This is a genomic window from Brevundimonas sp. LPMIX5, from assembly GCF_003576505.1.
Lineage (GTDB): Bacteria > Pseudomonadota > Alphaproteobacteria > Caulobacterales > Caulobacteraceae > Brevundimonas > Brevundimonas naejangsanensis.
Map to the genome: position 1 here is coordinate 728,158 of NZ_QWTZ01000002.1, position 56,363 is coordinate 784,520.

A 56,363-nucleotide genomic window follows, 5' to 3' on the forward strand; every position below is an offset into this window, starting at 1 on the left:
CGTGCGATCTCCTCGAAGGCGGTCATGCGGGCGTCGAGCGCAGGGGCGATCAAGGCCGTCGCCGCCGGGCCGGTCAGTTGCGGGTGCAGGAAGGGAACCTCGACCACGTCCAGATCGGGCGAGTAAGGCCGCCACAGGCCCGGCGTCAGGTCGCGATCCTTGTGATCCAGCGCCGCGCGGACGTGAGTGGTGCGGCCGCCGAACGGCCTGTGGTGGTGTTCGCGCACCAGACGGTTGGTGTCCAGCACCACGCGGATCACCCCGTCCAGCGCCGCCTCGGGCAGACCGCCCAGCGCGCTGTCGCCCGCCTTCAGGAAGGCGAGAATGGCCGCACGGCTGCGCAGCTCGGGATAGTGGGTCGGGTCGTATCCGGCGATGGCCAGAAGGGCGCGCATGGCGTCGACGGGGTCCGGCTCCGGCTCGGCGCGCCAGCACTCGGCCGGATAGGAATCCAGCATGGCCATCAGGCCGACCTTGACGCCGCGTCGCTCCAGCTCGACCGCCGCCGCCTGGGCGATGATGCCGCCGACGGACCAGCCTGCGATGTGAACCGGACCGGGCGCGCCCAAGGCCAGAATGTGATCGACATAGACCGACGCCAGCGCCTCGATCCCGTCCGGCAGGGCGTTGTCCGGGTCCAGCGCGGGCGACTGCACGCCCCACACCGTGCGGCGCGGCGACAGGGCGCGCGCCAGGGTGCGATAGCCCCACGACAGCCCCCCCGCCGGGTGGATCAGGAACAGCGGCGGCAGGGCCGCATCGCCCTCGGCCAGACGGATCAGCACGCCCAGCCCGTTGTCGAAGTCCAGCGCCTCGGCGTCGATCAGGGCGGCCAGTTCGGCCACGCGCGGCCGGTCGAACAGGGCCCCCAGCCCCGGATCGCGTCCCAGCCGCTCGCGGATCAGCATCATCAGATGCACCGCCAGCAGGGAGTCGCCGCCCAGGGTGAAGAAGTCGTCGTCGGCGCCCGCCGGTTCGGACCTACCCAGCGTCTCGGCGAACAGTTCAGCGATGATTTTCTCGGTCGGCGTCTCGGCTGCACGGCCCGCAGCGGCCTCGAACACCGGGGCGGGCAGCGCCTTGCGGTCCAGCTTGCCGTTGGAGGTCGTCGGCAGGGCGTCCAGCGCCACGATGGCGGCGGGCACCATATAGTCGGGCAGGCGCGCGGCCAGCTTCGCCTTCAGAGCGGCGGGGTCATAACCCTCGGCCGGGACCAGATAGGCGACCAGACGGCGCTCGCCGGGACGGTCTTCGCGGGCCAGCACCACCGTCTCGCGCGCCAGACCGCTGGCGATGACGGCGGCTTCGATCTCGCCCAGTTCGATGCGCAGGCCGCGGATCTTTACCTGATGGTCGCTGCGGCCCAGATAGACCACCGCTCCGTCCGCCCGCCGGCGCGCCACGTCGCCGGTGCGATACAGCCGCTGGCCCGAATGGTGCGGGTCAGGGATGAAGCGCTCCTCAGTCAGGTCGGGCCGGTTCAGATAGCCGCGCGCCAGTTGGACCCCGCCCAGATGCAGATGGCCGCCCATGCCGGGCGCCACGGGGCGCAGCCGCTCGTCCAGAATGACCAGCCGCGTGTTCCACACCGGCCAGCCGATCGGCATGGGGCGGGACGCATCGTCCGGCCCGGCAGCCCAATAGCTGACATCCACCGCCGCCTCGGTCGGGCCGTAGAGGTTGTGCAGTTCGGCGCTCACCGTCTGGTGGAAACGGTCGCGCAGTTCGGCGGGCAACTCCTCGCCGCTGCAGAAGACGTGGGCGACCGCGATGCCCTTCGCCGCCGGATCGGCCAGAAAGGCCGACAGCATGGAGGGGACGAAGTGCAGGTCGGTGATCGCATGGCGGCGGATCAGCCCTGCGATGGCCGCGGGATCACGGTGCGCGCCGGGCGGGGCGACGACCAGTTCGCCGCCCGAAATCAGGGCGAGGAAGAACTCCCACACCGACACGTCGAAGGTGGCGGGCGTCTTCTGCAGGATGCGGGTCTGGGCGCCGACGCCGTACTCGGCCTGCATCCACAGCAGGCGATTGACGATGGCCCGATGCTCGACCAGCACACCCTTGGGATCGCCGGTCGACCCCGAGGTGTAGATGACATAGGCGGCGTCCTCGCCTCCTTGAGCCACCGCAGGCGCAGCCCCGTCCAGCGGCCAGTCGGCGGGCGCCAGCAGGGCCTCGCCGAAGGCGCCGCCGATGTCTTCATGGGCCAGAACGACAGTCGGACCCGCAGCGCGGACGATGGCGGCGATCCGCTCGGCCGGATGCTCCAGATCCAGCGGCAGATAGGCTCCGCCTGCGCGTAAGGTCGCGACCAGCGCGATCACCAGCTCCAGCGATCGCGGCAGGGCCACGGCCACCAGGCTCTCGCGCCCCACGCCGCGCGCCGCCAGCGCCGAGGCCAGCGCCGCCGTGCGACGGTCCAGTTCGGCGTAGGTCAGGGTCTGGTCGCCGAAGGTCAGCGCCGGGGCGTCCGGCGTCGCCTTCATCGCCGCCTCCAGCAGGGCGGTCAGGGTCGTGTCGGGGACCGGGTGAGCGGTGGCGTTGAAGGCTTCGAGTTCGCGCGCGGCTTCTTGCGGCGTGGCGATGGGGACTTCACCCAGGGTCTCGGCGTCCAGCGCATTGGTCAGGAAGGCGGCCAGACGCTCAGCGTGGGCGGCGGCCTCCTCCAGCGTATAGAGGTCGGGGTTGGCGTCGACCTCCAGCGTCAGGGCCGGGGCGGCGTCGCCGCGGAAGGTGAAGCTGATGTCGTCCACCGGGCCTGTGCCCAGCACCTTCAACGTCGTATCCAGCCCCGCAAAGCGCGGCGGCAGATCGAACGGCAGGACGTTGACCAGCGGCCCATACAGGCGCCGCGCCCCGCCGATCAGGCCCAGGTCGCGCCGCAACTGCTCGCTGCGGTAACGTCCGTGGCGGCGGGTCTTGATCAGGGCCTTGGAGGCCAGGATCAATTGCTCGTCAAGCGGCGCGTCCTCGTCCAGGGTCAGGCGCAGCGGCGGGACGTTCATGATCATGGCGGGCGTGCGCGCCGAGGCGCTGCCCATGCGGCCCATCCACGGCACGCCGATCACGGCCTCTTCCGCGCCCGAGAAGCGGCGGACGTAGGCCGCGCCGATTGCGGTCAGCACGTCGGGCCATGACAGGCGCCCGGCGTCGGCGCGGGCGCGCAGGCGGGCCGTGACCTCAGGCGTCAGGGCGCGTTCGATGCGGTGAAAGCGGTGGGCGGTCGTGGCCTTGCCGGGCGCCAGAGAGGCGACCTCGGGCGCGTCGCCCATGATCTCGCGCCAGTAGGCGGCGTCGGCCGTGCGCTTGTCCGAGGCGCGATAGGCGGCGTCTTCCTCCCACACCTTGGCGATGGGGTTGAAGGCCGGACCGGGCGCCGGGCCGCCGCGCACGGCGTTGTAAAGCTCGGCCACACGGCTGGTCAGCAGGGCCATGCCGAAACCGTCGGTGGCCAGGTGGTGAACGCGCAGGCTCCACAGGAAGCGTTGCGGCCCCATCAGGAACAGGATGTTGGCGGCCAGCGGGTCGCGGGTCGGGTCCAGCGGCGTCTCGTGATCGCGGCGCATGGCGGCCATGGCCTCGGCGACCGGATCGGCGGCAGCGGATACGTCGACGATCTGAAGCTGGGGCCGATGGGTCGGGTCGAGCGTCTGGAAGACCTGGCCGTCTCGTTCGACGAAACGCAGCGACAGGGCCTCGGCCTCAGCCGCGGTCTGATCGACGGCGGCGCGGAAAGCCTCGACATCCAGATCGCCCCTAATGTCGAGATAGTGGGCCGTGTTAAAGATCGGGTTGGCCGGGTCCAGCCTCTGGGCGAACCACAGGCCGGATTGAGCTTCCGTCAGCGGGTATTCCAGCGCCGCCGCCATGCGTCCGTCGTCCATGATACTGGCGTCAGGCGTCGTGACCGGCGGCGCGCAGGCGCGCCTGAACCACGCTCCACCAGCCTGCGAGCGTGGTGTGTTCGGCCAGTTCGCTGAACTCCAGCGGCACCGCCTCGCTCCACGCCAGCGACAGGTTGAGGGCGCGTAAGGAGTCGACGCCCAGGTCCATCAGATTGTCGTCGTCCAGAATGGAGTCCGGCGTTTCGTGCAGCACGGCGGCGATGTCGGCGCGCATCCGCTCCAGCGTCAGATCCTGCGGGGTCAGCTTGGTCATGTCAGTCGTTCCAGAACGCGCGCCGTCGAAAGGGCCACGGCGCAGGTGTCGGCGGCCCAGGCCACCGCGCCCATATGCTTGTCGCGCGAGAAGTCGCCAAGCGCATCGGCGACGAAGAAGGGTTCAATATCGCGCTGAAACGCCTCGGCCGCCGTCAGCTGGCAGCCGATGTGGGCGTAGACGCCGCAGACGATCAGCTGGTCCCGCCCCCGCACGCGCATCAGCGTCTCAAGGTTGCTGCGCTGGAAGGCGCTGTAGCGGTGCTTGATCAGCGGGAAGTCGCCTGGCGCCGGGGTCAGTTCAGGCAAAATCTCTTCATGCTCGGGCGCGCGGCTCATGCCCGGTCCCCACAGGTCGGCTTGCAGACCCCGGTCGCGGCGATCCTGATCGCCGTGCTGGGCGGTGTAGAAGACGGGAACGCCCGCCGCCCGCGCCGCCGCGATCAGGCGCGCGATGTTGGCGATCAGGCCCGGCAGAGGCTCGGCGCCCGGCGCATAGGGGCGCATGAAATAGCGCTGCATGTCGTGGACCAGCAGGGCGGCGCGATCACGCTGCAACGTCCACTGGGCGCGCGAGGCGGGAATCTCCGCCTCGGTCGGCAGGGCGTAGGCCGGGACGGTGGGCAGGCCTTTGGAAACGGTCACGCCTTGCCCTCTTCTTCCAGAATGCGCTGGCGAAGGGCCGCGCGCAGTTCGCGGCGGCTGACCTTGCCCACGGCGGTCACGGCGAAGTCTTCGACAAAGACGATCTGGTCCGGCACCTTGAAGTCGGCGATGTCGCGCTTGCGCATCCAGGCCTTCAGCTCGACGCCGCGCGGCGGGGCGCCGTTGGGGATGATGAAGGCACAGATACGTTCGCCCAGATAGTCGTCGGGCACCGACACCACGGCGGCGTCGAAGACGGCCGGGTGGGCCAGCAGGTGATCCTCGACCTCCTCGGCCGAGATCTTCTCGCCCGCGCGGTTGATGTGGTCGGTGGCCCGGCCCATGACCACGAGGTAGCCCTCGGGCGTGCGCCGCACCACGTCACCGGTGCGGTAGAAGCCGTCGTCGGTGAAGGACCGCTCATTGGCCGCCGGTTCGTTGTGATAGGCACGGATCGTATAGGGGCCGCGCGTCAGCAGATTGCCCGGCTCGCCCTCGGCCACCGGCGCGCCTGCGTCGTCGACGATCAGGATTTCGTCGTCGGGGCTGATGGGTCGCCCTTGCGTCTCGACGATCAGGCTCTCGGGGTCGTCCAGCCGCGTGTAGTTGACCAGACCCTCGGCCATGCCGAACACCTGTTGCAGGGTGCAGTCCAGTTCGGTGCGCACGCGACGCGCCGCCTCGGGCAGGAATTTCGCCCCGCCGACCAGCAGCACCTGAAGGCTGGACAGGTCGTGGGTCTTCTTGGCCGCCGCCTGCATCCACAACAGGGCCAGAGGCGGCACAAGGCCGGTGATCGTCACCCCCTCGCGTTCGATGAGGGGGAAGCAGACGTCCGGCGACGGCGACGGCGCCATCACCACCGTCGCCCCGACATAGAGAGCGCCCAGATAGCCGGGCGAGCTCATCGGGAAGTTATGCGCCGCCGGCAGGGCCGTCAGATAGACGCTCTCCGGCTCCAGCGCCGAGATGTCGGCGCTTTCGCGCACGCTGTAGAGATAGTCGTCGTGGGTGCGCGGGATCAGCTTGGACAGGCCGGTCGAGCCGCCCGAAATCTGCAGGAAGGCCACATCGGACGGATCGGCGTCCTGCGTCGGCAGAGACGCCGGATCGGCGCGGAAACCATCGAAGGATGCGAACTCCTCGGCCTCGCCCACCACGACCACATGGCGCAGGTCCGGAACCTCGGCCTGAACGGTGCGGGCCAGGGCGCGGTAGTCGAACCCTTCGTGCCGATCGGCGACGACATAGGCCGACGCCTCGGCCCGCGTCACGAAGTGGACGATCTCAGTCGAGCGGTGCGCGGGCAGCGCATAGACGGGGATCAGCTTCGCCCGGAACAGGCCGAAAATCACGCTGAGGAACTCGGGCAGGTTCGGCAACTGCACCACCACCCTGTCGCCCGGCTTCAGCCCCAGCGCCAGGAAACCGGCGGCGGCCGTCTCGGCCTTTTCCAGCAGTTCGCCATAGGTCCAGCGCTGGTCCAAGCCGACCACGGCGACAGCGTCGCCCTGCGCCTCGGCGCGGCTGCGCAGCAGTTGAGAGAAGGTCTCGCCGCGCCAATAGCCCTTGGCCCGATAACGCGCCGCCATGTCGTCCGGCCAGATCTGTTGCAGGGGAATCATACGCTCGCCTCATCCACGCCCAGTGCGCGCAGGACGGCCTGGAACTTACCTGACGTCTCGTCCGCCTCGGCGGCGGGGTCGGAGCCTTCGACAATGCCCGCCCCGGCATAGAGACGCGCCTGATCACCGCACGTCTCGGCGCAGCGCAGCGAGACGTACCACGCGCCATCGCCGAAAGCGTTGGTCCAGCCCACGGCCCCGGCATAGAAGCCCCGGTCATAGCCTTCAAGCGCGTGAATCATCTCGGCCGCCCGGTCGCGCGGCGAGCCGCAGACGGCGGGCGTCGGATGCAGCAGGGCGGCCAGTTCGGCGGCGGAGGTTTCGTCAGGGCGATGCAGTCGCCCCTCGATGCGGGTGCCCAGGTGCCACATGGTCCGCGTCGACACGAGCGCCGGTCCCGGCGGCGCGCGCAGGTCGCTGCAGTAGGGCGCCAGCAGGTCCATGATGGCCTCGACCACCAGGGCGTGCTCGCGGCGGTCCTTGTCGGACGCCAGCAGACTCTGCGCCGCCGCCTCGTCCTGCACCACGTCGGTGCTGCGGCGAGCTGATCCGGCCAGAGGGTGAGAGAAGACGACCGGGCCGCGCTTGGACGCCAGCAGTTCGGGCGTGGCGCCGACCAGACGGCGCATGGCCCCGCCCTGCCCTGTTTTTTGGCCTTCACCAAGCGGCGTCAGGAAGCGTGCGGCGGTCGGGTCGGCTTTCAGGTCGCGCCACAGGGCGAAGGGGTCGATCGCGCCGTCGCCTTGAACCTTCAGGCTGCGCGACAGCACCACCTTGTCGACCGGCTCGGCGCCGCCTTGCGAGGCGCGCATGGCCTCAAGCGCCTGCGTCACAGCCGCCTCATAGGCCGCGCGCGACGGCTCGGGCGTCAGGGCGCGGATCGACGGATGAGACGCGCTTGAAGGCATATCCCAGATGCGGTTGGCCGCGCGCTCGGGCAGGAACAGGCAGTCGTCGGCTTTGCGGTCGAACGGCAGGGCGCCGACCAGCAGGCGCGGCGACGGCTCATCGGTTTCCGGCGCGACGGGCAGGTCAGCGAAGAAGCGGCGCACCCGCGCGCCCAGCGTCGCCGCCGGTCCCGGCGTCAGCCGCTGCTTCAGACCCGTGGTGAAGAGCCGCAGCTCCGGCGTGGTCAGTCCAAAAGCCCAGTCCATGTCATCCTTCGGCGCGGCGACCTCTTGCCGTTCGGATGCGCCGCCGCCGATCTGAACCGACAGATCGGGCGCCCCCCAGAATTCCGCTACTCTCGACTCCATGCTGGTCCCTGCCGCACTCAAGCTGTTGCATATCATTCGCAACAACCGGCCTATAGCGGAGCAACCTTCGCGTTGTCTTGCGGCGAGATTAATTCCAAGCCGGTCTGGTCGTTTCGCTGCAGAGGTTTAGAAGGGCGCTCATGCGAATGCTTGTCATTGACGATGATGCCCGAACCCGCGCCTTCGTGGCCGAAGGCCTGCGCCAGCAAGGACATACGGTCGATGAGGCGAACGACGGCGAGACGGGTCTGCACATGGCGATGGAGGGCGAGTACGACGCCATCGTCGCCGACCGCATGATGCCCGGCCTGCCCGGCCTGGAAGCGGTGCAGGCCATGCGCGCGAGCGGCCTGAAAACGCCGGTGCTGATGCTGACGGCGCTGGGCTCGGTCGACGACCGGGTGGCGGGGCTGAACGCGGGCGCCGACGACTATCTGGTCAAGCCCTTCGCCTTCAGCGAACTGAGCGCGCGCCTTCAGGCGCTGGTCCGACGCCCGCCGCTGGCCGAGGCCACGACGCGGCATCGGGTGGCCGACCTGGAGGTCGACGTGGCCGCCCACCGGGCGACCCGCGCGGGCAAGCCGCTGGACCTGACCCCGCACGAGTTCAAATTGCTGGAGCGGCTGGCCCGCAACGCCGGTCATGCGGTGACGCGCACCATGCTGCTGGAAAGCCTGTGGGGCTTCCACTTCGACCCGCGCGCCAATCTGATCGACGCCCACATCAGCCGCCTGCGGGCCAAGGTGGATCGGGGCTTCGATCAGGAGTTGATCCACACCATCCGGGGGGTGGGCTATGTCCTCAAGGCTCCGGACTGAGCCGAAACGTCCGTCGGTCTGGTCCACGGCCAGCCTGCGCTACGCCGCCGCCTTCTCGGTCCTGTTCGGCCTGGGCGCGGCGGTGATGATCGCGGGGGTGGACTACGGCCTGATGCGCTTCGCCGAGGCCGAGGTCCGCGACGGGCTGAACCACCAGATGGACGTGATGCGCGCCGACGCCAACCGGCATGGCACGGCCCAGTTGGTGCAGGAGTTGAACGCTGAAGCCCGCAACCGCGACGCCCGGCGCTATCTGCTGCTGGTCGAGGCGCCGGACGGCAGCACGTTCTCCAACGGCCTGACGCGGCTGGCGGTCAATGAGACCGGCTTCCGCCGCAACCTGCCCAACAAGGCGCGCCCCGCCCGCTGGCCCGACCAGACGCCCAACATGCTGGCGCTGAGCGCGCGGGCGTCCGACGGCGGCCTGCTGGCGGTGGGACGCGACATCCAGCATCTGGACGAACTGCGCGGCGGCATCCGCCGCTATGCTCTGATGAGCGGGATCGCCCTGATCCTGCTGGCGCTGGCTGGCGGCTGGTTCGCCGGACGGCTGTTCCTGCGGCGGCTGGAGGACGTCAACCAGGCGGTCGGCCGCATCATCGCCGGTCAGGATTCGGCCCGCCTGCCCGCTGTCGGCCTGGGGCGGGAGTTCAACGAACTATCAGCCAACCTCAACCGGATGCTGGACCGGCAGGAGGCGGCGCTGACGACGCTGAAGACTTTGTCCGAGGGCGTGGCCCATGAACTGCGCGCGCCTCTGAACCGGGTCCGCAACCGGCTGGAGGATCTGGCCGCCAATCTGAATGACGCCCAAGCGCGTGAAGCCGCCGTCGAACGCGCGCTTGAGGAGACTGATCAGGTCAGCGCCCTGTTCGAGGCCCTGCTGACGCTGGCGCGGATCGAAAGCGGCGACGCCGCCCTGAAGACCGAACCGCTGGACCTCGCCGTCCTGACCGGCGCCGTGGCAGACATCTACAGCCCCTTCGTCGAAGAAGCGGGCGGGCTTCTGGCCGCCACCCTCGCCCCTGCCGGAACGGTCGAGGCCGACCCCGCTCTGCTGCAGCAGGCCCTGGCCAATCTGATCGAGAACGCCGTCTTCCACGGCGGCGGCCAGGTCGCGGTCTCAACGTCCAGCGCAGACGGCAGGGCGGTCGTCCGCGTCGCCGACCACGGCCCCGGCGTGCCGGACGCCGAGCGCGAAAAGGTGCTGCGCCGCTTCTATCGCCTGGATCAGGGCGAGAGCAGCCACGCCTCGGGCGCAGGGCTGGGTCTGGCGATGGTGGCCGCTGTCGCGCGGGCGCACGGCGGCGACTTGCGGCTGGAGGACAATCAGCCGGGTCTGGCGGTGGAGCTGGCCCTGCCCGCCACAATGGCCAAGCCCTAGTTGCAATTGGTTCTCAATTAGCCGATCAAGCCGCTCCATCCCGTTCAGGAGCGTCTCATGACTTCCGCCACCACGACCGTCGCAGCCCCCGGCGGCGCCTTCAGCCTGAAGCCGCTGCTGTTCACGGCGGGCGTCGGCAGCCTGTCGATGATGGCCTTCGTCGCCGTGGTCGGGCCGATGGCGCGGTTGTTGGGGCTTCAGCCCTGGCACGTCGGGGCGGCGGTGACGGCGGCGGGCGTGGCCTGGATGCTGATGGCCCGTTTCTGGGGCGTGCGCAGCGATCAGATCGGACGGCGCAAGGTTCTGCTGATCGCCCTGGCCGGATTCGCCGTCAGCTATGCGGCGCTGGGCCTGTTCATGAACGCGGCCCTGGCGCTGGTCCCGGCGGCTATCATCAGCTTTCTGGGCATGACGGCGGCGCGCACCGCCGCCGGGGCCTTCTACGCCGCCGTGCCTCCGGTCTGCGCCGCCGTGGTGGCCGACCATACGCCCCCGGCCGAGCGCGCCCGCGCGATGGGCGCCGTCGGCGCCGCCAGCGCCCTGGGCATGGTCGTCGGGCCGGGCGCCGCGGGACTGCTGGCCGGATGGAGCCTCAGCGCCGCCCTGATGATCATCTCCGCCCTGCCCGTTCTGGCCTTCATCGCCGTGTGGCGCTTCCTGCCGGCCGACGCGCCGCATGAGACGCGACGGAAGTCGGTGCTGAAGCTCTCCGACGTTCGCATCCCCGCGCCGTCGTCACCGCATTCTGCGCCATGTGCGGCGTGGTCGTGTGTCAGGTGGTGGTTGGCTTCCTGGCGCTGGACCGCTTCGGCCTGTCGCCCAATGAGGCGGCGCGCACGGCGGGCGTCGCCCTGGCCGTGGTCGGCGTGGTTCTGTTCGCCTCGCAGATGGTGCTGCGCCGGTTAAGCTGGGCGCCCTCGCGCTTCATTCGTATCGGCGCAGGCATCGCCGCTGTCGGCTTCATCGGCGCCGTCTTCGCCGCTACGCCGGTGCAGCTATGGATCGCCTATGGCGTCATCGCGGCGGGTATGGGCTGGGTCTATCCCTCGCAGTCGGCCCTCGCCGCCAACGCCGTCGAAACCCATGAGCAAGGCGCCGCCGCCGGAGCCGTGGGCGCTGCGCAGGGTCTGGGCGCCGTCCTGGGCCCGCTGGCGGGAACCCTGGCCTATCAGGCGGCGCACAGCGCGCCTTACGCCGTATCGGCCGGTCTGATCCTGATCGCCGCCCTGTGGCCTGCGACCCGCCTCAAGGCCCATGAGATCTGAAGCCGAATATTGTCGCCGGGATCGGTTTGCCTCTTATATTCCGAGGATGCTGACAGATCAGCCGAACTCAGGAGGCCCCATGTCAGACGGCTTTCCGCACGGAACCGTGCATCAGGCGGCTGCGGATCTTCAGGACGCCCTGAAGGCGGACGCCGAGATTTTCGACCTGTGGCGAAACCTGACGCCGCTGGGTCGCAATGAGTTCATCTGCTGGGTTGATGACGCCAAACAACCGGCGACGCGCCAGCGACGCATCGGGCGGACCGTAGAGGAACTGCGGGAGGGCAAGCGCCGCCCCTGCTGCTGGGCGGGCTGCATCCACCGCACCGACAAGGCGCCGAGCCGATGGCAACAGGCCGTCCTGATCGACCAAAAAAGCAAGGGCGCGTCCAAGCCCTGACGCGCCCTCGCCTTCTCTCGTCTGTCGCCCGTATTTATTGAGCGGCGACCGCCTTGGCCGTCTCAGCGGGTTTGCCGCCGCGCGCGATGAAGGCGCGCATATGCTCCTCCAGCGTGTTCAGCGGCACCGAGCCCAAAGCCAGGATTTCGTCGTGGAACGGGCGCGGATCGAAACGCTCGCCCAGAGCGGCCTCGGCCTCGCCGCGCAGACGGCGGATGGTCAGCTCGCCCAGCTTGTAGGACAGGGCCTGACCGGGCCAGCTGATGTAGCGGTCCACCTCGGTCTCGACCTCGTGGCGCGACAGGGCGGTGTGACCCGCCAGATAGTCGATGGCCTGTTCGCGCGACCAGCCCTTCAGGTGCACGCCGGTGTCGATCACCAGACGCGCCGCGCGCCACATCTCATAGCTGAGGCGGCCGAAGTTCTCATAGGGCGTGCGATAGATGCCCATCTCGACGCCCAGCCATTCCGTATAGAGGCCCCAGCCCTCGCCATAACCTGAGAAGTAGGTGTGGCGACGGAAGGTCGGCCCCGCGTCCTGCTCCTCGGCCAGCGCCATCTGGAAGCTGTGGCCCGGCGCGCATTCATGCAGGGTCAGGGCCGGGATGTTGTACAGGGGGCGGCTGGGCAGGTTGTGGGTATTCATCTGGCAGGCTTCCAGCCCGCCGCGTCCCGCCGTGTAAAAGGGGGCCAGCGCCTCAGGCACCTGAATGATAGTGTAGCGACGGCGCGGCAGCTTGCCGATCAGCTTGCCGATCTCGCCATCGGCCCGCACCGCGACCCAGGCCGACACCATCATCAGTTCGTCCGGCGTCTTGGCGTAGAACTGCGGGTCGGTGCGCAGGAAATGCAGGAACTCGTCGAACGAGCCGGTGAAGCCCGCGTCGGCCATCGTCTGGCGCATCTCGGCCTGGATGCGGGCGACCTCGGACAGGCCGATCTGGTGGATCTCCTCGCCGCTCAGATCCAGCGTCGTATATTTGCGGACCTGGGATTCGTAGAAGGCGACGCCGTCAGGCATGTCGCGGGCCGCCAGCGTGGTACGGGCGCGCGGCTGGTATTCCTTCAGATAGAAGTCCAGCAGCGACCGATAGGCCGGGATCACCGCCTCATTGATGACAGTCGCGGCCTCGGCGCGCAGGCGCGCCTGGTCGGACGCCGAAACGGTCGAAGGCATATGGCGGAAGGCCGCGTAGAAGGCGTTAGCCTCGGCCGTGTCGGTGATGAAGTTGGTGATGGAGGCTTCGCGGCCTTCCAGCGTCACGCGCGGCACGCTGAAACCGCGCGCCAGGCCGTCGCGCATATTGGCCTTCTGCTGGTCGAAGTAGCGCGGGATGTCGCGCATTCGCGAGATAAAGGCGCTGTAGTCCTCGGCTGTGCGCAGGCTGCGGGCCTGATCCAGATAGGTCCAGAAGGAGCTGTCGCTGTTGAACGGCATCTCCCATTGGCGAGCCTGACCGTCGATCAGGGCATGCTCCAGATTGGTGCGGAAGACGGCGGCGTTGATGCGGTCCTCGTCCGACAGCTCGTCCAGCGAAATGCCGTCCAGTTGCTGCAACAGTCCGCGCACATAGGTCAGACGCTGCTGCTGGGCGGCCGGGCTGACGTCCGCCAGACGATCCGCCGGGCCGTATTCGCCGTCGGCGCCTTTGACCCGGCCGGTGCGGGCCATCCCGGCCTCGGTTTCCGCCTCATAGAGCGCCTTCAGCCGCGCCCCGGCCTGCTGCATCTGCGCGGCGGACGGAGAAGCCTCGGCGGCGAACGCCGCCGCCGGGACCGACGCGACCAGAAGGGACGAAACGGCGCAGGCCGTCAGCAGCAGGGTTCTCATGATACTGTTCCTATTCTTACCAGCACGGGCGTCGGCCGAAGCCTAGGCCAGCGTCAATGCCACTCGCCGCCGCCGATCGGCGCGCCCGGCGGAACCGGCTGAGCGACCGGAAGGGTCGCGCTGAGCGCCTTCAGCCCCTCGACCGGCCCTGTCAGGGCTTCGGCCAGATAGGAGCACTGCGCCGTCTCCAGCCGATCGCCACGGCAGCGTTTCAACTGTTCGCCGAAGCGGCGGGCGCTGTCGCGCACCACGCCCTGAGCGGTCGATGACAGGTCCTTGCCCTGCATCAGGGCCGACAGATGGGCGGCGTAGCGGGCGCGGGCCACGCGGCGCAGTTCGGCCTGTCGCGGGCTGAGGACGGCGCCCGGACCGACGGCCAGAGCCACCCGATCCAGCGTCTCGACCAAGCCCAGCTGGCCCGGATCGCGGCGCTGCTGTTCGATCAGACGATTCAACCGCTCGGGCGCCAGCAGGGTCTCGAACACCACCTCGGTCGCCGCAGCCGCCGCCGAGGACGGGTCGAACACAGCGTCGGTCTTGCCCTCAAACAGTTCGATCTGGGTCTGGCGATCCGGATTGCCCGACTGCACCGAGGACAGCAGGTCGATCAGGTCGTCCCTGAGGTCCAGTTCGGCCGGAGACAGCGCCTGCATCAGGGCCTCCAGCGCCGCGCGCTGCTTGTCGGCGGGCACGACCTCGGCCCGCTCATGCCCGGCGCCGCTGACGGCGTAGCTGTAGTCGACGCCGCCGATCTGACGCCCGACCGCCGTGGTCTGATAGCGGTGATACAGATAGATCGGCACGATGACCCGGCGCAGGTCCGCCGCCGGCGCGCCCGCCGGCAGATTGCCCAGGCCGAAACGCGACAGGGCGATACGGCGAACCGCCAGAGTGTTGGCGAACTCCGCCACCGGATCTTCGCCGTTGTCCCACATGGCGCCATAGGGCTGAAGGCTGCCCAGAGGTCGGGTGTCATTGTCGCCGACGAAACGATAGCCCTTTCCTTGCGCCTCTGCCGCCAGAGCCAGACGACGCGCCTGCGGATCCTGACCCGGCGTATCGCCATACAGCCAGTCGATGGCGTAGCGGTCCCAGGCGCCGACGCCGGTCGTATAGGCCTGGCTGAAGTCCAGCCGGTCGCCGTCGGCGATCACCCAGGGCGCGGGATAGTCCATCACTGAAGCGCGCCCCTCATACATGGAGGCGGCGAAGTTGTGAGCCAGGCCGATCGAGTGGCCGATTTCGTGCGCCGATAGGTGACGCAGGCGGTGATAGGCGAGACGATCGGGGTCGTCCTCGGCGCCCGTCCCTGCGCGGGCGGCGCCGACCAGCCCCTCGATGATCATCTTGTCCTGACGGTCGCGCAGCGAGCCCAGTTGCACCACGCCGCGCACGATCTCGCCAGTGCGCGGATCGCTGACCGTGCTGCCGGTCGACCAGCCGCGCGTCTCGCGGTGGACCCAGGCGATGATGCTGTAACGGGCGTCCATCGGATGCGCCCCTTCAGGCAGCACCTCGACCCGGAAGGCGTTCTGATACCCCGCCTCTTCAAAGGCTTGCGCCCACCAGTTGCCGCCCTCGATCAGGGCTTCGCGGATGGCGACCGGCGCGGCCCGGTCGACGTAGAAGACGATCGGCTTCCTGACCGGCGAACGGGCGGCCGAGGGATCGGTCTTCTCCAGCCGGAAGCGGCGCGCCATCCGCTTCATCACCGGCTGATCCAGAGGCGCGGCGAAATCCACCGCCATCGCCTGGCCGATGCTGCCGCCGCGCGGATCGTGCGGCACGGTCTGGAAGCCGTCGTCCGGCAGGCGGATGAAGGAGTGCTGGACCGTCAGGGTGACGGCGCGCGAATCCGGCGCGATGCGCGACAGCTCGCCGCCCGGCTCGTCGCTGGTGAAGGTCTGAACCGTCTGAAGTTCGACGTTGTCCGGGAACACCAGAGTCTGATCCAGCGCCAGATGCCCCAGATCCTGCGCCGGCTTGAACGAACCGAGGCTGGCCCGCTTCAGTCGCCCGGCGATATTGACCGCATCGCGCGTCAGGAAGCCGGACAGGTCGACGACAACCGAGCCGTCGGCGCCCGTCTCGATCACATCCGTCGCCCAGACGGTCGAGGGGGCGAAGGAGGCGGCGACCGCCCTCTGCTCGTCGTCGCTGGCGTCAAAGGCGCGGAAGCGGTGATTCTCGAACCGGGCGAACACCCGGCCGCCGACCTTGTGAAAGGCTACGATCTGCGTCTGGCCCAGACCGGATCGGTCCAGCCCGGCGTTATCCATGCCCAGCCCCGCCGACAGGCCCGGCTGATACAGGTAGCGGCCGATCACGCCCTCGGCGTCCGGCGGCGACAGACGCGCCAGAACCCGCCCCTTCTCGCGGTCCAGCCGCACGCCGAACAGGCCGTCCTGCCAGGCGGCTGTGGCCGCCGCCGTCGCGGGCGCGGACTGCGCTGTCGCCTGAGCCGACGCCCCGAGCATCACCAGACCGGCGACGCTCGCCAGCAGAACCTTGCGTAACATCGGCTTCCCCCTCCGACCGCTTGAACTGCCGCGTTCAGAACACTGAACGCCTGCAAGCGCAAGCCGGCCAGACCTTATGATCGAATAATGTATCTGAACATTTCACATGCAGGCGGCTTTGCGAAGTCGGGGGCTCAGCCTTCCGTTCGCTCGATATTCCGGCTCTTTCCGCCGAACGGCAAAGGCGCGCGGAACCGTCAGCCACGCCTGTCGTTGCGCCTGGGTACGAAGGAGAACGACATGATTAAATGGGCTATCATTTTCGCCATCATCGCCGTTGTCGCCGGCCTGCTCGGCTTCGGCGGGATTGCGGGCGCCGCAGCGGGCATAGCCAAATTCCTGGCTGTTCTGGCGCTGATCATCTTCGCGATCTTCCTGGTGCTCGGCTTCACGGTGGCGAAGAAGGTCACCTAAAGCGAACCTGCGCCGCCCTGTCGCTGAACAGGGCGGCCGTATCCGCTCAACTATCGTCGGATACGCGCCCTGACAGGCGCCGCCTTACGGCCAGCCCATGCAACTCCACCCGCAGGCCGCCCATCGCAGACGGGGCGAACCGGACAGCGCCTCCATGCGCCTTCACCGCGGAGACCACGATCGACAGCCCCAGGCCGCTGCCGCCGCCGGGGCTGCCCGACGGCCGGAAGAATCGCTGTCCCAACCGTTCCAGATCGGCTGTGGTGACGCCCGGCCCGTCATCATCGACGGCGATGACGGCGAACGGTCCCTCGCCCTGTACCGACAGGCTGATGCGGCTGCGGGCGAACTGCCGCGCATTGGCCAGCAGATTGGCCGCCACAAGGCTGAAGCGATCAGGATCAGCGAAGACCTCGACGTCAGCGTCCGGCAACTGAAGCCGCGGCTCCGCCCCAAGAGCCTCGAAGTGAGCGGCGAGACCCGTCCACCGTTTTTCGCGATCATCGATGGCGGTTACGTCCTCGCGCGCAAGGGCCAGCAGTCCGGTGACCAGACGCGCGGTCCGGTCGACCGAGACCTGTATCTGCTCCAGCGCATGTCGGCGCGTCTGTTCGTCGCCGGTCGCGGCGGCGATCTGGGCCTGGATACGCAGCCCCGCCAACGGCGTGCGCAGTTCGTGCGCGGCGGCGGCTGTGAACTCCGTCTCCCGCAACCGGGCCGCGCGCACCCTGTCCATCAGAGCGTCCAGAGACTGCACGAAGGGCTGGAGATCAGACCCGCCGGGCGCCACGCCGATCGGCGACAGATCGTCGGCGTCCCGTTCGGTCAGGATGCGGGTCATCTGACGGACCGGCCGCAGCCCGGCCCCCACCGACCACCAGATCAGCACGCCCAATGCAGCCAGCCCCAGAGCCGCCGGACCGAGCAGGCCTGTGACGACGCTGCTGATCAGATGTTCGCGGATCGTCAGACTGTCTCCGACCATCACGCGATAGCCGTCGTCAGGCATGTGCACGGTGTAGACGCGCCACCACTCGCCTTCGATAACCCGCTCTGAAAAGCCGTCTTCGTCCGGCGCCAGACTCTCGGCCGGAGCGTTCTGGGAACGCGCGATGAGTTCGCCGTTCACCGTCCATATCTGACACGACAGCTGACGCTCATAGGCCGGAACAGGCCCCGGCAGGACCGGATTCACCACCGGCGTCATCTCGCCCGTGCGCATCAGGGACGACACCATGCGCGCCGATTCCATCAGCCGCCGGTCCAGCACGCGCTGGACCTCATGCCGGGTATGGATCTCCACCCAGACCACCGCTGCGCCCCACACCAGAGCGGTCACAAGGGCCAGAATGCCGAACAGCCTGATCCGGATGGAGGTCATTGCAGGGTGTATCCCACGCCGCGCACCGTGCGGATGAAGGCGGAACCCAGTTTGGCCCGCAGATGGTGGACGTGAACCTCGACGGCGTTGGAGCCTATCTCCTCCTGCCAGCCATAGAGACGCTCTTCCAGCTGGTTACGCGATTGCACGGCCGACGGCCGTTCCATCAGGGCCTCCAGGATGGCGAACTCTCGGCGCGACAGCGGCAGATCCTGTTCCCCGCGCCAAGCCAGCCGCGCCTTCGGGTCCAGCGTAACGTCCTTATGCGTCAGGGCCGGGCGAGACCGCCCGAGCAGCCGACGCCGCACAGCCCGCAGCCGCGCCGCCAGTTCATCAAGATCGAACGGCTTGCCAACATAGTCGTCGGCGCCCGCGTCCAGACCGCCGATCCGGTCCCGGCTTTCGTCGCGCGCCGACAGAATGACCACCCCGACGTCCATGTCGCGCTCCCGCACGAAACGCAGGACCTGAAGACCGTCGCCATCGGGCAGATTGAGGTCCAGGACGACGGCGTCGAACGCCGAGCTTTCAAGGGCGGCCAGGGCGTCCTCGATGCGGGTCATGGCCTCGACTGTCCAGCCGCACGCCGTCAGCCCGACCTGAAGGCCGTCCGAAAGCACCGGATCATCTTCCACTATGAGCAGTCTCATGCCCTATGCCTTCCGCCGCCCGGCTTAAGCCTGACTTAAGCTCTTACGCCGACCCCGGAAGCATGAAGATCATTTCCTGGCGCCTTCTGGCGATCCTGTTCGCCCTGATGCTGGCCGTCCCCGCCGTCGGACGCGCCCAGTCCTTCCTGTCTCCGGACCAGGCCTTCACGCTCAAGGTCTCGCGAGAGATCAACGGCGACCTGACGTTCCGGTGGGCCATCGCGCCGGGGCATTACCTGTATCGCGACCACACCGTCGCTGCCGCGCCAGGCGCCGAGGACACCCTCAGCCTGCGACTGCAGTCCGGCGAGAAGAAGGACGACCCCGGCTTCGGCGTGGTCGACATCTGGCGCACAGCCGGACAGGCGCGCCTGTCGGCGGCGACGCTGGAGCGCGCTGGCGCCCCTGGATCGATCAACATCACCTATCAGGGGTGCAAGGAAGACTCGATCTGCTATCCGCCGACCACGCGGACCGTCGCGGTTCCAGCCCTGCCCCGCGCCGCGCTCGCCGCCGCCGCGCCAACCCTGAAGGCGCCGCCCGCGCCTGAAAGCCTGTCAACGTCTGAACCTCAATCGGCGCCCGAGCCCGAAGCTCTGCCTGAATCTGAGGCCGTCGGCGCCACGGATGCAACCGCCGCCATTTACGACGCTTCGTCGATCCCCCCCGCCGTTCGACTGGACCAGAACGCGGGCTTCGTCGACCGGCTGGCGGATCAGGGGGGCTTCGCCTGGGTCCTGCTGGCCTTCTTCGGTTTCGGCGCGTTGCTGGCCTTCACCCCTTGCGTCTTCCCCATGTATCCGATCCTGGCCGGCGTGATCGGACGGGGCGTCGATGGACGCGGGACCCGGCGCGGGCTGGTGCTTTCCACGGCCTATGTCCTGGGACTGGCTACCGCCTTCGGCCTGCTGGGCGTGGCCGCCGCCTGGTCGGGTCAGAACCTGCAGATGGCGCTTCAGTCGGTCTGGGCCGTCGGCGCCCTGTCGATCATCTTCCTGGTGCTGGCCGCCTCCATGTTCGGCGGCTTCGAACTGCAGTTGCCGTCCGCCTGGACCAGCCGTCTTTCGCGCGACAACGGGACCGGGCGGCGCTCCGTCGGCTCGGCCGCCGGGCTGGGCTTCGCCTCGGCCCTGATCGTCGGCCCATGCGTGACCGCGCCGCTGGCGGGCGCCCTGCTCTACATCGCCCAGACCGGCGATGTCGGCCTCGGCGCGGCGGCTCTGTTCGCTCTGGGGCTGGGCAAGGGCGTGCCCCTGATCGTCTTCGGCACGGCCGGCGCCCGCTTCCTGCCCAAGGCCGGGGCGTGGATGGATCGGGTCAAGATTCTGTTCGGCTTCATCTTCCTGGGGATGGCCTGGTGGCTGGCGAGCCGTATTCTGCCGCCGACCGTCGTGCTGGCGCTGGGCGCGATGCTGGCTCTGGCCGCCGCCGCCGCTCTTGGCCTCTTCAGCGGCCCCGCGGCCAGCCGTCCGGCCGGCCTCGCCCGCGCCGCCGGACTGGCCGTCGCCGCCTGGGGGATCATGCTTCTGATCGGCCTCAGCATGGGCGCCGCCGATCCCTGGCGTCCGCTGGCCCCGCTCGCGTCCCGCTCGGCGCCCGGCGTCGCCGGGCCGGGCGCGGCGCCTGTCCCCGCCGCCGTGGTCGTTGACCCCGCCGGGCTGGAGCGCGCCATCGGCGACGCAGCCGCCCGCTCACGCCCGACGATGATCTATTTCACCGCCGACTGGTGCGTCATCTGTCGGCAGATGGACCGGCAAGTCTTCGCCGACGGCCGGGTCGTCGCCGCCCTTCAGAACGCCGATCTGATCAAGGTCGATGTGACGAACAACACGCCGGAAACCCGCCAGCTGATGGAGACCTACGGCGTGGTCGGCCCGCCGACGCTGATCTTCCTGTCCCCTGCATCACAGGAGCCTGCGTCCACCCGCCTGGTCGGCAAGACCACCGTGAGCAAGGTGCTGGCCTCGCTCGACAGCGCACAGGCCGCCCGATGAACGCGCTTGAGCTCGGCCCCCTCGTCCTGTCCGGCGAGCGGCTTTCCATCATCATCGGCATCTTCGTCTTCGTCGTCGGCTCGGGCCTCCTGGCCAGCCGGGTGAGCATCCGCTTCAACGCATGGAGCACCTTCGTCGTCTTCGGCGGCGTTCTGGTCGCCCGTCTGGCCTATGTCGTCGCCAACTGGCAGCACTTTCAGGCCGACCCCTTGCGCGCCGTCGCCGTCTGGCAGGGCGGTTTCGCCTGGCTCTGGGTCATCCCGGTCGTCGCGCTGGCGACGGCGGCGCTGCTCAAAACCGCCAAGGAACGCGCCTGGGCTCTGGCCCCGGTCGCCGTCAGCGCGCTGGCCTGGGTCGCAGCGCATCAGCTGGCGTCCGCGACCGAGCCCCTGCCCCCCGCCGAAATCACCCTGGCGCAGCTGGACGGCGCCCCGCTCGACATGGCCGCGCCGTCCGATCGCCCGACCGTGATCAACGTCTGGGCCAGCTGGTGCCCGCCCTGCCGCCGCGAGATGCCCGCCCTGGCCTCCGCCCAGAAGGCCAATCCCGACGTGCGCTTCCTGTTCGTCAATCAGGGCGAGGGCGAAGCAACCGTACGGACCTATCTGGCGCGCGAGGGCCTGACGCTGGAGCACGTCCTGCTTGACCCGCACATGGACCTGCCGCGCCACTACGGCACGGTCGGTCTGCCCATCACCTTCTTCCTTGGAAACGACGGGCGACTGGCCAGGGCGCATCTGGGCGAAATCGGGCCTGAGCGTATCGCCGCCGAAATCGCGCGGCTGGACTGAAACGGAAAATCCCCGACCCGTCTGCGTCTTAAGCCTGACTTAAGACCGGGCGTGGACGAAGCCCACACCTTTGAGGCGCGCGCCTCGCCGAGATCATGGCCGTAGATGGCCGTCATAACACCCGGAGAAGTCTGATCATGAACAAGCCCGCGCTCGCCCTGATGCTGGCCGCAACGATGAGCCTGGCGGCCTGCGGTCCGGCCGACGCCGCGCAGGACATGCCCATGATCGCAGAGGTCGGCTTCAGCGACCTGCTGAAGAATCCGGCGACGCCCTTCATCGGCGCCGAACAGGCCGACATCACCATCATCGGCTTCATGGATTACAACTGCCCCTACTGCAAAATGATGATCCCGGAGCTCAACGGCCTGATGGAAGCCGATCCGAAGGTGCGCGTGCTGTACAAGGAATGGCCCATCTTCGGCGCCGTGTCCGAGAACCTGGCGCGCATCGCCCTGGCCGCCGGCTATCAGGACAAGTACCACGCGGTGCACAACGCCTTCATGAGCGCGCCGGATCGCATCCAGACCAATCAGAAGGCGCGTCAACTGGCGACCGAAGCCGGCGTCGACATGGAACAGCTGGATCGCGACCTGGCGGCCCATCGCGAGGAAATCGACGCCGTCCTGCTGCTCAACAGCCGAGAGGCCGCCGCCCTCGCCCTCAACGGCACGCCGGCCTTCGTCATCAACGGCAATCTGATCCCCGGCGGAATGCCACAGGCCCAGCTGGAGGCCGTGATCGCCCGCATTCGCTCCGGTCAGCCCCTGCGCTGATTCAGCAGGCGAAGGCTCCATAATACAGGCTCGGGTTTCGGCGCGGCGCGGAAGACGCTGTGCGCCTCGCCGATCCCGCTTCCCCTCCGCCGCGTTCAGGGGAACCTCGGCAAACCAAGAACCGTTCTGAACGACATGAACCTTGGCCTTTTCTTCTTCGGCGTCCTGATGCTGGCGGTTCTTCTGACCGGGCTGGATCGCGCCATCACCGGCCCCCGGCGCGCTGCGGACAAGGATCAGGACGGCGAACCCGACGGCCCGCCAGAAGACTGACGCCCCACCTTTCGATCCGGCGACAAAGGACTATGTTGCCGCCACGCTGCGGCACGGTCGCGGCGCGTTCAACCTGTCCCGATTCGCTGAGCCCGCTTCATGTCCTACGTCGCCCGTGACGACCGCCCCGCCGACAAGGCCGAACGCTATGCCGAGGTCGAGGCCGAGATTCTGGCCGTGCTGGAGGGCGAGCCCAACCTGACGGCGCGCATGGCCACGGTAGCCTCGATGTTGGCTGACGCCTTCCCCGCCTTCTTCTGGACCGGCTTTTACGTCGTGGATGCGGACAAGGGCGACGAACTGGTGGTCGGGCCCTATCAGGGCACGCTAGGCTGCCTGCGCATCCCGTTCGGGCGCGGCGTCTGCGGCGCGGCGGCGAAGACGCGCCAGACTCAGGTGGTCGAGGACGTTCACGCCTTCCCCGGCCATATCGCCTGCGACAGCCGTTCGGCCAGCGAGATCGTGGTTCCGGTGCTGGACGCGGCAGGCGACCTGATCGCCGTGCTCGATGTGGACGCCACGGAGACAGCCGCCTTCGACGCCGTGGATGCGGCGGCGTTGGAACGGCTGATGGCCAAGGTGTTCGGCGCGGGGTGAGACCTCAAAACCATGCGTATAGGAATCGACTTCGGCGGCACCAAGATCGAGGCGGCGGCGCTGGATGCATCCGGCGCCTTCATCGCGCGCATACGCGAGCCGAACCCCGGAACCTATGACGCCGCGATCAGCCTCGTCGCCGACCTGATCGCACGGGTCGAGGCCGAGGTCGGCCCTGCGCAATCGGTCGGACTGGCCATTCCCGGCTCGCTCTCACCGCGCACCGGCCTGATCCGCAACGCCAACTCAATATATCTGAACGGCCGCTGCTTCGGCGATGATCTGGAGGCCACGCTGGGCCGCCCGGTGCGGCTGGCGAACGACGCCAACTGCCTGGCCCTGTCAGAATCCGCCGACGGCGCGGGCGTGGGCGCCGCCAGCCTGTTCGGCGTCATCCTGGGCACCGGCTGCGGCGGCGGACTGGTCATCGACGGCAAGCTCGTCGAGGGCGCGCACGGCGTCGCCGCCGAGATCGGCCACATCTCCCTGCCCTGGCCCTCGGCGGACGAGGCGCCCGGCCCTGCCTGCTGGTGCGGCCTGCATGGCTGTCTCGAGACCTGGGTGTCCGGCACCGGCTTCCAGCGCGATCATGAAGCCGCGACCGGTCGGGCGCGGACGGCGCAGGCCATCGTGGATGTCGCACGCGCTGGCGATGTGCAGGCGGTGGCCGCGCTGGATCGCTACATCGACCGACTGGGGCGCGCGCTGGCGATGGTCGTCAACCTGGCCGACCCGGAGGTCTTTGTGCTGGGCGGCGGAATGTCGAACGTGGACGAGCTTTACGACCGCCTGCCGCAGGTCGTGGCGCGCCATGTCTTCTCCGACCATTGGGACGGGCGGATCGTCCCGGCGAAGTGGGGCGACTCCTCGGGCGTGCGCGGCGCCGCGCGGCTGTGGGACGCCTGATCTCCAATTGATCGGGGCACGCGCCCCGCTATGGTCCGCACCGAACCGACAGGAGCAGGAAGCATGAGCCAGAGAGTCGTGGCGATCACCGGCGGATACGGCGCCCTTGGCCGGGCGGTCGTCGAGGCGGCGCAGGCGCGCGGCCTGTCCGTCGCCGTCATCGGCCGCACCCCGCCGCGCACGCCGAACCCCGATGTGTTCGAGATCAACGGCGTCGACCTGACCGACCCCGCCCAGGCCAAGGCCGCGATCGAGGCCGTCACCGCCCATTACGGCCGTCTGGACGCCCTGCTGAACATCGCCGGCGGCTTCGTCTGGAGCCCGGTCGAAAGCGATGGCGATGAATTCGACCGGATGCACGCCCTCAACGTCAAGACGACGCTGAACGCCAGCCGCGCCGCCCTGCCCTATCTGAAGGCCTCAGACGAAGGCCGCATCGTCAACATCGGCGCCAACGGCGCGATCAAGGCCGGGCATGGCATGGGCGCCTACGCCGCCTCCAAGGCCGGGGTTCACCGCCTGACCGAGGCCCTGGCCGAGGAGTTGAAGTCGACCTCGGTGACGGTCAACGCCGTCCTGCCCTCCATCATCGACACGGCGGCCAACCGCACCGACATGCCCGACGCCGATCCGTCGAAGTGGGTCGCGCCCGCCGATCTGGCCGCCGTCATCCTGTTCCTCGCCTCGCCCGAGGCGCGGGCGGTGACGGGCGCCCTGATCCCCGTCACGGGCAAGGTCTGATGCGGGTTCGCAGCGTCCTCTACCTGCCCGCCTCGAATGCGCGGGCCATCGAGAAGGCCCGCACCCTGCCATGCGACGTGGCGATGCTGGACCTTGAGGACGCCGTCGCTCCCGAAATGAAGGCTGAAGCCCGTGCGGCCGCCGTCGCGGCGACGAAGGAAGGCGGCTTCAGCCCGCGCCTTGGCGTGCGGATCAACGGTCTCGACACGCCGTGGGGCGCCGACGACCTGAAGGCCCTGCGTGACGCCCCCGTCGACCTGATCGTCGCGCCCAAGGTCGAGAGCGCGGCCATGGTACACGCCCTGTCGGCGGCGCTGCGCCCCGGCGTCGCCCTGTGGGCCATGATCGAGACGCCGCGCGCTCTGGTGGATCTCGGCGAGATCGCCGGGGCGGACAGGGCCTTGAGCGGCCTGATGCTGGGTGTCAACGATCTGGCCAAGGACCTGAAGACCGGCGCGTCGCCCGACCGCGAGCCGCTGAAGCCCTGGCTGGCGGCCGTCGTGGCCCATGCCCGCGCCAACGGCCTGAGCGTCATCGACGGCGTGTTCAACCGCATCAAGGACGAGGCCGGATTCGCCGCCGAGTGCGCGCAGGGGAGGCTCTACGGCTTTGACGGCAAGAGCCTGATCCATCCCGCTCAGATCGAGGGCGCCAACGCAGCGTTCGGCCCTTCGCCCGACGAGATCGAATGGGCGCGCAAGGTAGTGGCCGCCTTCGCCACGCCCGAGGCCGCCGGGCTGGGCGTCATCCGCGTCGAGGGCGAGATGGTGGAGCGGCTGCACCTGCACGCCGCCCAAAACCTTCTAGCCGATCTCTGACCCTTCTCCCCTTGAGGGAGAAGGTGGGCGCCGGAGGCGCTCGGATGAGGGGTGTCGGCGCGAGGGCAGATGATTAGCGACTTCGCTGGGAAACATTTCGGACAGGGCGCGCTCACACCCCTCATCCGTCAGGCTCCGCCTGCCACCTTCTCCCTCAAGGGGAGAAGGAAGAGCGGGGTGGCGCCTTCTTACGGCAGACCTTAGACACGGCTCCATGACCGCACCGCTTCCGCCCCTGTCGAAAACCCGCGCCTGGGTCTGTGCGCCCGGGGTGCTGAAGGCGCCGTTCCTGTCCGCCTTCCTGACCGATTACGACCTGTCCGCCCTGCCCGGATCGTCCATCGAGGCCGTCCTCGGCTGGGGCATGAAGCCGACGGCGGAAGCGGGCCGACGCTGGGCGGCGAAGCACGGCAAACCCTATGTCGCGCTGGAAGACGGCTTCCTGCGCTCGGTCGGCATCGGCGAGGGCGGAGCGACCAGCCTGAGCTTGATCGTCGATGATCTGGGCATCTATTACGACGCGACCCGGCCCAGTCGGTTGGAACATCTCATTCAGACCGCGCCCGACTGGTGCGACGATGCGATGCGCGGACGGTCGCGTGCGTTGATCGACCGCATCGTCGCCTCCGGCGTGTCCAAGACCAATATGGGCGGGCCGGTGGACCCCGGCCTGCTGAAACCCGGCCGCCGGGTGCTGATCGTGGACCAGACCTTCGGCGACGCCTCCATCGGCTATGGGCTGGCGACCGAGGCCAGCTTCTCCGAGATGCTGGCGACCGCCCGGCGCGACGAGCCGGACGCCCAGTTGATCGTCAAGCGCCACCCCGCCGTGGCGGCGGGTCGCAAGCAGGGCTGCATCCCGGCGGACCAGCTTCAGGGCGTCACCCTGATCGACACCGACGTGCGGCCTGCCGACCTGCTGGCGGCAGTAGACGCGGTCTATGTCGTGACTTCGGCGCTGGGGTTCGAGGCGCTGTTGAGGGGCCTGCCGGTGCGCTGCTTCGGCGCGTCCTTCTATTCCGGCTGGGGGCTGACGACGGATGCGGTTCAGACCGGACGACGCGGCGTGGCGCGTGATCTGGAGCAGGTCGCGGCGGCGGCCCTGATCGCCTACACCCGCTATGTCGATCCCGTCACCGGCCAGCGATGCGAGGCGGAACAGGCGCTGGATCGGCTGATCGCCCTGCGCGACCGGGCCGACCGGCTGGCAGGGGACTGGGCGGCGGTCGGCTTCGCCCCGGCCAAGCGGCCGCCGGTGCGCCGCCTGCTGAACTCGCCCAAGGGCCGCGTGCGCTATTTCTGGCGCTCATCCGCCGCCGTCGCCCATGCGCGGGCGACGGACGGCAGGCTGATCTGGTGGGCCGGCAAGGAGACGCCGCAGATCCGCGCCGCCGCCGACGCCTTCGAGGGGCCCGTCGTGCGGATGGAGGACGGCTTCATCCGCTCGCGCGGGCTGGGGTCCGACTTCTTCGGCGCCCTGTCGGTCGCGCTGGACGATCAGGGGGTCTATTACGACCCGACCCGACCCAGCCGTCTGGAAAGCCTGATCGAGGCGGGCGAGCCGTCGCCCGATCAGGCGGCGCGGGCCGAGGCCCTTCGCGCCCGCGTGGTCGATGCGGGCCTGTCGAAATACAATCTGAAGGGCGCGGGCGTTCCGGCGCACTGGCCGACCGACAAGCCCATCCTGCTGGTCGTGGGCCAGGTCGAGAACGACCGCTCGATCATGATGGGCTGCGGACCGGACCTTCGCACCAACTCGGGTCTGGTGAAGGCGGCGCGGGCGGATCATCCCGACGCCTTCCTGATCTATCGCAACCACCCGGACGTGACTGCGGGCAACCGGCCCGGCCTGCTGGACCATGCGGCGATGGAGGAGGTCGACGCCTCGGCCGACGATCTGGACATCGTGGACTGTCTGAACGCCTGCGACCGATTGGCGACCCTGACGTCGTTGACCGGGTTCGAGGCCCTGATGCGGGGCAAGCCGGTCAGCGTCTATGGTCGCCCCTTCTATGCGGGCTGGGGCCTGACCGACGATCAGCTGACGTTCGAACGGCGCACGCGCCGCGCCAGTCTGCAGAGCGTCATCCACGCCGCCCTGATCGGCTATCCGGTCTATGTCACGCCGGACGGCTGGCCGTGCGAGGCCGAGGATTTGGTCGAGGCCCTGATCGCTGCGCGCGACCATCCCCTGCCCGCCCCGCCGCGCGGTCGGATCAATCGCTGGTGGCGGGGCATAAAGGCCAGTCTCGACCGCAGCCTTCCCCCGGCTTATTGAGGAAGTTCGTCATCGCAACGGACTGAGTCCGGCCCGCGAGGCGCCCGAACTTCGCCGCGAGGCGCCGACATAAGGCTTGTCGAGCGCCGGGGACTCCATGTTCCCTCATGCAGCGAGGCGCCGCGCGCCGAGCGTCAGGGAACCATACAGTGCAAAAAGCCGTCATCTCCGCCACCGGCCTGTTCACGCCGGAACAGTCGATCTCGAACGAGGAGCTGGTCGGCGCCTACAACGCGTGGGCGGAAGGCTGGAACGCGGCCAACGCGCAGGCCATCGCCGCCGGAGAGGTCGAGGCCAAGACGCCCTCGTCCGAAGCCTTCATCGAGAAGGCCTCGGGCATCAAGGCGCGCTACGTCATGGACAAGTCAGGCATCATCGACCCCGAGCGGATGCTGCCGCACCTGCCCGCGCGCGGCGACGACGAACTGTCGATCCTGGCCGAAATGGCGGTGAAGGCCGCTGAAGACGCCATCAGGGCCTGGGGCAAGCCGGTCAGCGAGATCGGCGCCGTCATCTGCGCTGCATCGAACATGCAGCGCCCCTACCCCGCCATGGCCATTGAGGTGCAGCAGGCGCTGGGCATTGAGGGCTTCGCCTTCGACATGAACGTGGCGTGCAGCTCGGCCACCTTCGGCATCAAGACGGCAGCGGACTTCGTGGCCTCGGGCTCGGTCAAGGCCGTGCTGATGGTGAACCCGGAAATCTGCTCGGCGCACCTGAACTTCAAGGATCGCGACAGCCACTTCATCTTCGGCGACGTCGCCACCGCCGTCATCATCGAGGCCGAGGATCAGGCCGAGCCGGGCGGCTGGGACATTCTGGGCACGAAGCTGCAGACCAGCTTCTCGAACAACATCCGCAACAATTTCGGCTTTCTGGACCGCGCCGCCCTGCCGACCGACGGGCATGAGCCCGTCTCGCCCGACGGCCTGAGCGACAAGATGTTCGTCCAGCAGGGTCGCAAGGTGTTCAAGGAGGTGGTGCCGATGGTGTCGGAGATGATCCTGGACCACGCCGCCGAACTGAGCCTGGACCCGCACGGACTGAAGCGCCTGTGGCTGCACCAGGCCAACATCAACATGAACACCCTGATCGGCAGGAAGGTGCTGGGTCGCGAGCCTGAGCCCGGCGAGAACGTCATCATCCTGGACGACTACGCCAACACCTCCTCGGCCGGGTCGATCATCGCCTTCCATCTGCACCACGAGGGCTTCGCGCCGGGCGATACGGGTCTGATCTGCAGCTTCGGCGCAGGTTATTCGGCGGGCACGGTTTTTGTGCAAAAGCGCCCCTGATTCAGTCGTTCGGGAATCATTATTTCCGGCGGCGCTTGCACTGTTCGGAAAATTTTGCAAACCGTAACGCGTCGAGAAACAGGGGGGACGATGCCCGAATGACTCAGACAGCTTTGCCTTGGGCTGAAAAACTCAGTGATCCGCTGGCGCACGACGTGGCCACGGTGTTGCAACGCATGGGCGGTTCCGCCCATCAGGATATAGTCATCAACTGCGTCGCGGCGTTGAAGCGCCAACGCGGCGAGTCGGTGACTCAGGACCTCAAGATGAAGATCATCGAGGTGTTTGAACGCTATCGCGACTTCTTCATCCGCCCCTTCGGCGAAGGGTCCCTGCGCTGGGCTCTGGCGCCCGACGTCGCCTGACCCATAAGGTTTCAGTCAACGAAAAAGGCCCGCTCCGATGGAGCGGGCCTTCGTCATTTCAGACTATCCGCGCTTAGAAGCGACGGATGTAGCTGACCGAATAGGCGTCAGCCTCGCCGCGGTCATCGCGGAAGTCACGACGGGTCCAGTCGGCGCGGACGCCGTTCACGCCGTCCAGGTAGTAGTTGGCGCCGACGCCATAGTTCCAGCTGTCGCCGCCGACCTTGGTCTCGGCGCCCGCCAGTTCCTGCTTCAGCTCGGTGTGGCCGTAGCCGCCGCGAGCGAACAGTTCCAGCTTGTCGCCGATCGGGTATTTGCCGACGACATAACCGGCGGCGTCCCACTCATGCTTGATCTGGCCATCGACGCCGGCGACGGTGATGTCCTTATCCTTGACCCCTACCCCCACTTCCGTCTCGACGGCGAGGTAGCGGTTCAGGTCGACGCCCAGGCGCCCGCTGACGGCGCCGGTCTGGGCTGCGTCGCCTTCCATATGCGTGTAACCCAGCGATCCATAACCGCGCGGCTCAGGATTCGATTGAGCAAACGCCGGAACGGCAAGAACAGACATAGCGGCGGCGGCGAGAAGAACGTTACGCATTATTTCATACTCCTTAGATGATGTGACTTCTGTGATCACATGCCCCATCCAACACAGGGATAAATGGGTAGGCAGGACCTATAGTTCCATGCCGAATATCAAAGACATAGCCCTGTGATGCAATAACGACACATACAGTGTTACATCTAGATCTCAAAAAAGAAGGGCGCGCTCCGCCGAGAAGCGCGCCCGATCCGTTCGCTTAAGTCGGCTTAGAAGCGACGGACGTAGTTGACCGAATAAACATCCACCTCGCCGCCATCGTCGGTAAAGTCACGGCGGGTCCAATCGCCGCGCAGGCCGTTCTGAGCGTCGAAGTAGTAGTTGGCGCCGACGCCGTAATTCCAGCTTTCACCGTCGGCCTTGCTCTCAAAACCGGCCAGTTCGCCCTTGATGCGGGTCGTGCCGTAACCGCCGCGCGCAAACAGTTCAAAGTTGGGCGTAACCGGGAGCGTGCCGACCGCATAGGCGGCCAGATCGTAGTCGTGCTTGATCTTGCCCTTGGCGCCGGCGACGGTGAAGTCGTCGTCCTTCACCCCGATCGAGCCCTCGCCCTCAACGCCGAAATAAGGGTTGAACTTGGCGCCCAGACGACCGGTCACCGCGCCCAGGTCCCCATCTGAATGGTCCAGTTGCGAATAGCCGAGCGTACCATAATAGGTGGGGCCGCCCGGCTGCACGACCTGGGCCGCAGCCGGCAGGGCGAATACAGACAGCGCGGCGGCGGCGAGAATAACATTACGCATGAGCTTCAATCACTCCTTATTGCGATGAGCAGGACTGGCCTGACCACCTTGCGGAGAAACAAAGCTCGCACGCCGCAGACGTTCCTTATGCTTCATGAAGAAGTCGATGACTGTGCAATCGGAAGCACACACGACGTTCCTTCAAGAGCGACTATTATAAGACAAGAAAAAGGCGACCCTTTCGGATCGCCCTTTCCTTATCGATTTTGAGAGCCGACCTTAGCGGTCCTTCTCGCGCTCTACGCCCGAACGGGCGGCCAGCGCCGCCTGCGCCGCCGCCAGACGGGCGATCGGCACGCGGTAGGGCGAGCAGGAGACGTAGTCCAGCCCCACCTCTTCGCAGAAGGCGATGGACGACGGGTCGCCGCCATGTTCGCCGCAGATGCCCATCTTCATGCCCGGCTTGGCCGCGCGACCGCGCTCCTCGGCGATGCGGATCAGGTCGCCCACGCCGTTCTGGTCCAGACGGACGAAGGGGTCGTTCTCGAAGATGCCCTTGTCCAGATAGACCTGCAGGAAGCGACCGGAATCGTCGCGGCTGATGCCGAAGGTTGTCTGGGTCAGGTCGTTGGTGCCGAAGCTGAAGAACTCGGCGTGTTCGGCCAGATCGGCGGCGCGCAGGGCAGCGCGCGGCAGTTCGACCATGGTGCCGACCAGATAGTCCACGCTGTCGCCCGCCTCGACAAAGACGGCCTTGGCCGTGCGGTCGGTCAGCTCGCGCAGATATTTCATCTCCAGACCCAGGGCGACCAGCGGGTGCATGATCTCCGGGATCGGGGCGACGCCGGTGGACGCCTTCACCTGCAGCGCCGCCTCAAGGATGGCGCGGACCTGCATTTCATAGATTTCCGGATAGGCCACGCCCAGGCGACAGCCGCGATGGCCCAGCATGGGGTTGGTTTCCTGAAGCTCCCTGGCCCGACGCTTCAGCTTGGCCGCGTCCAGCCCCTGATGCGCGGCCAGGGCGTCGATTTCAGCCTCGGTGTGCGGGATGAACTCGTGCAGCGGCGGGTCCAGCAGACGCACGGTCACCGGCAGACCGCTCATGATCGCGAACAGTTCGGTGAAGTCGGCCTTCTGGAACGGCGCGATCTTGGCCAGGGCGGCGCGACGGCCCGCCTCATCATCGGCCAGGATCATCTCGCGCACCGCCGCAATGCGGTCGTCGTCAAAGAACATGTGTTCGGTGCGCGACAGGCCGATGCCCTCGGCGCCGAAACCGCGCGCAGTCTTGGCGTCCAGGGCGGTCTCGGCGTTGGCGCGGACCTTCAGGCGGCGGATGCCGTCGGCCCAGCCCATCAGGGTCTGGAAATCGCCCGTCAGCTCCGGCTCGATCATGGCCACGGCGCCGTCCAGCACCTCGCCCTTGCCGCCGTCGATGGTGATGACCTCGCCCGCCTTGAAGGTACGGCCGCGCGCGGTGAAGGTCCCCGCCTTCTCATCGATCGAGATTTCGCCCGCGCCCGAGACGCAGGGGCGCCCCATGCCGCGCGCCACCACCGCTGCGTGGCTGGTCATGCCGCCGCGCGCCGTGACGATGCCGCGCGCCGCGTGCATGCCGTGGATGTCTTCCGGGCTGGTCTCGTCGCGGACCAGGATGACGGCGTCGCCCTGCTGGCCCAGACGTTCCGCCTCGTCGGCGTCGAAGACGATCTTGCCGGTCGCTGCACCCGGCGAGGCGGGCAGGCCCGCCGCCACCACCGTGCGCGCCGCCTTGGGGTCCAGCGTCGGGTGCAGCAGTTGGTCTAGCGCCGCCGGTTCGACGCGGCTGACCGCCTCGTCCTGAGAGATGACGCCTTCCGAAGCCAGGTCCACAGCGATCTTCAGCGCCGACTTGGCCGTGCGCTTGCCGTTGCGGGTCTGCAGCATCCACAGACGGCCCTGTTCGACCGTGAACTCGATGTCCTGCATGTCGCGGTAGTGGCTTTCCAGCCGCCCCACCACGTCGACGAACTGGGCGAAGACCTCAGGCATGGCCTCTTCCATCGAAGGAGCCGTTTCGCCCATCTCCTCGCGGCCCGCCTTGGTCAGGGACTGCGGCGTGCGGATGCCGGCCACCACGTCCTCGCCCTGGGCGTTGATCAGGAACTCGCCGTACAGCTTGTTCTCGCCCGTCGAGGGGTTGCGGGTGAAGGCGACGCCGGTGGCCGAGGTCTCGCCCATGTTGCCGAACACCATCGACTGAACGTTGACGGCCGTGCCCCAGCTTTCAGGGATGTCGTGCATGCGGCGATAGAATTTCGCCCGGTCGTTCATCCAGCTTTCGAACACGGCGCCGACGGCGCCCCACAGCTGGGCCTGAGGATCCTGCGGGAAGGGCTTGCCCAGTTCGCGCTCGACCAGGGCCTTGTAGTCCGCGACCACCTTTTCCCAGTTCTCGGCGGTCAGTTCGGTGTCGACCGAGACGCCCAGACGATCCTTGTGGTCGTCCAGCACCTCTTCGAAATAGTCGTGGCCCAGACCCAGCACCACGTTGGAGTACATGGTGATGAAGCGGCGGTAGGAATCGAAGGCGAAGCGGCGGTCGCCCGACAGCTTGGCCAGACCCTCGACCGTCTGGTCGTTCAGGCCCAGGTTCAGCACCGTGTCCATCATGCCCGGCATGGAGGCGCGGGCGCCCGAGCGCACCGAGACCAGCAGCGGGTTGGCGGCGTCGCCGAAGGTCTTGCCCACCACGCCCTCGACATGGGCCAGGGCCGCCTTGACCTGATCGGTCAGGTCGGTCGGATAGGTCTCTTCATTGGCGTAATACCAGGTGCAGACCTCGGTGGTGATGGTGAAGCCCGGCGGCACCGGCAGGCCGAGGGACGACATCTCGGCCAGGTTCGCCCCCTTGCCGCCGAGAAGATTCTTCATCGAAGCGTCGCCGTCAGCGGATCCGCCGCCAAAGCCGTACACCCACTTGGTCATTTCGCAGTTCCTGAACCGTGGTCTGACTGCGGGTCCCAGCCCCGCATATGTAGAAGGGTGCGGGTATATTCTGAGTCCCGCCTTACGGACGCCCTCACTAGCGCGCTGCACCTGCGAAGGCGAGGCTGCAGTTGCAACAATCCGTGAGGGGATGTTTCGTCCGGCAGAACCGGGGCGCAGCGTGACGCACTGGAGGAAGCGGTCGAGGCCGCCTATCTAGGCCTTATGCCTATCGCCCGCCTCGACAGTCGCGCCCTGATCCGCATCAGCGGCCCCGACGCCCGCCCTTTCCTGCATAATCTGCTCACCCAGAACGTGGAGACGCTGCAGCCCGGCGAACTGCGCTTCGGTGCTCTGCTTTCGCCGCCGGGACGGCTGATGTTCGACCTGTTCATCTGGGGCGAGGAGGACGGCGTCATTCTGGATGTGGCGGCCGACCGGCGCGACGCCCTGCTCCAGCGTCTGTCGATGTACAGGCTGCGCTCCAGCGTGGATGTGATGGCGATTCCCGACGCAGTCTTCGTCGCCTGGGGCGCCGACAGGCCGGACGGCTTTGTCGATGATCCCCGCTTGCCGGCGCTGGGCGGCCGCCGCTGGGGAGATCAGAGCGAGACCGACGCGACAGAGGCCGACTGGCAGGCGCACCGCCTGACGCTGGGCGTGCCCGATCCCACAGCCGACACGCTGCAGGACAAGACCTATCCGATCGAGGCGGACTTCGACCTGCTGAACGGCATCGACTTCCACAAGGGCTGCTTCATCGGTCAGGAGACGACCTCGCGGATGAAGCGGCGCGGCACGATCAAGAACCGCATGATGGCCATCACCTTCGACGGCCCCGCCCCCGAACGCGGCGCCGAGGTGCTGAACGGCGACCTGCGGGCGGGCGAAGTCATGACCGGCGCCGAGGGGCGCGCCATCGCCCTGATGCGCTTGGACCGCATGGAAGGCGACCTGACCGTCGAGGGCCGCTCCGTGCGGGTCGCGAAGCCCGACTGGATCCCTGATTTTCAAGGCTGAATTCGAAAGAACGGAAAATCTGCTTGTCGTGATGTAAAAGTCGCTTGACGTAAACGCGACATCGTTGGTAAAGCTCACTTGTCAACACGACAGGGGAGCTTGTCATGAATACCCAGATCACCGCCGCAGGCGAAGCCGCCGCCCGTAACAAGAAGAAGATGGACGATCTGACCGTCGTTCTGTGCGCCCTGACCGTGGTCGGAGTCAGCGCCACCGCCGCCACGCCCTTCTGGCCCGACGCCTGGGGCCGCGCGCCGTCGATCGGCGTTGTCGTCCTGGGCGCCGGACTGGCCGTCTTCACCGCCCTGCACACCCTCTACTGGTGGCGCGCCCTGGATGAGGCCGCCAAAGAGGCGCACAAATGGGCCTGGTGGTGGGGCGGCAACCTGGGCCTCGTCGCAGGCGGCGCGGCCGTCGTCATCGCCGCCCTCGCAGGCGTGAATTTGCTGCCCGCCGCCGTGCCGCACACCGACGCTGCCCTGATCGCCCTGGGCGTCTTCGCCGTCTTCGCGGCCCAGGCCGTCGGCTATGGCCTCGCCTGGTGCGGCTGGTGGATCGCCCGTCGATGACCAGCGCCTTCGTCAATCGCCTGAAGGTCTTCCGCGCTGAACGCGACTGGACCCAGGCCGATCTGGCCGAGCGCCTGGGCGTCTCGCGCCAGACCATCCAGGCGCTGGAGAAGGGCCGCTACGACCCTTCCCTGCCCCTCGCCTTCCGCATTTCCCGCCTCTTCGACCAGCCGATCGAAGCCATCTTCATCGCCTGATCCGGCCGCTCTTTAGACCAAACCCCTAAAATCCAAGGACTTTGCAATGACCCTCGCACACCGCATGGGCCAGTCGGCCAACTGTGTCTCGCGCTTCGCCGCCGGACTGCTGGCCGCCCTGGCCGCCTCCGCCGCCCTCGCCGCCACCCCCGGCGTCGCCCACGCCGAAGCCCCCGGCTCGGTTTCCGCGGCGCCCATCCCCCGCGCCGAGGGCGCCGGCCCCCCGCTGTGGGTGGTCAGAGACGCGGACTCCACCGTCTATCTGTTCGGCACGGTCCATGTGCTGCGTCCCGGCACGGCCTGGGGCTCGGACAAGGTCGACGCCGCCTTCGCCAGCGCGTCCGACATCTGGGTCGAGATCGCCGATCAGGACGATCAGGCCGTGGTCATGCCGGTGATCCAGCAGCATGGCGTCGATCCGTCCCGCCCCCTGTCGTCCATCCTGTCGGCCGCAGACTTCGCCGCCTTCGACAAGCTCGCCCAGGCCAATGGCGCGTCAGGCGCGGCGCTGGACGCCTATCGTCCGTGGCTGGCGGCCTTCATGATCTCCATGTCGGGCCCGACCAACGCGGGCTATCGGTCCGAGGCGGGCGTCGACAAGACGTTGATGGATCGCGCCAGGGCGCAGGGCAAGGCGCTGCACGGCTTTGAAACCGCCGACATCCAGGTGCGCCTGATCGCGGGCATGAGCGAAGAGGCTCAGGTCGCCTATCTGAACAACTATGTCCGCAACGCAGACGGCATCGTCACCAATCTGGATGATACCGTCGCCGCCTGGCTGAAGGGCGACGCCGCCGAGGCGGGCCGCCTGAACCGCGTCAACACCCGCGACATTCATGAAGACATCCACCGCGCCGCCCTGATCGAGCGCAACGCCGACTGGACCAACCAGATCGAGACGATGATGCAGGGCGCAGGCACCGCCTTCGTCGCCGTCGGCGCCGCCCACCTGATGGATCAGGACAGCGTGATCGACATGCTGACGGCGAAGGGCTTCACGGTCGAGCGGCTGTAAAACGCCCTTCAACATCCCATGAGGGCCCGGCGGAAACGTCGGGCCTTTTCGCTTGCGCCGTCAGAACATTCCCGCAACCTCGCGCCATGACCGAATCCGAAAAGGCTGAAGGCCGCTGCGGCTGGTGCGGGACGACGGACCCGCTCTACATCGCCTATCACGACACCGAATGGGGCGTGCCCGAATACGACCCTCGCGCTCTGTGGGAGAAGCTGGTGCTGGACGGCTTTCAGGCCGGGCTGGCCTGGATCACCATCCTGAGAAAGCGAGAGGGGATGCGCGACGCCTTCGACGGCTTCGATCCCGAGGTCATCGCCCGCTATGGAGAGGCCGACCGTGCGCGATTGCTGGCCGACCCGCGCATCATCCGCTCCGGCGCCAAGGTCGACGCCGCCATCAACGGCGCCCGCATCTGGCTGGACATGCGCGACAACGGCGAGGACTTTTCGGCCTGGCTGTGGTCCTTCGTCGACGGCCGGCCGCTGGTGAATCAGTGGAGAGATTTCCGCGACGCCCCGACCCAGACGCTAGAAAGCGTCGCCATGGCCAAAGCCTTGAAGGCGCGCGGTTTCAAGTTCTGCGGCCCGGTCATCGTCTACGCCTTTCAGCAGGCGGTCGGTATGGTGAACGATCACCAGACCACCTGCTTCCGACACGCACAGATCAACGACGCACACGGACAAAAACATCAATCGGCGGGACGTGACGGTGGATCTGGTGACTGACGATCGCATCGCAACAACCCGAACCTTATAACAGATTGCTTTCGATTTCGGCCACCCCTACCTAAACCTGCAATGGCTTGGTCGATGACGACATTGGCAAGACTGTTGGCCGCGCTGACTCTGGTCGTCGCGGCGTTCGCCATTGCGCCCATCGCCGACGCCGCCGCCTGCGGGCCGGAACCGCTGGCCGCTCACCAAGTGATCGACCACGATCCGGCGGCCGGGGATCATGACGGCTCAGGCGGCGAACCCGGCCTGTGCGCCCACGGCCATTGCCATCACACCGCCAGCGAACGGCATCCCTCGCGCGATTTCGTTCTCATCGGTCTGCCGGCCCATGTCGAACATGGCCGCCCGCTGAACGATCGTCTGGCTTCCTGCGCGCCCGAAGGCCTGAAGCGCCCTCCCAGAGCCTGAGCTGAGATCCGCGCAGTCGTGCGCGCTCCTGTTCAGTAATTCTGGAAATCAAACATGTTATCGCTGCATCGTCGTCGATCGCGCCTCGCGATCGGCTGCGCGCTCGTCTTGCTGGGCGCGGCGTCGGCCGCCCCGTCGTGGGCCGACCCCGCTCCGACCTATGCCGAGCTTGTCGCTCGCCTCGACCAGACGCCCGCTTCCGCAGAAGCCGCCGCCCTTGTCGACGCCGCCGAGGCGCGTGTCCGCCAGGCCCGCGTCCGCCCCAACCCCAGTCTGGATCTGAGCGCCGAGAACGTCGCCGGGTCCGGCCCTTATAACGGCTTTGGAGGCGGCGATTTCAGCCTGTCCTTCAGCCAGGATCTTGAACTGTGGGGTCGACGTTCGGCCAGGGTGAACGCCGCCCGCGCCGATGCAGGCGCGGCGTCTCTGAGACGCGACCTCGCCCTGATCGATACGGCCGGTCGGCTGGCCCTGACCTATGCCGAAGCCGAAGCGGCCCAGCTTCGCGCGGCCCTGGCCGAAGAGGCGCTGAGCCTGTCCGTGGCCGACGCCCGCGCGGCGCTGGCCCTGGTCGAGGAAGGGCGAGAGCCTCTTCTGCGCGGCATACAGGCCGAGAGCGAGGCCGCCGCCGCCCGCGCCGCGTTGGACGAGGCCAAAGCCGAGCGTGACGCCGCCTTCGCCCGGCTGAGCGCCGTCGCCATGCTGCCGACCCCCGCGACCTCGATCGCGGTCGGGTTACTGGATGCGTCAGCGACGCCCTCAAGCCCTTCCCACCGCGAAGCGCCCACGGTGCGCGTGGCTGAGGCCGAGGCGACGGCGGCCGAGCGCCGCATCGACATCGAGCGTATCAACGGCCGCCCCGATGTCACCGCCCGCGTCGGCGTGACCCGCTTCGGCGCCGAGGACCAGACGGCCCTGACCTTCGGCCTCAGCCTGCCCTTGCCGCTGTTCGACCGGAACCGGGGGAGCATCGACGCGGCCCGCGCCGAGCACCGGGCTGCCCAAGCGCGGGTCATGCAGGCGCGTCAGGACGCCGGAGCCGACCGGGCCGCCGCGATGGCGCGTCTCGCGTCGTCCGCCAGCCGCGTGTCAGCCGCCGATGCAGGCGTGACCTCGGCCGAGGAGGCCTATCGCCTGTCGCGCATCGGCGCCGAAGCGGGACGCATCTCGCAACTGGAGCTGCGCACCGGACGCGCGGCTCTGATCAACGCCCGATCCGCCGCTGTCGACGCCCGCATGGCGCGCGTCCGCGCCGAGATCGACCTGGCGCGCCTGGAAGGCCGCCTCCCCTTTGAAGGAAGTCGCTGATGCGCAATACCTTGTCGAAGAAAGAAGCCCTGCTCGTCGGCGTCGCCGCTGTTCTCATGCTGGGGATCGGCGGGCTGACGCTGTCTCTTGTCCGGCATGACCCGCCCAGCGCCGTCGCGGCTGTCAAGGAAGCCGAGCCCGAAGGCGAAACCACGGGCGAAACCGCCGAAACGCCCGAGGGCGTGATCGAACTGACCGCCGAACAGCTTCAGGCGGCGGGCATTTCCGTCGTCGCCGTCTCGCGCGGCGGCGGCGGCGAAACCCGTCTGTCCGGCCGGGTCGAGGCCATGGTCGACGCGCGCGCCGCTGTCGGCGCCGTGGTTGGCGGCACGGTCGAGCGGGTGCTGGTCGCGCCGGGCCAGGCGGTCCGCGCGGGCCAGCCTCTGGTCAGCCTGATCAGCGGCGACGGCGCTGCATTACGCGCCGAGATCGATGCAGCCTCGGCCGCCGCGACCGCCGCGCGTCAGGCGCATCAGCGCAACCGCAATCTGGCCGATCAGGGCGTCGTCGCCCGTCAGGAGGTCGAGGCCTCGCAGGCTCAGGCCGCCAGCGCCGAGGCTATGGCTCGCGCCGCGCGGGCGCGGGCGACGGCGGCGGGCTCGCCCAACGCCTCGGGCCGGATGAGCATCGTCAGCCCCATCGCGGGCGTCGTCGCCAATGTTCAGGTCGGCCCCGGCGGCTTCGTCGGTCAGGGCGCGGTCGTGGCCGAAGTGACCAATCCGGCGCGCGTCGAACTGGTCTTCAACGCCCCGCCGCAACTGGCCGCTCAGGTCCGCCTCGGCTCGCACGTGCGCGTCACCGGCCCGCAGGGCGAGTTCGACGCCCTCGTCACCGGCGTCGCCGCCGACGCCGGATTGCAGGACAGCGGCGCGACCGTGATCCGCGCCCGGCCCGAAAGCGGCCGCCTGCCTCCCGCCGGGTCGCCCGTCACCGGCGCCGTGCTCACACAAGGCCAGTCGGGCGGCGCCCTGACCGTGCCGTCCGAAGCGGTGCAGGCGGTCGACGGCGCCACGGTGGTCTTCGTTCAGACCGGCCAAGGCTTCCGCGCCCAGCCCGTGCTGGCCGGCCGTCAGGCCGGGGGCTCTACCGAAATCCTGCGCGGCCTGACCGGGACCGAAAAGGTCGCGGCGGCCAACGCCTTCCTGCTCAAGGCCGAACTGGCCAAGGGCGAAGCCGAGCACGGCCATTAAGGGAGGGCGATCATGTTCAAAGCGATCATTGAGGCGTCCGTCCGCTTCCGCTGGTTCGTCATCCTGGCCACGACGCTGGTCGCGGCCTGGGGCCTGTTCCAGCTGACCAAACTGCCGATCGACGCCGTTCCGGACATCACCAACCGACAGGTGCAGATCAACACCGTGGCCCCGGCCCTGGCCCCCGAACAGATGGAGCGTCAGGTCACCTACCCGCTGGAAACAGCGATGGCGGGCATTCCGGGGATACAGAGCACCCGCTCCCTGACCCGCAACGGCTTCAGCCAGGTGACGGTCATCTTCAGCGACGCCACCGACATCTACTTCGCCCGTCAGCAGGTGGCCGAACGGATGGCGCAGGCGCGTGAGAATCTGCCCGAGGGCGTCGAACCGGCCCTGTCGCCCATCACCACCGGCCTGGGCGAAGTCCTGATGTGGACGGTCGATCTGACGCCCTTCGACGCAAAGACAGCGCGCGCGGGCCGTCCCGGCTGGCAACCCGACGGCGCCTATCTGACGCCCGAGGGCGAGCGGTTGGATACGCCGCAGGCGCGAGCCACCTACCTGCGCACCGTTCAGGACTGGATCATCGCGCCCCGGATGCGGACGGCGCCCGGTCTGGCGGGCGTCGATGTCAACGGCGGCTATGTGAAGGAATACGCCGTCCGGCCCGATCCGGCGCGGCTGGCGGGTTACGGCCTCAGCCTGAACGATCTTGTTCAGGCGCTGGACCGCGCCAATACGCAGGCAGGCGCTGGCTATATCCAGCGCGCGGGCGAGGCCCTGACCGTGCGCACCGACGCCCTGGCCCAGACCGTCGAGGATCTGGCCCAGGCGCCCGTGGCCAACCGCAACGGCCTGGTCGTTCGGGTCGCCGATGTGGCCGTGGTCGAGATCGGCCAGGCGCCGCGTCTGGGCGGGGCCAGCCGCGACGGCCATGAGGCGGTGATCGGCACGGCCCTGATGCTGGCGGGCGAGAACAGCCGCACCGTGGCCCAGGCCGCCGCCGAACGACTGGAGCAGATCAGCGCCAGCCTGCCGCCCGACATCGTGGCCGAGCCGGTGCTGAACCGCAGCGCCCTGGTCAACTCCACCATCAAGACGGTGGCCAAGAACCTGACCGAAGGCGCCCTGCTGGTCATCGTCGTGCTGTTCCTGTTGCTGGGGAACATCCGCGCGGCGACGATCACGGCCCTGATGATCCCGATCAGCTTTCTGTTCGCGGTCATCGGCATGAACCGCTTCGGCATCAGCGGAAACCTGATGAGCCTGGGGGCGCTGGACTTCGGCCTGCTGGTCGACGGCGCCGTGGTGGTGGTCGAGAACACCCTGCTGCGTCTGGGCCAGAAACGCGCCGACATGGGCCGCGCCCTGACCCGCAACGAACGCCTTGGCGTCGCCGCCAGCGCCGCCCGCCAGATGGTCAAGCCCGCCGCCTTCGGCCAGCTTATAATCCTTCTGGTCTTCACCCCCCTGCTGATGCTGGAAGGGGTCGAGGGCAAGACCTTCATCCCCATGGGCGCCACGGTCATGCTGGCCCTGGTCGGCGCCTTCATCTTCTCCTTCACCTTCGTCCCGGCCATGGCCGCCCTGCTGGTCAAGGAGCCCAAGACGGTCCACGTCGATGAGAACGGCGAGGCGGAAGAGCATGAGACCTTCCTGCTGCGCCACGCGCGCCGCTGGATCGAACCGGCCATCCGTGCCGCCGTCTCGCATCCGAAGACGGTGCTGGCTTCGGCCTTCGGCGCCCTGCTGATCGGCGCCCTGGCCTTCACCATGCTGGGGCGCGAGTTCATCCCGACGCTGGACGAAGGCGACATCGCCATGCAGGCGCTGCGCGTGCCCTCGGCCTCGCTGGAGCAGTCCCTCGCCATGCAGATGGCGCTGGAGCGGGCCATCACCGCCCAGCCCGAGGTGAAGACCGTCTTCTCGCGCACCGGCACGGCCGAGGCGGCGGTGGACCCCATGCCGCCCAACATCTCCGACGCCGTCATCGTGCTGAAGAAACGCAAGGAATGGCCCGATCCCCGCCTGCCGAAGGAAGAACTGATCGCCCGCATCGAGAAGGCCGCTTCGACCCAGCTGGGCAACGCCTTCGAGTTCAGCCAGCCGATCGAACTGCGCTTCAACGAGCTGATCTCGGGCGTCCGCACCGATCTGGCGGTCATGGTCTATGGCGACGACTTCGCCCAGCTTCAGAAGACGGCGGACCAGGTGGCCAACGCCCTGCGCGACACGCCCGGTTCGGCCGACGTGCGGGTGGAGCAGGCGTCGGGCCTGCCGACCCTGACGGTCAGCGTCGACCGCTTCGCCGCCGCCAACTACGGCCTGTCGGCGGCCGACGTGTCCGAAGCCGTTTCGGCGGCCATCGGCGGCGCCGAGGCCGGCCAGATCTTCGAAAGCGACCGCCGCTTCGACGTGGTGGTCCGTCTGTCCGACGCCGAGCGCAACGACCCCGCCGCCCTGAACGCCCTGCCTGTCACCACCGCCAGCGGCGCAGCCATCCCCCTGTCCTCGGTCGCCCGCATTCAGGTGAAGGAGGGCCAGAACCAGATCAGCCGCAACGACGGCAGCCGCCGCATGGTGGTTCAGGCCAATGTGCGCGGCCGCGATCTGGGCGGCTTCGTCGCCGACGCCCAGAAGCAGGTCGACCAGCAGGTCAGCCTGCCCGCAGGCTATTCGCTGAAATGGGGCGGCCAGTTCGAGAACCTGAAGCGGGCTGAGCAGCGTCTGAGTCTGGTCATTCCCGTGGTCTTCGTCCTGATCGGCATCCTGCTTTTCATGGCGCTGGGGTCGTTCGCGGAGGCGGGGCTGGTGTTCGCCTGCGTGCCGCTGGCGCTGGTCGGCGGGGCGCTGTCGCTGTTGCTGAGGGGAATGCCCTTCTCGGTCTCGGCGGCGGTCGGCTTCATCGCCGTGTCGGGCGTGGCGACGCTGAACGGCCTTGTGCTGATGCAGGCCATCCGCGAGCGGCTGCAGGCGGGCCAGACGCCGCGTGACGCGGCCCTGCTTGGCGCCTTCAGTCGTCTGCGCGCGGTGCTGACCACGGCCCTGGTCGCCATCGTCGGCTTCATCCCCATGGCCATCGCCACCGGGGCCGGGGCTGAGGTTCAGAAGCCGCTGGCCACCGTGGTCATCGGCGGCCTGCTGAGCGCCACCGCCCTGACATTGCTGGTGCTGCCGACTTTCGCCGCCAGGGCCGTGAAACGTCGTCAGCCGGAGGATGGCGACCACTGATCAAGGAGGTTCGCCACGCGGCCCGCACGTCGGCCCATCGCGATATCAACCTCGCGCATGGGTCGGCGCCGCGTGGCGCCTCGCATTCGACTTGATGCCGATTTGATATCAAATACGAACAAAACGGCATTTTAGATCATCACAGACGCGCCCTAGGCTGACCTCCACTGAAGGATGCGGAGACGACAGGTGCAGGGATCAGCCATTCAGGTCGTGGAGACAATCATCCTCGACGTGCCCACGATCCGACCGCATGTCCTCTCCGTAGCGACCATGCAGTCGCAGACGATCGTTCTGGTTCGCCTGCGCTGCGCCGATGGGATCGAGGGCGTCGGCGAAGGCACCACCATCGGCGGCCTGAACTACGGCGGCGAGAGTCCTGAAGGCATCAAGCTGGCGATCGACGCCTATTTCGCCCCCCTGCTGGTCGGCGCCGATTCCACCCGCCCGGCGGTGATCATGGAGCGCCTGCGCCGCTCGATCATCGACAACCGCTTCGCCAAAAACGCCGTCGAGACCGCCCTGCTGGACATTCAGGGCAAGCGTCTGGGCGTGCCGGTCAGCGAGCTTCTGGGCGGACGCGTCCGCGACCGCCTGCCGGTGCTGTGGACCCTGGCCAGCGGCGACACCGCTCAGGACATCGCCGAGGCTGAAAGCATGGTGGCCTCGGGTCGCCACACCGCCTTCAAGCTGAAGATCGGCAAGCGGCCGGTGCAGGAAGACGTGGCCCACGTCGCAGCCATCAAACGCGCCCTGGGCGACCGCGCCAGCATCCGCGTCGACGTCAATCAGGCCTGGAGCGAGGCCGCCGCCAAACGCGCCCTGCCCCTGCTGGCCGAGGCGGGCGTCGACCTGATCGAACAGCCCATCCGCGCCCATGCGACAGCGGGCATGGCCCGGCTGACGGCGATGGGCCTGGTCCCCATCATGGCCGACGAAGCCTTGCACGGACCCGAGAGCGGCTACGCCCTTGCATGCGGCCAGTCGGCCGATGTCTTTGCGCTCAAGATCGCCCAGGCGGGCGGCCTGACCGAGTGCAAACGGCTGGCGGGCGTCGCCCAGTCGGCGGGAGTGGCCCTTTACGGCGGCACCATGCTCGAAGGCCCGGTCGGCACCATCGCCTCAGCCCAGCTTTTCGCCACCCTGCCCGAGATCGAGTTCGGCACCGAACTGTTCGCCCCCCTGCTGCTGACCGAAGAACTGCTGGCTGAGCCGCTGCACTACGCCGACGGCTGCCTGACGGTGCCGGACGGACCGGGCCTCGGCCTTCAACTGAACGAGGACGCCGTCGCGGCGCTTCGTCGAGACCGAGGCGCCCGAACCTCGGTCGTCACGCCCAAACTGGTAGCGGGGTAAGCCGATGCTGTTTCATGTCACGATGGATGTGCGCATTCCGCACGACGCCGATCCGGCCAAAATCGACCGGCTGAAGGCCGAGGAAAAGGCCCGCGCCCAGGATCTGCAGCGTCAGGGAATCTGGCGTCATCTGTGGCGTGTCGCCGGCCGTTACAGCAACGTCAGCGTCTTCGACGTCGCCGACGCCCAGACGCTGCACGACCTTCTCAGCACCCTGCCGCTGTTTCCCTACATGGACGTCCAGGTCACCGCCCTGTGCCGCCATCCGTCGTCGATCCACGAGGACGATCGTTAAAGAGCCCATCAAGGCCGAACATACTGGAGAGGAAGACCATGACCGAAGATTTCGTCGCCACGCCCGAGATTCAAAAGCTTCTGGACCGCGCCAGCGGCATGACCGTCGAGGGCGGCGATCCCCGTCTGAAGGCCATCATGCGCGACGTCGTCGAGGCCCTGATGCGCACCATCGTCAAGCACGACATCAGCGAGAACGAATTCTGGGGCGCGATCAAATTCTTCCAGGACGGCGCCCAGGAGTTCGGCCTGATCGTGCCGGGTTCGGGTCTTGAGCACTTCATGGACCTGTTCCTGGACGCCAAGGACGCCGAGGCGGGCCGCACCGGCGGCACGCCGCGCACCATCGAAGGCCCCCTCTATGTCGAGGGCGCGCCGCTGGTCGAAGGCGAAAACATCAACCTGACCGACGACGCCGACGACACCGACACCCTCTATATGACCGGCAACATCGTCGGCCCGGACGGCGAGGCGCCCGCCGACGCCATCCTTCACGTCTGGCACGCCAATTCGAAGGGCTTCTATTCCCACTTCGACCCGACCGGCGAACAGACGCCGTTCAACAACCGTCGCCGCATCAAGGTCGGCGCGGACGGCCGCTACTATTTCAGCTCCAAGATCCCCAGCGGCTATTCGGTGCCGCCGAACGGCGCGACCGACCGGATGCTGAAGGCCATCGGCCGCCACGGCAACCGCCCGGCCCACGTCCACTTCTTCGTCGAGGCGCCCGGCTATCGTTCGCTGACGACCCAGATCAACTTCGGCGATGATCCGTTCGCGGCCGACGACTTCGCCTTCGCCACCCGCGACGGCCTGCTACCGGTGCCGCAACGTCAAGGCGACAGCGCCTATGTCGCCTTCGACTTCACCCTGCAGCGTGCCGCTGCCGAGGGCGACCAGCACCTGTCCGGCCGCGCCCGCGCGGCGGCCTGATCGAAAGACCTGAGGTTCGTGTCCAAGATTTTCGCCTCTCCCCGAGCCGCGCTTGAGGGCCTGTTGTTCGACGGCATGACCATCATGTCCGGCGGCTTCGGGCTCTCGGGCAACCCCGAGAGCCTGATCCCCGAGATCCGGGCTTCCGGGGTCGGCGGGCTGACCGTCATCTCCAACAATGCAGGCGCCGACGGCTTCGGCCTGTGGATGCTGCTGGAGAGCCGTCAGGTGAAGAAGATGATCTCCAGCTACGTCGGCGAGAACAAGCTGTTCGAGCAGCAGTATCTGTCCGGCGAACTGGAACTGGAACTGAACCCGCAGGGCACCCTGGCCGAACGCATCCGGGCGGGGGGCGCAGGCATCCCCGCCTTCTATACCCGCACCGGCGTCGGCACCGTCGTCGCCGAGGGCAAGCCCGTCGAGACCTTCGAGGGCGATGATTATGTGCGCGAGACCTGGCTGCGCGCCGACCTGTCGATCATCAAGGCCTGGAGGGCCGATCCAGCCGGGAACCTGATGTTCCGCAAGACGGCGCGCAACTTCAATCCGAACATGGCGACGGCCGGAAAGACCACCGTGGTCGAGGTCGAGGAGATCGTCCCCGAAGGCGCCCTCGATCCCGACGCCATCCACACGCCGGGCATCTATGTCGACCGCATCGTCCTCTCGACCATCAATGAAAAGCGCATCGAGAAGCTGACGACGCGTCCGCGCGAGGAGGCGTCGGCATGAGCTGGACCCGTGACGAGATGGCCGCCCGCGCCGGGCAGGAACTTCGCGACGGCTACTATGTGAATCTGGGCATAGGCATACCGACGCTGGTCGCCAACCATGTGCCGGAAGGCGTCCGCGTCACGCTGCAAAGCGAAAACGGCCTGCTCGGCATCGGCCCCTTCCCCTTCGAGGGCGAGGCGGACCCCGATCTGATCAACGCCGGAAAGCAGACCGTGACCGTGCTGCCGACCTCCAGCTTCTTCTCCTCCGCCGACAGCTTCGCCATGATCCGCGGCGGCCATATCGACATGGCCGTGCTGGGGGCGATGGAGGTCGCCGCCAACGGCGATCTGGCCAACTGGACCATCCCCGGCAAGATGGTGAAGGGCATGGGCGGCGCCATGGATCTGGTCGCCGGGGTCAAGCGCATCGTCGTGGTGATGGATCACGTCGCCAAGGACGGCTCGCCCAAGATTCTGGAAAAATGCGCCCTGCCCCTGACCGGCCAGAAGGTCGTGGACCTGATCATCACGGACCTGGGCGTCATCGCTGTGGATCGCAAACAGGGCGGGTTGACGCTGATCGAAACCGCCCCCGGCGTCACGGTCGAGGAGATCACGGCCAAGACCGGCGCGCCGCTGGCCATCGCGGCGGCGGCATGAGCGCCCTCAAGAAGAGAGCCGCCGCGCGGCGAGCGATAGGGCAAGCCCAATGACCCAAGCCTTCATCTGCGACGCCATCCGCACGCCGGTCGGGCGGCTGAACAGCGGGCTGTCGGCGGTGCGCGCCGACGATCTGGCGGCGATCCCGTTGCGGGCGCTGGCCGAACGCAACCCTGCGCTGGACTGGGGCGCCGTGGAGGACGTCATCCTGGGCTGCGCCAACCAGTCGGGCGAGGACAACCGCAACGTGGCGCGCATGGCCGTGCTGCTGGCGGGCCTGCCCGAGACCGTGCCGGGATCAACCATCAACCGCCTGTGCGGCTCGGGCCTCAACGCCGTGGGGCTGGCCGCGCAGGCCATCCGCGCGGGCGAGGCCGAACTGATGATCGCCGGCGGCGTCGAGAGCATGACCCGCGCCCCCTATGTGATGGGCAAGGCCGCGACCGCCTTCGACCGCGCCCAGACGATCGAAGACACGACGATGGGCTGGCGCTTCATCAACCCGGCCCTGCGCGCCGCCTATGGCGTGGACACCATGCCCCAGACAGCCGAGAACGTCGCCGAACAGTGGGCCATCACCCGCGAGGCGCAGGACGCCTTCGCCCTGGACAGCCAGACCAAGGCCGCCGCCGCTCTCGCCTCGGGCCGGTTCGACGCCGAGATCGTTCCCGTCTCCGTGCCGCAACGGCGCGGCGACCCCGTCGTCTTCGCCGTGGACGAACATCCGCGCGCCACCTCCCTCGACGCCCTCGCCAGGCTGAAGCCGGTCGTGCGGCCGGACGGCACGGTGACGGCGGGCAACGCCTCGGGCCTCAATGACGGCGCGGCGGCGATGATCGTCGCCTCCGAGGCCGCCGCCCGCGCCCATGGCCTGACGCCCCGCGGCCGCGTGGTCGCCATGGCCGCGTCCGGCGTGGCGCCGCGCATCATGGGCGTCGGCCCGGTCGAGACGACGCGCAAGCTGTTCGCCCGCACTGGCCTCGGCATGGCCGACATGGACGTCATCGAACTGAACGAGGCCTTCGCCGCTCAGGCGCTGGCCGTGCTGCAGGACCTTCAGGTCGATCCGCGCGATCCGCGTCTGAACCCCAACGGCGGCGCCATCGCCCTGGGCCATCCCTTGGGGATGTCCGGCGCTCGCATCGTCATGACGGCGGTGGAGCAGCTTCACCGCACCGGCGGCCGCTACGCCCTTTGCACCATGTGCATCGGCGTCGGTCAGGGCATCGGCATGATCGTGGAGCGGGTATGAGCGTGCAACACATCACCACCGGCGACGGCTGCCGTCTGGCCTGGCGCTTCGACGGGCCGAAAGACGCGCCGGTGCTGCTACTGTCCAACTCGCTGGGCACCCGCATGGAGATGTGGGACGCTCAGATGGCCGCCTTCTCCGCGCAATACCGGGTGCTGCGCTATGACAGCCGGGGGCATGGCGCCTCGGACGCGCCTGCGGGCGCCTACGGCCTCGACCGGCTGGGCCGCGACGTGGTGGAATTGCTGGACGCGCTGGGACTTGAGCGCGTCGCCTTCTGCGGCCTGTCGCTGGGCGGCATGGTCGGCCAGTGGATGGGGGTGCGTGCGCCCGAACGGCTGGAGCGGCTGGTGCTGGCCAACACCTCGGCCTTCATGGGACCGCCCTCGGCATGGGACGCGCGCATCGCCAGCGCCCTGTCGCAGGGGATGGCGCCGCTGGCGGCAGCCTCGGTCGCCCGCTGGTTCACGCCGGTCTTCGCCGCCCGCGCGCCCGATCCGGTCGCTGTCATCGAGGCCGGGCTGCTGACGACCTCGCCGCAGGGCTATGCCGGGTGCTGCGCCGCCATTCGCGACATGGACCTGAGACGGCTGGGCGGACTGATAACGACGCCGACGCTGGTCATCTCGGGCGACGCCGATCCGGCCACCCCGCCCGACCACGCCGCCGCCCTGGTGAAGGCCATCCCCGAGGCCCAGCTGAAGGTGCTGGACGGCGCCCACCTGTCGAACGTCGAACAGCCCGACGCTTTCGCAGGGGCCGTGCTCAGCTTCCTCGCGGCCTGATCTGGCTGCGGGTGCGTTCGCGCACCAGGGCGCAGAAGCCGCCCAGCACCGAGGACCGATTGTCGCGCAGATAGGCCAGGCTCAGTTGCGTCTCCCGCTCCTCGCCCAGCAGGGGGCGATAGGCGACGCCGTGCAGTTGGGCTTCCGAGGTCGATTCCGGAACGAGCGACACCCCCGCCCCCACCGACACCAGCGACAGGGCGGTCTGAATCTCGAGCGTCTCCTGGGCGATCTCAGGGGTGAAACCCTCGGCGCGGCACAGGTCCAGCACATGGTCGGCGAAGCTGGGCCGAGGCTGGCGCGGGTAGAGGATGAAGGGCCGCACCGCCAGATCGGCCAGGGCGATATGGCTCTGTTCGGCCAGGATGTCGGTGTCCGGCAGGGCCACGATCAGCGGTTCGCGCTGGACCACCTCGCTGACGATGTCAGGGTCCTGAATGCCGGGGCGGGCGAAGGCCACGTCGATGGAGCGGTCGCGCAGCGCCACCCGCAGCTCGGCCGTGTTCATGGCGTGCAGCACCAGTTCAACCTCGGGGTACTGTTCGCGATAGGCGTTGAAGACGCCTGGCAGGATCGAAAAGGTCGCCGAGCCGACGAAGCCCACCTGAATCACCCCGACCAGCCCCTCGGCCGCGCGGCGCGCCACGCGCACCGCGTCGGCCACGCGCGCCTGAATGTCGCGGGCGCGCGGCAGCAGGGCCTCGCCCGCCGGGGTCAATTGAATGGCGCTGCGGCTGCGGTCGAACAGCTGGGCGCCGATGGCGTTCTCCAGGCTGGCGATCTGACGGCTGAGGGCGGGCTGGGCGATGTAGAGCCGTTCCGCCGCCCGGCCGAAATGGAGTTCCTCGGCCACGGCAAGAAAATAGCGCAAACGCCGCACATCGACGCCCGAAAGGACGGCGCGCGGCAAAGGTTCCGGCTTGGGCGAGCGTTTCATTCCAACATCAGAGCCTGACGCCTGCCTGCAGTGCAATACCTGAAAGGCATCAGACCCTGCCCTTTTTGTATTGGCCCATTATCAGACCCTCGGACAGTCTTCGTTTCAGGGAACAAGCCACGAGCCGCGCAAAAGCGGCCCAACCCAGGAAACGACCATGACAGCGGCGCCCAGCCCGATCACGCGACCCTGCCCGGTTCCGGCCGGTCGCCCCAAGCTCCAGACCGTCGTCCGCAACGTCACGGACAATGGCATCGTGGAGTTCGACTTCATCTACGGCGACCCCGACCTCAGCGTCGAACTGGTCCTGCCGATCGCCGCCTTCCGGGAATTCTGCCTGGAGAACGGCTGTCAGGTGACCGCCGCCGATCCCGCCGCCAGCCACGCCGTGCTGCGCCTCGTCAAAAACGGCGCCGCCCTCGAACCTGTTGGAGCGTCACAATGAACATCGACCTGAAAGCCGAGGCGATCACGCCGCGGCGTCACACCTTCTCGCACATTGCCCGGCGCTTCGGCGTCGACAAGCCCGCCTCGCGCTACGAAGAAGCGACTTTCGACGTGCAGCCGATGGTCAACTTCCACTATCGGCCGACCTATTCGCCGCAATTCGAACTGTACGATGCGCGCCGCACCCGCATCGTGATGAATGACTGGTGTCTGACCATCCGCGCTTCATCAGTCTCAGCAGGCCCTACCACGTACGGATCCAGGCCGATGACATAGAGGCGGCGCCCCGTCATGGGGCGCAGGCGGCGTAGCAGCGACTGCTGGAAATAGGGTGCAAAGCCTTCCACGGCGCCGATCAGATAATCGGCCACGACTGTATCGTGAACCTCGCCCTGCAGAAGGTTCGGGTCCGTCCAGTTGCCGAGGACCAGACGATCCTGCGGCCGAAAACGCGCGCCCACAACCTTTCGCACCTGATCCGCATGCCCCGGAGCGGCCGTCACCCCCGTCTAGGATTCGGTGGTCTGGCCGGTGCTCCAGAGACTTGAGTTCACGCCTGTGCCGGCGTCCAGGAATCGTCCCCACGGCCTGTCGCGCTGCAGCATTTCCACATGATCGAACAGGCTCATTGCACAATCGCCGGCTCAACGACCCCGGTCGCACGGCGCACCAGTCGCTCATCGACATCATAGTCCATTGCATCCGCCAGACGCACCGCAGCCTTCAGCGTCATCCGTTCCCGATCACGCAGCCACAGACAGACCTGGCCTCGGGGAACGCCCAGCCTCCTCGCCAGCCGGGATTGGTTGAGACCGTCCTTCCGGCGCTTCTCGTAAACCTGACCGATCAAACGCCATAGTTGGCGCTGCACCCGCTCCGCTTTTTCAGCCGCTCCCACACCCCTCATTTCCATCTCCGCTCAGGTCCGCTTGATGAATGTTATGATATAACATAATAGCGACTTTCTTCATGAACGGGGAACGCCATGCACTCAAGATCAATCCTTCTCGCCGCCGCGAGTTTTTCAGCAGTTTCGACGGCTGCCTGGGCTGACGCCCTGCCCCAGTCCGGTCCAGCGACCACGCGCGTCGATGACGTAGTGGTCACGGCTGACGCCTTGGGGCGCTCGGGCAGCGAGGTCGTCTCAAGTGTGGCGGTTCTGCGCGGCGACGAGTTGATCCAGCGTCGGCAATCAACGCTGGGCGAGACGTTGACGGGCTTGCCGGGCGTCAACTCGGACACCTTCGGCGGCGGGGCCAGCCGCCCGGTGATCCGTGGCCAGACCGCGCCGCGCGTGAAGGTGCTAACCGACGGCTCGGCCCTGATGGACGCTTCCGAAGTCTCGCCCGACCACGCCGTGTCTGGAGAGCCTCTGCTGCTGGAAGGCGTCGAAATCCTGCGCGGGCCGTCCGCCCTGCTCTACGGCGGAGGCGCCATCGGCGGAGCGGTCAATCTGATCGACAAGAAGATTCCGACACGCATCCCTGAGAACGGCGGCGAAGGCGTCGCCGAATTCCGGCTGGGCACGGCGGACAATGAACAGGCGGGCGTGGTCGGCCTGACCGCCGGCGCCGGGTCCTTCGCCATCCGGGTCGAGGCCGCCGGGCGCCGCACCGACGACTACGAAGTCCCCAATTTCGATGAAGCCACGCTGGACGGATCGTTCAACCGCAGTTCGACCGCAACCCTAGGCCTGTCCTGGATCGGTTCGGGCGGCTATCTGGGCGCCGCCTATACGGAGCAACGCAGCGAATACGGACTGCCGGGGCACACGCATGAGTATGAATCCTGCCACCCGCACGGCTCCAGTCTGCATTGCGGCGGTCATGACCACGGCGATGACGATGACGATCATGATCACGACCACGATCATGACCATGTCCCGGTCGTAGACCTGATCAGCAAACGGGTGGACGTGCGCGGCGAGATCGAGGACCCGTTCGCCGGAATCGAGCGCATCCGCTTCCGCGGCGGCTTCACCGACTATCGCCATGACGAGATCGACGACGGCGAGATCGCCACCACCTTCACCAACAAGGGCTACGACGCCCGCGTCGAAGTGCAGCACGCCGCCATCGGCGGGGTGCGCGGCGTGATCGGCGCCCAGACCTCGCGCAGCGACTTCGCCGCCGTGGGCGCCGAATCCTTCATTCCCGAAAGCCGGACCGAGAACCACGCCCTGTTCCTGGTCGAGGAATACGTCGCCGGCGACTGGCGCTTCGAAGGCGCCCTGCGGCAAGAATGGCAAGACGCCCGCGCACAGGGACGCCCCGACGTCGACCACAAGCCCTTCTCTATCTCCGGCGCCGCCAGTTGGACCTTCACGCCCGGCTATATGGTCAGCCTGACCCTGGCCCGCTCGCAGCGCGCGCCGACAGCCCAGGAACTCTATGCACGCGGCGTCCACCTGGCCACCAACACCTATGAGATCGGCGACGCAGACCTGGACGTCGAGACGGCCGTGTCGGTCGAGTTGGGCCTGAAGAAGACGGAGGGCGCCACCACCTTCGCCGCCAGCCTGTATCACTACGACTACGACGGCTACGTCTATGCCCGCACGCTGGATCAGTTCGAGGACTTCCGCCTGATCCGCTACAGTCAGGACGACGCCCGCTTCACCGGGATCGAGGGCCAGATCACCCACGACTTCAGGCCCGGTCTATCGGCCACGGTGTTCGGCGACTATGTCCGCGCAGAATTGAAAGGCGGAGGCGGCGACCTGCCGCGCATTCCTGCCGGTCGTCTGGGCGCGCGCGGCGACTTCTATCAGGGCGCCTGGTCCGGCAACATGGAGTATGTCCACGTCTTCGAGCAGGATCGTATCGCAGCCTTCGAGCGCAAGACGCCCGGCTACGACATGATCAACGCCACCGTCGCCTATGACGTCCCGACGATCGCCGACATCAGCGGCCAGATTTTCGTGCGCGGGACCAATCTTTTGGACGAGAAGGCGCTGAATCACGCCTCCTTCATCAGCCATCTGGCTCCGCTGCGCGGCCGCAATTTCGTGCTCGGCTTCCGCGCCCGCTTCTGACGCCTCCCTATTGTCCTGGCCGCGACGTCTAAGGCGTCGCGGCCGCCACGCCCTGAAAGAATCGCCATGACCGCTCGCGTACAAACCTGGGGAGACGCCGCCGCCATCGGCCTGTCCTGCCTGTGCATGATCCACTGCCTGGCCCTGCCGCTCGCTGCAGGAATGCTGCCGATGCTGGGTTTGTTCGTCGAGGCGCCCTGGGTGCATTGGGCCTTCGCCGCGACGGCGGCTCCCATCGCAGCCTGGAGCCTGACGCGACCGGACGCCAGCGGACGCCGCGCCTGGCCGCTGATCAGTCTGGGAGCCCTCGGCGTCGCCATGCTGTTCCTAGCGGCCGCCGAGTGGCCATCCCACGAAATGGAGACGCCGATCACTGTCGTCGGCGGCCTGATGCTCAGCGCAGCTCATGTGATGAACTGGCGACGCAGACCGCATGTCCGCTAAGCCTGCCGGCGCCCGCCTTCAGGCGACGGGCGCGTCGAGCATTCACGGCGCTAGGCCGACAGTTCTTTCCGGATGATCTCGGCCCCGGCGCTCAGGGCTTCCAGTTTGCCTTGGGCCACACGGCGAGACAGGGGCGCCATGCCGCAATTGGTGGCGGGATAGAGTTTATCGGCGTCCACGAACTGAAGCGCCTTACGCAAGGTGTCAGCGACCTCCTCCGGCGTCTCGATCGTGTCGGTCGCCACGTCGATGGCCCCGACCATCACCTTCTTGCCCCGGATCAGTTCGATCAGATCCATCGGCACGCGCGCGTTCTGGGCCTCAAGCGAAATGATGTCGATGCTGGACGTCCGCAGCTTGGGGAAGGCCTCCTCATACTGCCGCCATTCGGAACCAAGCGTCTTCTTCCACTCGGTATTTGCCTTGATGCCATAGCCGTAGCAGATGTGGACGGCGGTCTCGCAACGAAGCCCCTCGGCCGCCTTCTCCAGCGTCGCCACGCCCCAGTCGTTGACCTCGTCGAAGAAGACGTTGAAGGCCGGCTCGTCGAACTGCACGATGTCGACGCCCGCCGCCTCCAGCTCTCTGGCCTCGTCATTGAGGATTTTTGCGAATTCCCAGGCCAGTTTTTCGCGGCTGCCATAGTGGTCGTCATAGAGGGTGTCGATCATCGTCATCGGCCCCGGCAGGGCCCATTTGATCGGCTGGTCGGTTAACCCGCGAAGGTATCTGGCGTCCTCGACGAAGACCGACTTCGGTCGGCTGACGGCGCCCGCGACCACCGGCACGCTGGCGTCATAGCGATTGCGGATACGCATGGTCTTGCGGTTCGCGAAGTCTACGCCGTCCAGGTGTTCAATGAAGGTCGTGACGAAATGCTGGCGGGTCTGTTCGCCGTCGCTGACGATGTCGATGCCGGCCCGGCGCTGATCGCCCAGCGACAGCCGCAGCGCGTCCCGCTTGGCTTCGATCAGGTCCTCCCCTTCCAGTTTCCAGGGCGACCAGAGGGTTTCAGGTTCGGCCAGCCAGACAGGTTTGGGCAGACTGCCGGCGGTCGAGGTGGGCAACAGGGTTTTCATGATGGATGACTTTGGAATGCTGGGCTGGATCAAACGGCGAAGCTGGCGGACCATTGGTCGAGGACGTCGCGGTACGGCTTGATGAAGCGTTCTTCGACGAACCTGCCCTGTTCGACGGCCAGCCGGCTGCGCTCGTCACGGTCGTAGACGATGCGGGTCAGGGAATAGTCCTGATATTTCAGGCTGGGCTGGTAGTGTTCGGTCGCCGGCGAGTTGGCGTTGTAGATCTCGGGGCGATAGATCTTCTGGAAGGTCTCCATGGTGCTGATCGTGCTGACCAGTTCCAGGTCGGTGTAGTCCGCCGTCAGGTCGCCCACGTGATAGAAGGCGAACGGCGCCACGCTGCCCTTGGGCATGAAGTAGCGGACCTTCATCCCCATCTTCGCGAAATACTGGTCAGTCGGCGAGAACTCGTCATTCTCATATTCGAAGCCGAGCACGGGATGCTCATTCCCGTTCCGATGATAGGTCTTGTTGCTCGACACGCTCAGGCAGATGACCGGCGGCTTTCGGAAATTTTCCCTATAGGCGCTTGACGTCAGGAAGTACCTGAACAGCTTTCCATGCAGATCGCCGAACCCTTCCGGGGCCCCGGCGCCAGGGTGGCTCTTCATATGCTCCGGCAGAACCACGCTGAAGTCGTAGTCGCGGACGTAGGAGGAGAAGTTGTTCCCCACGATCCCGTCGATCCGCTCGCCGGTCTGCTGATCGACAATCGTCGTCTGAAGAATTTCGATCAGCGGGAAACTGTCCGCCCCCTCACCCGGGGCGACGCTCATCTCGACGGAGATGATCTGGAGTTCAACCGCGTAGCGATCGCCCTTCGGATTGTCCGTGTGCGCCAGCGAGTTGAACCGGTTGTCGATCATCCTCAGCGTGTTGCGCAGATTCTCCTGACGGCTTTCCCCTCGCGCCAGGTTCGCGAAGTTGGTGGTGATGCGCGTGTTTTCGGCAGGAACATAGTCCTCGTCGAGCGGGGTCCGCTTGATGCTGAAGGTGAATTCGCTGCTGAGCATGGTCTCTGCCGTTATGCTGTGACGGGACAGCGGACAGGGACGCGCGACCGCCCGCGCGGAATCGTCCCGTCGCGGCGCTCATGCGGCCTGACCGACACCCCGTCGGAGGACGTTATCTGTCGCGGCAGGTCTCCTGGCTCACGGGTCATCGCCTCCGGTCCGGCCTTCCCGAAGGCGAACCTCCAGTGACGCGAAATGGACCTTCGACTCGCCGCTCACAGTTGCGGGGGCAGCGCCGGCATCGACCGCAGTCTCACCGGCTTCCCTCTTAGCTCCGCACAGTCCGAAGACTGCGC

53 protein-coding genes and 1 riboswitch (2 of these 54 only partly in view) are annotated in these 56,363 nt (G+C 67.7%); of the genes, 37 read left to right on the forward strand and 16 right to left on the reverse strand.

The window, feature by feature from the left end; translation table 11 throughout:
- The 5 genes in view from D1604_RS04620 to D1604_RS04640 are tightly spaced (at most 10 nt apart) and all read right to left on the reverse strand, a layout consistent with a single transcriptional unit that may run on beyond the window.
- Nucleotides 1–3,887 carry the 5' portion of a non-ribosomal peptide synthetase gene (locus D1604_RS04620; RefSeq protein ID WP_119412357.1) on the reverse strand. 4 nt of this gene lie to the left of the window's left edge, so the window shows 3,887 of its 3,891 coding nt (coding positions 1–3,887); it begins with the start codon at nt 3,885–3,887; the stop codon falls past the left edge of the window.
- Between the two features lie 10 nt (nt 3,888–3,897).
- Entirely contained in the window at nt 3,898–4,161 is a 264-nt protein-coding gene (locus D1604_RS04625; protein WP_003167400.1) for a phosphopantetheine-binding protein, read from the reverse strand.
- Entirely contained in the window at nt 4,158–4,805 is a 648-nt protein-coding gene (locus D1604_RS04630; RefSeq protein WP_119412358.1) for an isochorismatase family protein, read from the reverse strand. The genes D1604_RS04625 and D1604_RS04630 overlap by 4 nt, the downstream gene beginning before the upstream one ends.
- Complete coding sequence (locus D1604_RS04635; protein WP_119412359.1) at nt 4,802–6,430, reverse strand: (2,3-dihydroxybenzoyl)adenylate synthase; 1,629 nt, start codon at nt 6,428–6,430, stop codon at nt 4,802–4,804. The genes D1604_RS04630 and D1604_RS04635 overlap by 4 nt, the downstream gene beginning before the upstream one ends.
- A complete protein-coding gene (locus D1604_RS04640) occupies nt 6,427–7,686 on the reverse strand; it encodes an isochorismate synthase (RefSeq protein WP_233551864.1) in 1,260 nt (419 codons plus the stop codon). Before D1604_RS04640 ends, D1604_RS04635 begins: the two co-directional genes overlap by 4 nt.
- Before the next feature lie 146 nt (nt 7,687–7,832).
- Here D1604_RS04640 and D1604_RS04645 point away from each other — a divergent pair, with 146 nt between their 5' ends.
- The 5 genes from D1604_RS04645 to D1604_RS04660 all read left to right on the forward strand — a co-directional run bounded on the left by D1604_RS04645 (nt 7,833) and on the right by D1604_RS04660 (nt 11,553).
- Nucleotides 7,833–8,504 (forward strand): response regulator, encoded by a 672-nt coding sequence (locus D1604_RS04645; RefSeq protein ID WP_081650917.1) that lies wholly within the window; start codon nt 7,833–7,835, stop codon nt 8,502–8,504.
- Nucleotides 8,482–9,888 carry a sensor histidine kinase gene (locus tag D1604_RS04650; protein WP_119412361.1) on the forward strand — a complete coding sequence of 469 codons (1,407 nt, stop codon included), beginning with the start codon at nt 8,482–8,484 and terminating at the stop codon, nt 9,886–9,888. Before D1604_RS04645 ends, D1604_RS04650 begins: the two co-directional genes overlap by 23 nt.
- A 57-nt stretch (nt 9,889–9,945) precedes the next feature.
- Nucleotides 9,946–10,794: an MFS transporter gene (locus D1604_RS04655; RefSeq protein ID WP_199683667.1), complete on the forward strand. Its 849-nt coding sequence runs from the start codon at nt 9,946–9,948 to the stop codon at nt 10,792–10,794.
- Nucleotides 10,686–11,153, forward strand: coding sequence for an MFS transporter (locus D1604_RS15875; RefSeq protein WP_233551888.1), 468 nt, complete (start codon nt 10,686–10,688; stop codon nt 11,151–11,153). The genes D1604_RS04655 and D1604_RS15875 overlap by 109 nt, the downstream gene beginning before the upstream one ends.
- A 79-nt stretch (nt 11,154–11,232) precedes the next feature.
- Nucleotides 11,233–11,553: a YdeI/OmpD-associated family protein gene (locus D1604_RS04660; protein ID WP_119412362.1), complete on the forward strand. Its 321-nt coding sequence runs from the start codon at nt 11,233–11,235 to the stop codon at nt 11,551–11,553.
- Between the two features lie 34 nt (nt 11,554–11,587).
- On the opposite strand, the gene D1604_RS04665 is transcribed toward D1604_RS04660, so the two are convergent.
- Together D1604_RS04665 and D1604_RS04670 are read right to left on the reverse strand one after the other, a co-directional pair.
- A complete protein-coding gene (locus tag D1604_RS04665; RefSeq protein ID WP_119412363.1) occupies nt 11,588–13,384 on the reverse strand; it encodes a DUF885 domain-containing protein in 1,797 nt (598 codons plus the stop codon).
- Between the two features lie 53 nt (nt 13,385–13,437).
- Nucleotides 13,438–15,903 carry a zinc-dependent metalloprotease gene (locus tag D1604_RS04670; RefSeq protein WP_119412364.1) on the reverse strand — a complete coding sequence of 822 codons (2,466 nt, stop codon included), beginning with the start codon at nt 15,901–15,903 and terminating at the stop codon, nt 13,438–13,440.
- 240 nt (nt 15,904–16,143) lie between these two features.
- Between D1604_RS04670 and D1604_RS04675 the strand changes: the two genes are divergently transcribed.
- Entirely contained in the window at nt 16,144–16,317 is a 174-nt protein-coding gene (locus D1604_RS04675) for a DUF1328 family protein (RefSeq protein WP_024353917.1), read from the forward strand.
- A gap of 46 nt (nt 16,318–16,363) precedes the next feature.
- On the opposite strand, the gene D1604_RS04680 is transcribed toward D1604_RS04675, so the two are convergent.
- On the reverse strand, nt 16,364–17,698 hold the full coding sequence (locus tag D1604_RS04680) for an ATP-binding protein (RefSeq protein WP_119412365.1): 1,335 nt from the start codon (nt 17,696–17,698) through the stop codon (nt 16,364–16,366).
- Entirely contained in the window at nt 17,695–18,348 is a 654-nt protein-coding gene (locus D1604_RS04685; RefSeq protein WP_003167414.1) for a response regulator, read from the reverse strand. Before D1604_RS04685 ends, D1604_RS04680 begins: the two co-directional genes overlap by 4 nt.
- A 62-nt stretch (nt 18,349–18,410) precedes the next feature.
- On the opposite strand from D1604_RS04685, the gene dsbD reads away from it, so the two are divergent.
- From dsbD to D1604_RS04735, 11 genes are all read left to right on the forward strand, one after another.
- A complete protein-coding gene (gene dsbD / locus D1604_RS04690; protein ID WP_119412366.1) occupies nt 18,411–20,342 on the forward strand; it encodes a protein-disulfide reductase DsbD in 1,932 nt (643 codons plus the stop codon).
- Complete coding sequence (locus tag D1604_RS04695; RefSeq protein WP_119412367.1) at nt 20,339–21,133, forward strand: TlpA disulfide reductase family protein; 795 nt, start codon at nt 20,339–20,341, stop codon at nt 21,131–21,133. The genes dsbD and D1604_RS04695 overlap by 4 nt, the downstream gene beginning before the upstream one ends.
- A gap of 137 nt (nt 21,134–21,270) precedes the next feature.
- Nucleotides 21,271–21,909, forward strand: coding sequence for a DsbA family protein (locus D1604_RS04700; protein ID WP_024353912.1), 639 nt, complete (start codon nt 21,271–21,273; stop codon nt 21,907–21,909).
- A 135-nt stretch (nt 21,910–22,044) separates the two neighbouring features.
- Nucleotides 22,045–22,182, forward strand: coding sequence for a hypothetical protein (locus D1604_RS15715; RefSeq protein WP_158584910.1), 138 nt, complete (start codon nt 22,045–22,047; stop codon nt 22,180–22,182).
- Between the two features lie 99 nt (nt 22,183–22,281).
- Entirely contained in the window at nt 22,282–22,779 is a 498-nt protein-coding gene (locus D1604_RS04705; protein WP_119412368.1) for a GAF domain-containing protein, read from the forward strand.
- Between the two features lie 12 nt (nt 22,780–22,791).
- Complete coding sequence (locus tag D1604_RS04710) at nt 22,792–23,685, forward strand: ROK family protein (RefSeq protein ID WP_119412369.1); 894 nt, start codon at nt 22,792–22,794, stop codon at nt 23,683–23,685.
- 63 nt (nt 23,686–23,748) lie between these two features.
- Nucleotides 23,749–24,426: an SDR family NAD(P)-dependent oxidoreductase gene (locus D1604_RS04715; RefSeq protein WP_119412370.1), complete on the forward strand. Its 678-nt coding sequence runs from the start codon at nt 23,749–23,751 to the stop codon at nt 24,424–24,426.
- Nucleotides 24,426–25,244 (forward strand): HpcH/HpaI aldolase/citrate lyase family protein, encoded by an 819-nt coding sequence (locus tag D1604_RS04720; RefSeq protein ID WP_119412371.1) that lies wholly within the window; start codon nt 24,426–24,428, stop codon nt 25,242–25,244. Before D1604_RS04715 ends, D1604_RS04720 begins: the two co-directional genes overlap by 1 nt.
- A 214-nt stretch (nt 25,245–25,458) precedes the next feature.
- Nucleotides 25,459–27,522 carry a capsular polysaccharide biosynthesis protein gene (locus tag D1604_RS04725; RefSeq protein WP_233551865.1) on the forward strand — a complete coding sequence of 688 codons (2,064 nt, stop codon included), beginning with the start codon at nt 25,459–25,461 and terminating at the stop codon, nt 27,520–27,522.
- Nucleotides 27,523–27,671: 149 nt separating this feature from the next.
- Nucleotides 27,672–28,817, forward strand: a complete 1,146-nt coding sequence (locus D1604_RS04730; RefSeq protein WP_119412373.1) for a beta-ketoacyl-ACP synthase III — start codon at nt 27,672–27,674, stop codon at nt 28,815–28,817.
- Nucleotides 28,818–28,915: 98 nt separating this feature from the next.
- A complete protein-coding gene (locus D1604_RS04735) occupies nt 28,916–29,182 on the forward strand; it encodes a hypothetical protein (protein ID WP_024353905.1) in 267 nt (88 codons plus the stop codon).
- A 73-nt stretch (nt 29,183–29,255) separates the two neighbouring features.
- Here the strand turns inward: D1604_RS04735 and D1604_RS04740 are convergent, their stop codons facing one another.
- The 3 genes from D1604_RS04740 to ppdK all read right to left on the reverse strand — a co-directional run bounded on the left by D1604_RS04740 (nt 29,256) and on the right by ppdK (nt 33,439).
- Nucleotides 29,256–29,783 (reverse strand): porin family protein, encoded by a 528-nt coding sequence (locus D1604_RS04740; protein ID WP_024353904.1) that lies wholly within the window; start codon nt 29,781–29,783, stop codon nt 29,256–29,258.
- Nucleotides 29,784–29,995: 212 nt separating this feature from the next.
- A complete protein-coding gene (locus tag D1604_RS04745; protein ID WP_119412374.1) occupies nt 29,996–30,529 on the reverse strand; it encodes a porin family protein in 534 nt (177 codons plus the stop codon).
- Nucleotides 30,530–30,748: 219 nt separating this feature from the next.
- Complete coding sequence (ppdK, locus tag D1604_RS04750; protein WP_119412375.1) at nt 30,749–33,439, reverse strand: pyruvate, phosphate dikinase; 2,691 nt, start codon at nt 33,437–33,439, stop codon at nt 30,749–30,751.
- A 225-nt stretch (nt 33,440–33,664) separates the two neighbouring features.
- Between ppdK and ygfZ the strand changes: the two genes are divergently transcribed.
- The 16 genes from ygfZ to pcaD all read left to right on the forward strand — a co-directional run bounded on the left by ygfZ (nt 33,665) and on the right by pcaD (nt 49,110).
- The gene (gene ygfZ, locus D1604_RS04755) at nt 33,665–34,459 is read left to right on the forward strand and encodes a CAF17-like 4Fe-4S cluster assembly/insertion protein YgfZ (RefSeq protein WP_119412376.1); all 795 of its coding nucleotides are present in this window, start codon (nt 33,665–33,667) and stop codon (nt 34,457–34,459) included.
- Nucleotides 34,460–34,563: 104 nt separating this feature from the next.
- The gene (locus D1604_RS04760; RefSeq protein ID WP_119412377.1) at nt 34,564–35,028 is read left to right on the forward strand and encodes a hypothetical protein; all 465 of its coding nucleotides are present in this window, start codon (nt 34,564–34,566) and stop codon (nt 35,026–35,028) included.
- Entirely contained in the window at nt 35,025–35,225 is a 201-nt protein-coding gene (locus tag D1604_RS04765) for a helix-turn-helix transcriptional regulator (RefSeq protein ID WP_119412378.1), read from the forward strand. Before D1604_RS04760 ends, D1604_RS04765 begins: the two co-directional genes overlap by 4 nt.
- Before the next feature lie 46 nt (nt 35,226–35,271).
- Nucleotides 35,272–36,240, forward strand: a complete 969-nt coding sequence (locus tag D1604_RS04770) for a TraB/GumN family protein (RefSeq protein ID WP_119412379.1) — start codon at nt 35,272–35,274, stop codon at nt 36,238–36,240.
- Between the two features lie 86 nt (nt 36,241–36,326).
- On the forward strand, nt 36,327–36,965 hold the full coding sequence (locus tag D1604_RS04775; RefSeq protein ID WP_119412380.1) for a DNA-3-methyladenine glycosylase I: 639 nt from the start codon (nt 36,327–36,329) through the stop codon (nt 36,963–36,965).
- A 105-nt stretch (nt 36,966–37,070) separates the two neighbouring features.
- Nucleotides 37,071–37,382 carry a hypothetical protein gene (locus D1604_RS04780; RefSeq protein WP_233551866.1) on the forward strand — a complete coding sequence of 104 codons (312 nt, stop codon included), beginning with the start codon at nt 37,071–37,073 and terminating at the stop codon, nt 37,380–37,382.
- 54 nt (nt 37,383–37,436) lie between these two features.
- On the forward strand, nt 37,437–38,690 hold the full coding sequence (locus D1604_RS04785) for a TolC family protein (RefSeq protein WP_119412382.1): 1,254 nt from the start codon (nt 37,437–37,439) through the stop codon (nt 38,688–38,690).
- A complete protein-coding gene (locus tag D1604_RS04790; protein WP_119412383.1) occupies nt 38,690–39,880 on the forward strand; it encodes an efflux RND transporter periplasmic adaptor subunit in 1,191 nt (396 codons plus the stop codon). Before D1604_RS04785 ends, D1604_RS04790 begins: the two co-directional genes overlap by 1 nt.
- A gap of 12 nt (nt 39,881–39,892) precedes the next feature.
- Nucleotides 39,893–43,114 (forward strand): efflux RND transporter permease subunit, encoded by a 3,222-nt coding sequence (locus D1604_RS04795; protein WP_119412384.1) that lies wholly within the window; start codon nt 39,893–39,895, stop codon nt 43,112–43,114.
- A gap of 189 nt (nt 43,115–43,303) precedes the next feature.
- Nucleotides 43,304–44,470: a muconate/chloromuconate family cycloisomerase gene (locus tag D1604_RS04800; protein ID WP_233551867.1), complete on the forward strand. Its 1,167-nt coding sequence runs from the start codon at nt 43,304–43,306 to the stop codon at nt 44,468–44,470.
- A gap of 4 nt (nt 44,471–44,474) precedes the next feature.
- Entirely contained in the window at nt 44,475–44,765 is a 291-nt protein-coding gene (catC, locus tag D1604_RS04805; protein WP_046654385.1) for a muconolactone Delta-isomerase, read from the forward strand.
- 38 nt (nt 44,766–44,803) lie between these two features.
- On the forward strand, nt 44,804–45,697 hold the full coding sequence (locus D1604_RS04810) for a dioxygenase family protein (protein WP_119412386.1): 894 nt from the start codon (nt 44,804–44,806) through the stop codon (nt 45,695–45,697).
- Between the two features lie 18 nt (nt 45,698–45,715).
- Nucleotides 45,716–46,429 (forward strand): CoA transferase subunit A, encoded by a 714-nt coding sequence (locus tag D1604_RS04815; RefSeq protein WP_119412387.1) that lies wholly within the window; start codon nt 45,716–45,718, stop codon nt 46,427–46,429.
- The gene (locus D1604_RS04820; RefSeq protein WP_119412388.1) at nt 46,426–47,073 is read left to right on the forward strand and encodes a 3-oxoacid CoA-transferase subunit B; all 648 of its coding nucleotides are present in this window, start codon (nt 46,426–46,428) and stop codon (nt 47,071–47,073) included. Before D1604_RS04815 ends, D1604_RS04820 begins: the two co-directional genes overlap by 4 nt.
- A 49-nt stretch (nt 47,074–47,122) precedes the next feature.
- On the forward strand, nt 47,123–48,325 hold the full coding sequence (gene pcaF, locus D1604_RS04825) for a 3-oxoadipyl-CoA thiolase (RefSeq protein WP_119412389.1): 1,203 nt from the start codon (nt 47,123–47,125) through the stop codon (nt 48,323–48,325).
- On the forward strand, nt 48,322–49,110 hold the full coding sequence (gene pcaD, locus D1604_RS04830; protein ID WP_119412390.1) for a 3-oxoadipate enol-lactonase: 789 nt from the start codon (nt 48,322–48,324) through the stop codon (nt 49,108–49,110). Before pcaF ends, pcaD begins: the two co-directional genes overlap by 4 nt.
- Here the strand turns inward: pcaD and D1604_RS04835 are convergent.
- Nucleotides 49,091–50,047, reverse strand: a complete 957-nt coding sequence (locus D1604_RS04835) for a LysR family transcriptional regulator (RefSeq protein ID WP_119412391.1) — start codon at nt 50,045–50,047, stop codon at nt 49,091–49,093. The two genes, pcaD and D1604_RS04835, sit on opposite strands and share 20 nt — an antisense overlap.
- A 157-nt stretch (nt 50,048–50,204) precedes the next feature.
- Between D1604_RS04835 and D1604_RS04840 the strand changes: the two genes are divergently transcribed.
- Entirely contained in the window at nt 50,205–50,492 is a 288-nt protein-coding gene (locus D1604_RS04840) for a phenol hydroxylase subunit (RefSeq protein WP_119412392.1), read from the forward strand.
- Nucleotides 50,489–50,770, forward strand: a complete 282-nt coding sequence (locus D1604_RS04845; RefSeq protein ID WP_199683669.1) for a hypothetical protein — start codon at nt 50,489–50,491, stop codon at nt 50,768–50,770. The genes D1604_RS04840 and D1604_RS04845 overlap by 4 nt, the downstream gene beginning before the upstream one ends.
- 349 nt (nt 50,771–51,119) lie before the next feature.
- On the opposite strand, the gene D1604_RS04850 is transcribed toward D1604_RS04845, so the two are convergent.
- On the reverse strand, nt 51,120–51,401 hold the full coding sequence (locus tag D1604_RS04850; RefSeq protein ID WP_158584911.1) for a helix-turn-helix transcriptional regulator: 282 nt from the start codon (nt 51,399–51,401) through the stop codon (nt 51,120–51,122).
- A gap of 78 nt (nt 51,402–51,479) precedes the next feature.
- Between D1604_RS04850 and D1604_RS04855 the strand changes: the two genes are divergently transcribed.
- Together D1604_RS04855 and D1604_RS04860 are read left to right on the forward strand one after the other, a co-directional pair.
- Nucleotides 51,480–53,528, forward strand: coding sequence for a TonB-dependent receptor domain-containing protein (locus D1604_RS04855; protein WP_119412394.1), 2,049 nt, complete (start codon nt 51,480–51,482; stop codon nt 53,526–53,528).
- A 66-nt stretch (nt 53,529–53,594) separates the two neighbouring features.
- A complete protein-coding gene (locus tag D1604_RS04860) occupies nt 53,595–53,972 on the forward strand; it encodes a MerC domain-containing protein (RefSeq protein ID WP_119412395.1) in 378 nt (125 codons plus the stop codon).
- A 50-nt stretch (nt 53,973–54,022) separates the two neighbouring features.
- On the opposite strand, the gene D1604_RS04865 is transcribed toward D1604_RS04860, so the two are convergent.
- Both D1604_RS04865 and D1604_RS04870 read right to left on the reverse strand, forming a co-directional pair.
- Nucleotides 54,023–55,051 (reverse strand): methionine synthase, encoded by a 1,029-nt coding sequence (locus D1604_RS04865; RefSeq protein WP_119412396.1) that lies wholly within the window; start codon nt 55,049–55,051, stop codon nt 54,023–54,025.
- 29 nt (nt 55,052–55,080) lie between these two features.
- Entirely contained in the window at nt 55,081–56,067 is a 987-nt protein-coding gene (locus D1604_RS04870) for a DUF1852 domain-containing protein (RefSeq protein WP_119412397.1), read from the reverse strand.
- A gap of 106 nt (nt 56,068–56,173) precedes the next feature.
- Nucleotides 56,174–56,363: riboswitch (cobalamin riboswitch) on the reverse strand (it continues 26 nt past the right edge of the window).

Bases quoted from the DNA above. Each gene is read 5' to 3' on its own strand.
- D1604_RS04860 (WP_119412395.1), top strand. From the start codon at position 53,595: ATGACCGCTCGCGTACAAACCTGGGGAGACGCCGCCGCCATCGGCCTG.
- D1604_RS04865 (WP_119412396.1), bottom strand. From the start codon at position 55,051: ATGAAAACCCTGTTGCCCACCTCGACCGCCGGCAGTCTGCCCAAACCT.
- D1604_RS04650 (WP_119412361.1), top strand. From the start codon at position 8,482: ATGTCCTCAAGGCTCCGGACTGAGCCGAAACGTCCGTCGGTCTGGTCC.
- D1604_RS04660 (WP_119412362.1), top strand. From the start codon at position 11,233: ATGTCAGACGGCTTTCCGCACGGAACCGTGCATCAGGCGGCTGCGGAT.
- D1604_RS04635 (WP_119412359.1), bottom strand. From the start codon at position 6,430: ATGATTCCCCTGCAACAGATCTGGCCGGACGACATGGCGGCGCGTTAT.
- D1604_RS04720 (WP_119412371.1), top strand. From the start codon at position 24,426: ATGCGGGTTCGCAGCGTCCTCTACCTGCCCGCCTCGAATGCGCGGGCC.
- D1604_RS04665 (WP_119412363.1), bottom strand. From the start codon at position 13,384: ATGAGAACCCTGCTGCTGACGGCCTGCGCCGTTTCGTCCCTTCTGGTC.
- D1604_RS04670 (WP_119412364.1), bottom strand. From the start codon at position 15,903: ATGTTACGCAAGGTTCTGCTGGCGAGCGTCGCCGGTCTGGTGATGCTC.
- pcaD (WP_119412390.1), top strand. From the start codon at position 48,322: ATGAGCGTGCAACACATCACCACCGGCGACGGCTGCCGTCTGGCCTGG.
- D1604_RS04855 (WP_119412394.1), top strand. From the start codon at position 51,480: ATGCACTCAAGATCAATCCTTCTCGCCGCCGCGAGTTTTTCAGCAGTT.
- D1604_RS04695 (WP_119412367.1), top strand. From the start codon at position 20,339: ATGAACGCGCTTGAGCTCGGCCCCCTCGTCCTGTCCGGCGAGCGGCTT.
- D1604_RS04870 (WP_119412397.1), bottom strand. From the start codon at position 56,067: ATGCTCAGCAGCGAATTCACCTTCAGCATCAAGCGGACCCCGCTCGAC.
- D1604_RS04685 (WP_003167414.1), bottom strand. From the start codon at position 18,348: ATGAGACTGCTCATAGTGGAAGATGATCCGGTGCTTTCGGACGGCCTT.
- D1604_RS04725 (WP_233551865.1), top strand. From the start codon at position 25,459: ATGACCGCACCGCTTCCGCCCCTGTCGAAAACCCGCGCCTGGGTCTGT.
- catC (WP_046654385.1), top strand. From the start codon at position 44,475: ATGCTGTTTCATGTCACGATGGATGTGCGCATTCCGCACGACGCCGAT.
- D1604_RS04790 (WP_119412383.1), top strand. From the start codon at position 38,690: ATGCGCAATACCTTGTCGAAGAAAGAAGCCCTGCTCGTCGGCGTCGCC.
- D1604_RS04795 (WP_119412384.1), top strand. From the start codon at position 39,893: ATGTTCAAAGCGATCATTGAGGCGTCCGTCCGCTTCCGCTGGTTCGTC.
- pcaF (WP_119412389.1), top strand. From the start codon at position 47,123: ATGACCCAAGCCTTCATCTGCGACGCCATCCGCACGCCGGTCGGGCGG.
- D1604_RS04765 (WP_119412378.1), top strand. From the start codon at position 35,025: ATGACCAGCGCCTTCGTCAATCGCCTGAAGGTCTTCCGCGCTGAACGC.
- D1604_RS04810 (WP_119412386.1), top strand. From the start codon at position 44,804: ATGACCGAAGATTTCGTCGCCACGCCCGAGATTCAAAAGCTTCTGGAC.
- D1604_RS04735 (WP_024353905.1), top strand. From the start codon at position 28,916: ATGACTCAGACAGCTTTGCCTTGGGCTGAAAAACTCAGTGATCCGCTG.
- D1604_RS04840 (WP_119412392.1), top strand. From the start codon at position 50,205: ATGACAGCGGCGCCCAGCCCGATCACGCGACCCTGCCCGGTTCCGGCC.
- D1604_RS04775 (WP_119412380.1), top strand. From the start codon at position 36,327: ATGACCGAATCCGAAAAGGCTGAAGGCCGCTGCGGCTGGTGCGGGACG.
- D1604_RS04785 (WP_119412382.1), top strand. From the start codon at position 37,437: ATGTTATCGCTGCATCGTCGTCGATCGCGCCTCGCGATCGGCTGCGCG.
- D1604_RS04705 (WP_119412368.1), top strand. From the start codon at position 22,282: ATGTCCTACGTCGCCCGTGACGACCGCCCCGCCGACAAGGCCGAACGC.
- D1604_RS04655 (WP_199683667.1), top strand. From the start codon at position 9,946: ATGACTTCCGCCACCACGACCGTCGCAGCCCCCGGCGGCGCCTTCAGC.
- D1604_RS04710 (WP_119412369.1), top strand. From the start codon at position 22,792: ATGCGTATAGGAATCGACTTCGGCGGCACCAAGATCGAGGCGGCGGCG.
- D1604_RS04715 (WP_119412370.1), top strand. From the start codon at position 23,749: ATGAGCCAGAGAGTCGTGGCGATCACCGGCGGATACGGCGCCCTTGGC.
- D1604_RS04645 (WP_081650917.1), top strand. From the start codon at position 7,833: ATGCTTGTCATTGACGATGATGCCCGAACCCGCGCCTTCGTGGCCGAA.
- D1604_RS04850 (WP_158584911.1), bottom strand. From the start codon at position 51,401: ATGAGGGGTGTGGGAGCGGCTGAAAAAGCGGAGCGGGTGCAGCGCCAA.
- D1604_RS04835 (WP_119412391.1), bottom strand. From the start codon at position 50,047: ATGAAACGCTCGCCCAAGCCGGAACCTTTGCCGCGCGCCGTCCTTTCG.
- D1604_RS04675 (WP_024353917.1), top strand. From the start codon at position 16,144: ATGATTAAATGGGCTATCATTTTCGCCATCATCGCCGTTGTCGCCGGC.
- D1604_RS15715 (WP_158584910.1), top strand. From the start codon at position 22,045: ATGAACCTTGGCCTTTTCTTCTTCGGCGTCCTGATGCTGGCGGTTCTT.
- ppdK (WP_119412375.1), bottom strand. From the start codon at position 33,439: ATGACCAAGTGGGTGTACGGCTTTGGCGGCGGATCCGCTGACGGCGAC.
- D1604_RS04745 (WP_119412374.1), bottom strand. From the start codon at position 30,529: ATGCGTAATGTTATTCTCGCCGCCGCCGCGCTGTCTGTATTCGCCCTG.
- D1604_RS04700 (WP_024353912.1), top strand. From the start codon at position 21,271: ATGAACAAGCCCGCGCTCGCCCTGATGCTGGCCGCAACGATGAGCCTG.
- D1604_RS04845 (WP_199683669.1), top strand. From the start codon at position 50,489: ATGAACATCGACCTGAAAGCCGAGGCGATCACGCCGCGGCGTCACACC.
- ygfZ (WP_119412376.1), top strand. From the start codon at position 33,665: ATGCCTATCGCCCGCCTCGACAGTCGCGCCCTGATCCGCATCAGCGGC.
- D1604_RS04760 (WP_119412377.1), top strand. From the start codon at position 34,564: ATGAATACCCAGATCACCGCCGCAGGCGAAGCCGCCGCCCGTAACAAG.
- D1604_RS04820 (WP_119412388.1), top strand. From the start codon at position 46,426: ATGAGCTGGACCCGTGACGAGATGGCCGCCCGCGCCGGGCAGGAACTT.
- D1604_RS04770 (WP_119412379.1), top strand. From the start codon at position 35,272: ATGACCCTCGCACACCGCATGGGCCAGTCGGCCAACTGTGTCTCGCGC.
- D1604_RS04625 (WP_003167400.1), bottom strand. From the start codon at position 4,161: ATGACCAAGCTGACCCCGCAGGATCTGACGCTGGAGCGGATGCGCGCC.
- D1604_RS04740 (WP_024353904.1), bottom strand. From the start codon at position 29,783: ATGCGTAACGTTCTTCTCGCCGCCGCCGCTATGTCTGTTCTTGCCGTT.
- dsbD (WP_119412366.1), top strand. From the start codon at position 18,411: ATGAAGATCATTTCCTGGCGCCTTCTGGCGATCCTGTTCGCCCTGATG.
- D1604_RS04640 (WP_233551864.1), bottom strand. From the start codon at position 7,686: ATGGAGTCGAGAGTAGCGGAATTCTGGGGGGCGCCCGATCTGTCGGTT.
- D1604_RS04680 (WP_119412365.1), bottom strand. From the start codon at position 17,698: ATGACCTCCATCCGGATCAGGCTGTTCGGCATTCTGGCCCTTGTGACC.